Below are 55,309 nucleotides of genomic sequence, written 5' to 3' on the forward strand. Positions count from 1 at the left end.
GACGCGAGGCGCGACGACGCGGTCAGTGCGTCGGGGTCCACCTGGAAGCTCACGGGGCAGGTCCTTCGTCGATCTCGTCGAGACGGTCGTGGTCGACCCCAGTCCTACCCGACGAGGTCGCCGTCAAACCCCGGAACGCGCGATCAGACGGGCGATCCGGCCTTCTTCGCCCGCGACCTGACCCGGAACCAGCCGACGACCATCGCGAGCAGCACGACGAAGCCGACCGCCCACGCGAGCGTCGATCCCCACGCCCGCTCGACCGTCGTACGCCACTCGCCGCCCTGCTCGTAGACGGTGATCTCGTCGCCCTTCTCGACGTCGCCGAGGCGGCGCAGCTCGTAGAGGGCGGAGGCCTGCTCGCCGTCGGGCAGCTCGAAGACGACCGAGGAGTACTCCGTCGCTTGCTGGCCGGCCCGGCTCGGGCCGAGCTCCTCGAACCCGACCACCGTCGCCTGCTGCGTCTCGACGCCCGACGGCGGCTGCCGGCTGTCCCAGAAGTCGAAGAGCCGCCACCCGACCACGACGAGCATCACCAGCAGCAGGACCAGCGCGATCCACGTCATCCCGTGGTTGCTCGACCGGCCCCCGGAGAAGCCGCCCTCCGCGCCGGGCGCCCCCGGACGGTCGGGCACGGGGCGGTCGGGGACGGGACGCTCGTCGGCCATGGCGGAAGTCAACCACCCGATATCTGAGGACGTCGTGGACGGGTCGGGCCCTCCACCACGTGCGTGGCGTCCTCAGACATCTGCCTCAGAGGTGCTGGGGCTGGGCCCTGATCAGGTCGGCGTACCAGTGGAACGACTTCTTGGGAGTCCGCCGCTGCGTCTCGTAGTCGACGTGCACCAGGCCGAAGCGCTGGGTGTAGCCCTCGGCCCACTCGAAGTTGTCCATGAGCGACCAGCAGTAGTAGCCGCGGACGTCGACGCCGCGCTGGATGGCCTCGGAGACGGCGTTGACGTGGGCGCGGAGGTAGTCGATGCGCGCCTGGTCGTCGACGACGCCGTCCGCGTCGGGGCCGACGTTGTAGCTGCAGCCGGACTCGGTGATCACGATCGGCGGCAGCGCGGCGCGGAAGCGGGCGCGGAACATGACCAGCCACTCGCGCAAGGCGTCGGGGACGATCGGCCAGCCGAAGTCGGTGGTCGGGTAGCCGACGACCTCGCGCAGGTCGAAGGGGATCTCGGAGTCCGCGTCGGCGGCGGCGACCTTCATCGGGTTGTAGTAGTTGACGCCGTAGAAGTCGAGCGGCTGCCGGATCGTGGCCAGGTCGCCGTCGGCCATCACGCCCTCGAAGAGCGGCATCAGGTCGACGGGGTAACGCCCGAGGAGCATCGGCTCGAGGAACGTGCCGTTCCAGAGGGCGTCGAAGATCTTGCTCATCCCGACGTCGGCGTCGTCGTCGCTGGCGGGCCAGATCGGGGCGTGGTTGTTGGCGCACCCGATCGACGTCGCCCCGGCCTGGCGCAGCTCGATGGCGGCGCGGCCGTGGGCGAGGAGCAGGTGGTGGGCGGCCGGGAGGCAGTCGAACAGCATCGCCTTGCCGGGGGCGTGGGTGCCGAGGCCGTAGCCCAGGATCGAGGCGACGTTGGGCTCGTTGACCGGGATCCAGTGCGCCACGCGGTCGGCGAACCGCTCGCCGACGATGGCGGCGTACTCCGCGAAGCGCTCCACGGTGTCGCGGTTGAGCCAGCCGCCGTCGTCCTCGAGCGCCTGCGGGAGGTCCCAGTGGTAGAGGGTGACCATCGGCTCCTGGCCGTTGGCGAGCAGCGTGTCGATGAGCCGGTCGTAGAACGCCAGACCCTTCTCGTTGGCCGGGCCGCGGCCCGTCGGCTGGATCCGGGGCCAGGCGATCGAGAAGCGGTAGCCGCCCGTGCCGAGCTCCTTCATCAGCGCGACGTCCTCGTCGACGCGGTGGTAGTGGTCGCACGCGACCGCGCCGCTGCTGCCGTCGGCGACGCGTCCCGGCTCCGCGGTGAAGGTGTCCCAGATGCTCGGGCCTCGGCCGTCCTCGGCGACCGCGCCCTCGATCTGGTAGCTCGCCGTGCTGGTGCCGAAGCGGAAGCCGGGAGGGAGCAGGGGGAAGTCGTGCGGGGGGTCTGCATGCGGGGGTGGCACATCCGCGAAGATATCGGCATGAGCATGGCCCTGTACGCCGGTTCAGACAGGTCGTCGGACACTGTCAAGGGGCGCTTGACCAGGCACTCCTTCTCGTTCGGGCCCCACTACGACCCCGCGAACCTGGGCTTCGGACCGCTCGTCTGCCACAACGACGACCGCCTCGATCCGTCCGCCGCGGACGTCGCCGGCTACCCCGAGCACCCGCACACCGAGCTCGAGATCGTCACCTGGGTCCTCGAGGGGGCGCTCGTCCACACCGACGTCGCCGGCGGCCGCCACGTCGTGGAGGCCGGCCGCGCCCAGGTCCTGTCCGCCGGCACCGGCGTCCGCCACAGCGAGGTCGCCGACGCGCAGTCGGGACGCTGCCGGTTCGTCCAGGCCTGGCTCACCCCGTCCGCGCCGGGGGCCGTGCCGTCGTACGCCCTGGGCGAGGCGCCGCCGTCGTCGTCCGGACTGGTGGAGGTGGCGGGCGGCGACGGACTGCCGATCGGGACGACCGGCGCTCGGCTGCTGCTCGCGCGGCTGTCCCCCGGTGAGTCGGTGACGCTCCCCGACGACCCGCGCCAGCACGTCTTCGCGGCCACCGGGGGCGTCTCGCTCGACGGGCTCGACCTGCGCGCGGGCGACGCCGTGCGCCTCACCGACGAGCCGGGGCGCACGGTCCGCGCCAGCGAGCAGACCGAGCTCCTCGTCTGGTCCTTCGCCTGACCGCTGGTTGAGCAGGGCTCCGGGCGCCCTGCTCAACCAGCGGCTGTGCGAGCTACCGCTTCTTCTTGCCCTTCTTCCTGACGACTTTCAACTTCAGGGTCCGGCTGCTGGCTGCGGCGTACTCCTCAGTCGCGACAACGTGGACCCGGATGCGGTGCTTGCCGACCTTGAGCTTCGGCAGCGTGAGCGTCTTCCTCCCGGTCACCGAGCGGGTGCGGATCACCTTGCGGCCGTCGTACACCAGGACCGTCGAGGTGGCGGTGGAGCCGATCGCGACCCGGACCCTGGCCTTGACGCCCTCCTTGACCTTCGCCTTGACGAGCTTGGCGGTGACGCTCGGCGCGGCCCGCGTCACCTTGACCGTCGCGGTGGCGACGCTCGCGGCGACCGTCGGGGAGCCGCCGTAGGTCGCCGTCACCAGGTGGGTGCCGACGGGCGTGGTGGCCGGGAGAATGAGGGTGGCGACGCCACCCGCGAGAGCCCCGGAGACGCTCGCCCCTGCGACCTCCACCGAGACGGTGCCGGCGACCGCGGCGTCCGCCGCGACGGTCACGGTCGCGGTGGTCGGGGTGCCGTACGTCGTCGCGGTGGCGCCGAGGCTCACCGAGGTCGTCGACGCGGCAGGCCCGCTCCAGGCCAGGGCGGGGGCGAACTCGGTCTGCACAGCGGCCCTGGCCTGCTGCTCGACGGCGAAGGCGTAGCCCAGCACCGCGGCGTCGTCCCAGGCACGGCCGACGATCTGCACGTTGTTGGACTGGCCCTCGTCGTTGGAACCGATCGGCAGGATGGCTGTCGGCAGGCCGGGGCCCTGGGTGATGACGCCCGAGGCGCGATCGGAGCTCATGATCGCCGAGGCCGCGTCGTTGTTGCCGATGCTGGTGAGGAAGCCGGGGTAGATCACCGCGTCGACCGACGGACCGAACGCGGTGTCCATCCAGGACGCGGCGTTGACCTTGTAGGCGTCCCGACGGGCCAGCAGGTTGGCGACGCTCGCGTCGTCCATCGGGTTGTAGTTGTAGTTGCCGGAGACGTTGTAGGGCAGGTTGGCGGGGTTCTCCAGCAGCTGCTCGGCGGTCATCGGGAAGGTCGCCGGGCGCTCCTCCGCGATGTAGCGCTCCCAGCCCTCCGAGCCGGCGCTGCCCGAGGTCGGGAAGCTCGCGGCAGGCGGGTTGGTGGGAGCGGTCGCGGCCCCCGCGGGCAGGGCGACGAGCGTGCCGCCCGCCGCCTCGATGGCAGCCCGGGCGTCGGCCAGCGCGACCTGACCGGCGTTGTCGTCGACGATCGCGTTGGAGGCGAAGGCGGTCGGCACGTAGCCGATGACCCTGCCCTCGAGCGCATCGGCCTTGAGCGACGACTTCCACTCCGCCGGGCGCAGGCTGTTGTCGACGCGGCTGGTGAGCAGGTCGTCGGGGTTGTTGCCGGTCGTGCGGCTCGACGTGGCGTCCAGCAGTGACGCGACGTCGGTGACCGACTTGGCCATCGGGCCCGCGTAGTCCGTCGCCCAGGTCAGCGGCATGACGCCGTTGGTGCTGGCGAGGCCGTCGGTGCCGCGGAAGGTCGTCAGGCTGGCGCCGGTCGACGGGGCGTAGAGCGAGACGCCGGTCTGCGTGCCCATCGCCGCGGCCGCGAGGTCCGCGGCGACCGCGGTGGCCGAGCCGCCGCTGGAGCCGAACGACGTCTTGGACGGGTAGAGCGCGTTCCAGACCTGCTTGAAGCCGCTCTCGCTGAAGGAGCCGGAGTTGGCGAACTCCGACAGCACGGTCTTGCCGATGATGACCGCGCCGGCCTCGCGGAGCTTGGCGACCTGCCAGGCGTCCTTCTTCGGCTCCCAGTCCCTCAGCGCGAGGGTGCCGCCGGAGGTGGGCATGTCCCGGGTGTCGTAGATGTCCTTGAGTGCGATCGGGATGCCCAGCAGGTCTCCGGTGCGACCCGCCCTGCGGGCCTCGTCGGCGGCCATCGCCTGGGCGACGGCGTCCTTCGCGACGGTGATGAAGGAGTGGAAGCCGAGGGCACCGTCGTCGTAGGCCTCGATCCGGTCCAGGTAGGCCTTGGTGACCTGCACCGAGGTGACCTTGCCCGCGACCATGTCCGCCTGGAGCTCGGCGATGGTCTTGCCCGTGACGTCGTAGGCGACGTCCGTGGTGTGCTCGACCTCGGTGTCGGCGGCCGGCAGCTTCAGCGGCTCGGCGCCGGTGCAGGCAGCACCGTACGACGAGAGGTCGACGTTCTGCAGGGTGCAGATCTCGTCGATCGTGAGCGCCGAGAGATCGGGCGTCGTCGCCAGCGCCTGGGTGTCCGTCACGATCTGGGAGGTGTCGCCGAGGGCTCCCACGACGACGTGCTGCAGCAGCGACTCGGTGGCGCCGGGCTCGACGGTGAGGGTGCGGATGAAGCCCAGGTCGTTCGCGCGGCTGCCGGTCGGCACGTAGGCGGTCTGGAACGGGTTGGACTGCTGGTCGCCCAGCGAGTCGACCCCGGTGCCGACGACGACGCCGGTCGGGCGGGTGTTGCCCGGGGTGGTCGCGGCGATCCACGTGTCGGCCGGGTCGACGGCCGCGTCGCCGCTTCCCGAGGCGCTGATCGTGGCCTTGTTGGGGCTCGTCGTCGCCGTCAGGCCGGACCCCAGCGAACCGCCGAAGGACACCTCGAGGGTCACCGGCTCGGTCGAGGCGTTGGTGAAGGTGTCGAAGAAGCTCGTGGTGCTGCTCGCGGTGGCCACCTGGACCTTGCGCGTCATGAGCACGTCGCCGAGGCGCACGGACTTCGTCGACGCGTACGAGCCGGGGCCGACCGCCGTCAGGCCGAAGCCGCGCATCATCTGGTCGTTCATCCGCGGCTCCGCGCCGGCGGGTGCGTGGACGTGGACGAAGAGGTTGCCGAAGCCCTCCAGCCGGGACCCGCTGACGTTGCGGATCGAGCCGGTGTCGAGGCCGGGCCGACGGGCGTCGTTGATGTTGATCGTCGCGCCGTTGTCGGTGGCGACGCTGGTCAGCGCCTGGGTGGCGGGTGTGACGGCGAGGACGCCGAGGGCGACCGACGCGGCCGCCGGCAGGGCGACCAGACGGGCGGCGCGGCGCCCGGGGGTGACAGAGGGCATGGAGGATCGAGGGCCTTTCGAACGAGGGTGGGTGAACGCCCTGCATTCCTATGAGCCGCGCATGTCCGTCGAGGGCGGGCCTCATTTCGCGCATGTAACGTTTCAGACCCGGTCCGCGTCGCCTGCGTCGATATCTGAGGACACCGTGGTCGGTGAACGCCAGCTCTGACGACCACCACGTCCTCAGATATCGGTAGGGCCTTCGCGACCGCCCAGCGTCAGGGGATGAGGACCCCCGGGTTGAGGACCCCCACCGGGTCGAGCTCGGCCTTGACGGCGCGGAGCACCCGCACGCCGACGTCACCGATCTCCTGGGCGAACCACGGCTTGTGGTCGGTGCCGATCGCGTGGTGGTGGGTGATCGTGGCGCCCACGGCGCGGATGGCTTCGCTGGCTGCAGCCTTCGCCGCCTGCCACTGGGCGAGGGGGTCCTCGGCCTCCCGGGCGGCGACGGTGAAGTAGAGCGAGCACCCGGTCTCGTAGACGTGCGAGACGTGGCACAGCACCAGTGACCCGTCGCCGAGCGCGGCGGTGAGCGCAGCGCGTACGTCGGCGTGCAACCGCTCGCGGTTCGACCAGAAGGTCGCGGTCTCGAGGGTCTCGACGAGCACGCCGTGGTCGAGGAGCGCGTCGCGGAGGTAGGGCCCGTCGAAGCGACCGTGCGCCCACCTCTCCCCCGGCTCGGTGCCGAGCGGGGTGCCGCCGAGGTCGGTGAGGACCGCGGCGACGGCCGCTCGGCGCGCCTCGACGAAGGACTTGGTGCCCTCGTAGCCGGTGACCATCAGGCAGCCGGGGTCCTCGGCGCCGCCGATGGACGAGGGGTCGGCGAGGTTGATCGCCGTCTCGGACTCGTCCGAGAGCCGCAGCACGGTCGGCAGCAGCCCGGCCTGGGCGAGGGCGCGCATCGCGTCGGAGCCGGCGTCGAATGACGGCCACCGCCAGCCCTCGTACGACGTCACGGCGGGCGCGCGTCGCACGCGCAGCGTGACGGAGGTGATGACGCCGAAGGCGCCCTCCGAGCCCAGCAGCAGCTGACGCAGGTCGGGCCCGGCGGCGTTGGCCGGCGACGACCCGAGGGTCAGTGACCCGGTCGGCGTCGCCGCGGTGAGACCGACGACCATCGCGTCGAACCGGCCGTAGCCGGCACTCGACTGCCCGCTCGAGCGCGTGGCCGCGAAGCCGCCGATCGAGGCGTGCCGGAAGGACTGCGGGTAGTGCCCGAGCGTCAGGCCGTGCTCGGCGAGCAGCGCCTCGGCCTCGGGGCCGCGCAGGCCCGGCTCGAGGGTCGCGGTCATCGAGACCTCGTCGACGGCGAGCAGCCGCTTCATCCGCACCAGGTCGAGGCTGACCACGCCGGCGAAGCCGTCACGGCGCGCGGCCAGCCCGCCGGTCACGCAGGTGCCGCCGCCGAAGGGCACCACCGCCACCCGGTGGTCCGCGGCCCAGGCGAGGACGGCGTCGACCTGCTCGTGCCCGTCGGGCCGGACGACGGCGTCGGGTGCGTCGTCGAGGTCGCCGGCGCGGGCGCGCAGCAGGTCGGGGGTGGACTTGCCCCTCGTGCGCAGGGTCCGCGTGGCGTCGTCGGTGAGCACGTGCTCGGCGCCGACGACCGCCCGCAGGCCGTCGAGAAGCGCGTCGTCCAGGGCACATGCCGGCGGCGTCGCGCCCTCGACCGGCGGACGGTCCTGCAGCCCGAAGGCCAGCTCGACGAGCCCGAGCGCGGAGTCGGGCAGGACGGTGGCGGCCGCGGGGTCGCCCCAGCGCTGCGGGTGCATCTCGACGGTCGGCTCTGGAGGCATGCGTTACAGTGTGACATATGTCGTCACTTCGTCACATACGTCCCGCCGGCGACCCCCGCCTCGACGGCTACCTCGACGCCGCCCGCGACTGCATCCTCGACGTCGGCTGGCGGCGTACGACGCTCACCGAGGTCGCGAAGCGCGCCGGCGTCTCCCGGATGACGATCTACCGCGCGTGGCCCGACATGGGGTCACTGCTCGGCGACCTGATGACCCGCGAGTGGGTCGGCATCGCTGCCGCGACCCGCGTCGCCGCAGCCGACACGACGACCCCCGACGGCATCGCCGCCGCCGCGCTGTCGACGGTCAGGGCGCTGCGCGACAACGAGCTCTTCGTCCGGATCGTCGAGCTCGACCCCGACCTGATGCTGCCCTACCTGCTCCACCGCCGCGGCCGCTCGCAGGAGGCGCTGGTCGAGATCCTCGCCGCCGAGATCGAGTCCGGCCAGGCCGCCGGCGCGATCCGTCCCGGCGACCCGGTCCTCATCGCCCGGTCGCTGACGCTGGCCGGGCACGGCTTCGTCTTCTCGGCGCTCACGATGACCGACGCGCACGTCGAGCTGGCCGACCTCGACGCGGAGTACGCCCGCCTGATCACCCGGACGCTGGAGCCCTGATGGAGCGCCGCATCACCCCCGGCCTGGCGGACGTCCCCGCCGAGGTCGACGTGGTGGTCATCGGCCTCGGCATCACCGGCGCCGGGGTCGCCCTCGACGCCGCCACCCGCGGCCTGACGGTGCTCGCCGTCGACGCCCACGACCTGGCCTTCGGCACGTCGCGCTGGTCGTCCAAGCTCGTCCACGGCGGCCTGCGCTACCTCGCCCAGGGCCAGCTCGCCATCGCCCACGAGAGCGCCGTCGAGCGCGGCATCCTGATGGGCGCCACGGCCCCGCACCTCGTCCACCCCCTGCCCATGCTGACCCCGCTCAACGACGCGATGCCCCGCAGCCGGACCGCCTTCACCTGGGGCGGCCTGCAGGCCGGCGACGTCCTCCGTCGCAGCGCGCGCACCACCACCCGGACGCTCCCCCGCCCCCGGCGGCTCAACGCCACCGAGGCGCTCGGCCTCGCGCCCGCGCTGCGCGCCGACACGCTCCGCGGCGGTCTGCTCGCCTGGGACGGTCAGCTCGAGGACGACGCCCGTCTCGTCGTCACAGTGGCGCGCACCGCGGCGTCGTACGGCGCCCACGTGCGCACGCGGGCCCGCGTGACCGCCGCGACCGGCACCGCCGTCACGGTGCGCGACGAGCTCACCGGGGCGTCGTACGACGTCCGCGCGCGAGCGGTCGTCAACGCGACCGGCGTCTGGGCCGGCGACCTCGACGCGCAGGTGCGACTGCGGCCGAGCCGCGGCACCCACCTCGTCCTGCGCGGGTCGGCGCTGCCGCACACCCGGGTCGCGGTGATGGTGCCGATCCCCGGCACGAGCGCGCGCTTCGCGATGGTCCTGCCCCAGCCAGACGGCACGATCTACGTCGGCCTCACCGACGAGCCGGTCAGCGGACCCGTGCCCGACGTGCCGCAGCCGAGCGACGGCGAGATCGACTTCCTGCTCGGCGTGGTGGCCTCCGCGTTCACCGCCCCGCCGACGCGGGCTGACGTCGTCGGCGCCTTCGCCGGCCTGCGGCCGCTGCTCGAGGTCGCGGGCGCCGACGCGACCTCCGACCTGTCGCGCCGGCACGCCATCCTCACCTCGGCCACGGGCGTCACGACGGTCGTGGGCGGCAAGCTCACCACCTACCGCCGGATGGCGCAGGACACCCTCGACACGCTGGCAGGCAGGCTCCCCCACGCCGGCCCCTGCCGCACCGCGTCCCTCCCCCTGCTCGGCGCGGCACCCCCGGACGAGCTGCGTCGCTCGACCGCGCCCGCCCGGCTCGTACGACGCTTCGGCACCGACGCCGACCTCGTGCTCGCCACCGCCCGCGAGGCCACGGGGCTGGGCGACGACGAGCTGCTCGCCCCGGTGTCCGAGGACGTCCTGGTGACGCTGGCCGAGCTGGTCTTCGCGATCACCCACGAGGGCGCGCACGACGTCGCCGACCTGCTGGACCGGCGTACGCGAGTGGGGCTCGTAGCCGAGGACCGTGCGGCTGCCGAACCCCTGGCGCGACGGGCGCTGCAGCTCGCGATGGGCGCCGTCGGCGGCACGTGACGCAGCCGACAGCAAAATCCGTTTGGCACTTCCATCGATCCACGGACAAGTCGTGGAGCGGGTGGGAAGGTTCTCCACGGCGCGCCCCTTGCCGACCCCATGCGGCAAGGGGCGCCCAGTCCATTTCAGGCCTGGGTAGCGGGTTTCCGGCTCACTCGACGGTGACCGACTTGGCCAGGTTGCGCGGCTTGTCGATGTCGTGACCGAGGTGCTGGGCCGCGTGGTAGGCCAGCAGCTGGAGCGGGACGTTGAGCAGGATCGGGTCGAGCTCGGGCTCGTTGCGGGGTACGACGATCCGGCGGGCGCTGACCTCCCCGAGGTCGACGTCCTCGTGGGTGATGACCACGAGCGGCCCCTTGCGCGCCTCGATCTCGTGGAGCGCGCCGACGTTGCGCTCGGCCAGCTCGTCGTGGGGCACGATCGCGACGGTCGGCACCTCGGGGTCGATCAGCGCCAGCGGGCCGTGCTTGAGCTCGGAGGTCTGGTAGGCCTCGGCGTGGCGGTAGCTGATCTCCTTGAACTTCTGCGCGCCCTCACGGGCCACCGGGAAGCCGCGCACCCGGCCGATGAAGAAGAGGCTGCGTGCCTCCGCGAGGTCCTTGGCCACCTCGACCAGGTCGGGCTCGCCGGCGAGGACCTCCTCGATCTGCCCGGGCAGCTTCTCCAGCCCGGCGACCAGGCGCTTGCCGTCGGCGATGGACAGGTCGCGCACCCGGCCCAGCTGCAGCGCGAGCAGGGCGAAGGCGAGGAACATGTTGGTGAGCGCCTTGGTGCTGGCGACGGCGACCTCCGGTCCGGCGTGCAGGTAGATCCCGCCGTCGCACTCGCGGGCGATCGCCGACCCGACGACGTTGACCAGGCCGACGCAGCGCCCGCCCTTGCGGCGTACCTCCTGCACGGCCAGCAGGGTGTCGATGGTCTCGCCGGACTGGCTCACCGCGACGTAGAGGGTGTCGGGCTCGATGACCGGGTCGCGGTAGCGGAACTCGCTCGCCGCCTCGGCGTCGGCCGGGATCCGGGCCAGCTCCTCGATCAGCGCCGCGCCCATCTGGCCGACGTAGTAGGCGGAACCGCAGCCGAGGATCTTCACGCGGCGCACGGCCCGCAGCTCGCGGGCGTCCATGTCGAGACCGCCGAGGTGGGCGGTGCCGAAGCGCTCGTCGAGCCGGCCGCGCAGCACGGCCTGGGCGGTCGCGGGCTGCTCGAGGATCTCCTTGCGCATGAACGACTCGTGCTCGCCCGCCTCGTACGACGCCGCGTCGACGTCGAGCTGCGCGGCGGTCTTGCCGGTCGCGACGAGGTCGCGGTGGCGCATCGTGCTGAAGCCGGCCGCGGTCACGGTGGCCAGCTCGCCGTCGTCGAGGACCGCCACGGTCGTGGTGTGCCGCACGATCGCGGCGAGGTCGGAGGCGACGTACATCTCCTTGTCGCCGACGCCCACCAGCAGCGGGCTGCCGTTGCGGGCGGCGACGATGCGGTCGGGGAAGTCGGCGTGGAGCACGGCGAGCCCGTAGGTCCCGACCACCGCGCCGAGGGCGTCGCGGACCTTGCCCTCGAGCGTGTCGGCGTCGCTGCGGGCGACGAGGTGGGCGAGCACCTCGGTGTCGGTGTCGCTGGCCAGCTCGATGCCGGCGTCGGTCAGCTCGGCACGCAGCGCGGCGGAGTTGTCGATGATCCCGTTGTGGACGACCGCGACCCGGCCCGCCTCGTCGGTGTGGGGGTGCGCGTTGGCGTCGGTGGCCGGCCCGTGGGTGGCCCAGCGGGTGTGGCCGATGCCCGTGGCGCCGGCGAATCGCTTGGGCAGCGCGCCGCCGAGGTCACGCACCCGACCGGCCTGCTTGGCCACCCGGATGCCGCGGTTGCCGAGGACGGCGACGCCCGCGGAGTCGTAGCCGCGGTGCTCGAGCCGGGTCAGCCCCTCGAGGACGACCGGGGCCGCCTCCTGACGGCCGATGTAGCCGACGATTCCACACATGTTGGTCGTTTCCTGTCCGTAGATCTATCCGTAGACGATGCGTCGCAGCTGGCGCTCGGAGAGCTCCGGGGCGGCCACGACACGCTGGGCGAGCTCCTCGGCGATGCGCGCGAAGATCTCGGGGTTCTTGGCGCCGTACGTCTTGAGGCTCGCGTGGCGGGCCCGGACGTAGTCCTCCACCGGCTGGGCGTGGAAGGCGATCACGTCCTCGACCACCCGGGCGGCCTCGCCCGGCGTCAACGACGTGGTGGCGACGACGTGGGCGACGAGAGCGGGGTCCGGCACCCCAGGATGATGGATGGTCGACCGGCCGAACGGCAACTTCCTGCCCGAAATCGGGCAAGGATCGCCATTCCCAAGTCTGTCTGGCTCGGTCAGGCGCGTCCCACGCGTCCCAAGTGGGGCGTCAGGCGGCAGTCCGGGCGCCTTGGTGCCCTCCCGGTGGGGGAAACGCGCGCCTTCTCAGCGAAAAGGTGGTGCGCAGGTGGGGACGTGCTAGCCTAGGTGAACACGAGGTGAACAGGAGGTGTCACATGAGCAAGCAGTCGATGACCGGCGCGCCGGTGTGCACCTGGGTCGCCGTCACGGATGCGTCGGGTCGCACCCGCATGGAGGCGCGCTGGACGACCGCCACCACGGTCGTCACCCGAGCCGCCTGACCCAGGTCACCAGCACGAGCCACGCCCCACCGGGGCGTGGCTCGTCGGCATTTCCCCACGCGACATGTGCGCCCGGGAATGATCCCGGACGCTCCTCCGTTATGGTGGTTGAAAGTTCTACCAACACCCACCAGCACCAGGAGCTCCCATGACCACCGGTTTCGACGCCCCCACCACCGCCATCGACGACATCACCGGCGACTACACCATCGACGCCAGCCACAGCCGCCTCGGCTTCGTGGCCCGCCACGCCATGGTGACCAAGGTCCGCGGCCAGTTCGGCGCCTTCGAGGGCACCGCCCGCATCGACGAGGCGAACCCGTCGGCGTCCAAGGTCGACCTCACCATCCAGGTCGCGTCCGTCGACACCGGCAGCGCCGACCGTGACGGCCACCTCAAGTCCGGCGACTTCTTCGACGTCGAGACCTACCCCACGATGACCTTCACCTCCACCGACGTGAAGCGCGACGGCTCCGACTGGGCCGTGACCGGCGACCTGACCATCAAGGACGTGACGAAGCCCGTCACCATCGAGTTCGAGCAGACCGGCTCGGCGCGCGACCCCTTCGGCAACCTCCGCGTCGGCTTCGAGGGCGAGACCACCATCAACCGCAAGGACTGGGGCCTCACCTGGAACGCCGCCCTCGAGACCGGCGGCGTCCTCGTCTCCGAGAAGATCAAGCTCGAGTTCGACGTCTCGGCGATCCGCAACGCCTGATCCCACCGGGCACTTCGTGCCCGTCACGGACGCCCACCGGGCACTTCCTGCCCGTCACGGACGCCCACCGGGCACTTCCTGCCCGTCACGGACGCCCACCGGGCACTTCCTGCCTGTTGTACGCGCCAACGCCCCCTTCCTCGTACGAGGGAGGGGGCGCTGTCACGTATCGGGAACGGGCAGGAACCGCCCGGTCACCACGCAGGACGGGCAGGAACCGCCCGGTCAGCGGGGGTTCTTGCCCTGGTAGCCGCCGCTCTTGCGCCCACCCTGGCCGCCGTGCCCGCCGCCGGGACGGCCGCGGAAGGGGCCCTTGTCGGGCTTGATCTCGATGAGCTTGCCGGAGATCCGGGTGCCGGCCAGCCGGTCGAGCGTGCCGGGGGGCAGCTCGGCGGGGAGCTCGACGACGGAGAAGTCCGGCTTGATCGAGATGTAGCCGAAGTCGCCGCGCGACAGCCCGCCCTCGTTGGCCAGGGCGCCGACGATCTGGCGCGGCTCGACCTTGTGCCGCTTGCCGACCTCGATGCGGTACGCCGCCATCGGCGCGCCGCTGCGCGACTCGCGCGGTGCCCGGTCGGCCTTGCCGCCGTGGCTCGAGCGCTCCTCGAAGGAGCGGGAGCGCTGCTCGGGCTCGGGGTCGAGCAGCAGCGGCTGCTCGCCGTGCATCACCGCGGCGAGCGCAGCGGCGACGTCGACCTCGGACACGTCGTGCTCACTGACGTAGTGGGACACCACGTCGCGGAAGAAGTCGATGCGCTCGGGCTGGGTCAGCGCCTGGGTGATCTGGTCGTCGAAGCGGGTCAGGCGGGTGGCATTGACGTCGTCGACGGTGGGCAGCTGCATCTGGGTCAGCGGCTGGCGGGTGGCCTTCTCGATCGCGCGGAGCAGGTGACGCTCGCGCGGGGTGACGAAGGCGATCGAGTCGCCGCTGCGGCCCGCGCGACCCGTACGGCCGATGCGGTGGACGTAGGACTCGGTGTCGGTGGGGATGTCGTAGTTGACGACGTGGCTGATGCGCTCGACGTCGAGGCCGCGGGCCGCGACGTCGGTGGCGACGAGGATGTCGAGCTTGCCGGCCTTGAGCTGGTTGACCGTGCGCTCGCGCTGCACCTGGGCGACGTCGCCGTTGATCGCCATCGCGGAGTAGCCGCGCGCTCGCAGCTTCTCGGCGAGCGTCTCGGTCTCGTTCTTGGTGCGGACGAAGACGATCATCCCCTCGAAGTTCTCGACCTCGAGGATGCGCGTGAGGGCGTCGACCTTCTGCGGGTAGGACACGATCAGGTAGCGCTGGGTGATCGTGGAGGAGGTGGTCGTCTTGTTCTTGACGGTGATCTCGACCGGGTCCGCGAGGTACTTCTTCGAGATCCGGCGGATCTGTGCCGGCATCGTCGCGGAGAACAGGGCCACGTGCTTGTCGTCCGGGGTGTCGGCGAGGATCGTCTCGACGTCCTCGGCGAAGCCCATCTTGAGCATCTCGTCGGCCTCGTCGAGGACGAGGAAGCGCAGCTCGCTCAGGTCGAGCGTGCCCTTCTCGAGGTGGTCCATGATGCGGCCGGGCGTGCCGACGACGACGTGCACGCCGCGACGCAGCGCGGAGAGCTGCACGCCGTAGCCCTGGCCGCCGTAGATGGGCAGCACGCGCACGCCCTTCATGTGGGCGGCGTACTTCTCGAAGGCTTCAGACACCTGCAGCGCGAGCTCACGGGTCGGGGCCAGGACGAGGGCCTGCGGCGTCTTCTGCGAGAAGTCGAGCTGCGACAGGATCGGCAGCGCGAAGGCGGCCGTCTTGCCGGTGCCGGTCTGGGCGAGGCCGACGACGTGGCGCCCCTCGAGCAGCGGCGGGATGGTCAGGGCCTGGATCTGCGAGGGAGTCTCGTAGCCGACGTCCGACAACGCCTTGAGGACCTCCGGCGCGAGGCCGAGGTCGGAGAAGGTCTGCTGGGGTGCGTCGGGCTGCTCATCACTCACCCTCCAACGGTAGGGCCTCAGGCGGGAACGCGACATTCCCCGAGCCCGGATAACCGCGCGACAACCCCCCACGTGAGCAAGCACACTCCCCCCATGCGAGATGCGATGCCGGATCTGCCCGAGGGACTCACCACGCGGCCGTTGCAGAAGTCCGACGCCCACGCCGTCTTCGTGCTGATGGCGGCGCAGGAGCTCGAGGACATCGGGCAGGTCGCCATCGAGGAGGCCGACATCGTCAGCGACTGGGCCAAGCCCAGCCACGACCTGGCCGCCCGCTCGGTCGGCGTCCTCGACGGCGACACCCTCGTCGCGTACGCCGAGCTGATGGGCGTCGACCGCGCCGACACCTCCGTGCTGCCCTCCCACCGCGGTCGCGGCATCGGCACCTGGCTGGCCCACTGGCTCGTCGACCTCGGCCGCAGCCTGGGCTCCCCGGTCGTCGGGATGCCCGTGCCGCAGGGCTCGCCGGGCGACCGGCTGCTCGAGCAGCTCGGCTTCCGCGTGCGGTGGACGAGCTGGGTGCTCAAGCTGCCCGAGGGCGCGACCATCCCCGAGCGCGCGCTGCCGGAGGGCTACGTCGTACGCACCGCCGAGCCGGAGGAGCTGCCGACCGCCCACGACGTCCTCGAGGACGCCTTCCTGGAGTGGTCGGTGCGCGAGCGGGAGCCGTTCGAGGACTTCGCCGCCGCGACCTCCGGCCGGCCCGGCTTCGAGCCGTGGAACCTGCGCGTGGCCCTCGACCCCGAGGGGGCCGTGGTCGGCGTCTCGCTGGTCCTGGTCTCCGACGACGGCGCGACGGCGTACGTCGACCGGCTCGCCGTCCGGCGCGACCAGCGCAACCGCGGTATCGCCCAGGCGCTGCTCGTCGACTCCTTCGCCCGGGGCCGCGAGCACGGCACGCGCACCTCCGAGCTCAGCACCGACTCGCGCACGGGAGCGCTGCCGATGTACGAGCGTGTCGGGATGGTCGTCGACCATGTCTGGGTCAACCGCGCGATGGACCTCGGCTGAGTCGAGGAAACCGCATCTCGGCGTGTCGTCCCGCCTCGGATTCCGTCAGATCAGCCCGGTCTAGACAGGCTGTTCGTCCCTCAGACCTGTCCTAGTTCTGTGCCGTTGATGGGATTAACATCGAGCGACACCGTTCGGGCGGTGTCTCGGCGAGGGCGTGGGGCCCTTGCCTTTCGCAAATTGTGGGGGTTTGACGTGCAAGAGCTACATGCATTGGTCGTCGAGGACGATCCGGACATCTCGTCGGCGTTGGTGGAGACCCTCGAGGGGGCGGGTTTCCGCGTCACCTCGGCGCCGGACGGACGCCAGGCGGTGAGCGCCGCAGCAGCCGACCCGCCCGACCTGGTCACGCTCGACCTGACGCTGCCGCACATGGACGGCATCGAGGTGTGCCGGCGCATCCGCGAGACCAGCGACTGCTACATCGTCATCGTGTCCGCGCGGTCCGACGAGGTCGACAAGCTCATCGGCCTCGAAGTCGGGGCGGACGACTTCGTCCTCAAGCCGTTCTCGCCGCGCGAGCTGCGCGCACGCGTGGCGGCGCTGTTCCGCCGGCCGCGCACGGCGACGGCGGTCGAGGAGCCGGTCAACGGCCGCGCGCCGCAGGTCCCGAGCCCGTCCCAGCCGGTGGACGACCCGACCACGATCTCCGCGGGAGCGGGGCTGGTCATCAACTCCGCCCGCCGCGAGGTGCAGGTCGACGGCACGATCGTGGACCTGACCCGCATCGAGTACGACGTCCTGGAGTACCTCGCGACGCACCTCTCGCGGGTGTGCACCCGTGAGGAGATGGTGCTCGCGATCTGGAGCAGCGCGCTCACCCACGACCACCACCTCGTGGACGTGCACGTGGCCAACCTGCGCGGCAAGCTGCGCCGTCACTCCGACGCCACCTGGATCCACACGATCCGCGGCATCGGCTACCGGATGGACCGCGAGGGCGAGGACCAGCAGGACCGTCGCGCCGGCGGAGGTCCCTACCTCGTCGCCCGGATCGACTCGGAGGACTGGGCCCGGGGCCTGGACTTCTGACGCGGCTCCAGCGGGACGCGTGACCCCCTCGTAGGGGGGTGCTGCACCCCGTTCGACCACGCTTTCCACCTGCCGCCGCCTACCATCGGCTGCAGGTGGGGAGCGCGACCGTGCCCGCCCTGTTTCAACCTGCGTGCGGCAGGGTAGGTGAACGGTCAACCACTGGGGAGCAGACGGATGATGAACGCACGGACAGCCGTGGTCGTCGAGGACGACCACGATGTCGGCGACGCCATCTCCCAGCTGCTCGACCAGGCCGGCTTCGACGTGACCGTCGCGCGTACGGGCGGTGAGGCGCTGACCGTCATCGGTGACGCGCGTCCCGACCTGGTCACGCTCGACCTCACCCTGCCCGACATCGACGGGGTGGAGGTCTGTCGGCAGATCCGCACCGTGAGCGACTGCTACGTCATCGTCGTCAGCGGCCGCACCGCCGAGGTGGACCGCCTCATCGGGCTCGAGGTCGGCGCCGACGACTACCTGGTCAAGCCGTTCTCGATGCGCGAGCTGCAGGCCCGGGTGGCCGCACTCTTCCGGCGTCCGCGCAGCAGCGAGACCGGCCCCGCCGCAGCCGTGACGACGGCCGCGCCCGTGGCGGACCCGGTGCCCGACGCCGACCCGACGAGCATGGACGGCTGCAGCGACCTGACCCTCAACCGCGGTTCGCGCGAGGTGCTGGTGTCGGGCCGCGAGGTCGACCTCACCCGCACCGAGTTCGACCTGCTCGCCCACCTCGTCGGCCACCCCGGCGTCGTGGTGCCCCGCGAGGAGCTGATGCGCGCGGTGTGGGCGAGCGACTTCGTCCCCGACAGCACCCACGTCGTCGACGTCCACCTGGCCAACCTGCGCCGCAAGCTCCGCAGCGCGGCGGGGAGCAACCAGTGGATCCGCACGATCCGGGGCGTCGGCTTCCGCTTCGACCCCTGCTGTCCCTGACCCGGGCCGCACACCTTCCGCGGCACCCCCGCCGCAGGGGTGGGCTCGCCGCCGGCGAGACATCAGGATCCCCTCAAGTCGGTGGAACGACGGGTCCATGAGGCGCAAAGAGCAGTACCTTGACCCCATGGTCATTCGAGTCGCGCTGGTCAACGACGACGAGGTCGTCGTCCGCGGCCTCGACGCGATGATGCGCAGCTACGGCCACCGCGTCGAGGTGGTCGAGCTGGTGGCGGGCAAGCCCGTCGCCCAGCCGGTCGACGTCGCCCTCTACGACACCTTCGGGATGGGTCAGGGCAACGGTCCCGCCGTACGCCACCTCGTCGAGAGCCCGCAGGTGCGCTCCGTCGCGGTCTACACGTGGAACTTCCAGCCGTGGCTGACCCGCGACACGCTCAGCCAGGGCGTCCGCGGCTACCTGTCCAAGAGCCTCCCGGCCTCCCGCCTCGTCGACGCCGTCACGGCGATCTCGTCGGGGCAGCTCGTCGTCTCGCCCTCGCGGGGCCGCTCGCCGCTCGTCGGCGGCGACTGGCCCGGCCGCGAGGAGGGCCTCACCGCGCGCGAGGCCGAGGTGCTGTCACTGATCACGATGGGCCTGAGCAACCAGGAGATCGCCGAGCGCACGCTGCTGTCGCTCAACTCGATCAAGTCCTACATCCGCTCGGCCTACCGCAAGATCGACGTCGACTCGCGCTCGCGAGCGGTGCTGTGGGGCGTCGAGCACGGCATGCGCGCCGACCGGGTGCGCATCAACGGCTCTCCGGCCCGCGAGGCCTGAGCCGGGCACCGGCCCGTCCGCGTTTCCACCGACCCCGGTCGGTCGCCGTACCCTCCTCCGGTGGACCAGCAGCACCAGCCGACGCCCGACGGCATCGACCCCGACGACCTCGCGACGACGCTCCGGGTGCTCGCCTCGCTCCACCACCTGCCCGGGGACCACCCCGACCACGTGACGGTCAAGCGGGCCGCGTCGCACATGTACAAGTCGATCAAGGCCGAGCGCAAGCTCGCCAAGCGCGCCGCCGAGCTGGCGCACGACCGCGAGATCATCGAGCGGACCGCGACCGGCTCGCCGATGCGCATCGACGACGAGACCGCCGGCATCCCGCTGGTCTCCACGGCGTCGGGTGCGTTCGCCGGCGAGCTGATGACGGCGCGCGGGTGCTACATCTGCAAGCAGGACTTCACCCTCGTCGACGCGTTCTACCACTGGCTCTGCCCCTCCTGCGCGGCGATGAGCCACGCCAAGCGCGACCAGCGCACCGACCTCACCGGCAAGCGCGCGCTGCTCACCGGTGGGCGCGCGAAGATCGGGATGTACATCGCGCTGCGCCTGCTCCGCGACGGCGCCCACACCACGATCACGACCCGCTTCCCCAAGGATGCGGTTCGTCGCTTCAGCGCGCTGCCCGACAGCGCCGAGTGGATCCACCGGCTCAAGGTCGTCGGCATCGACCTGCGCGACCCCACGCAGGTGATCTCGCTCGCCGACGACGTCGCGGCGGCGGGCCCGCTCGACATCCTCATCAACAACGCGTGCCAGACCGTACGCCGCACGCCGGGCGCCTACGCGCCGCTCGTCGAGGCCGAGTCGTTGCCCCTCCCGGCCGACTCGGTGCCGGAGCTGGTGACCTTCGACCACGTCTCCGAGGCCCACCCGGCCGCCATCGCCGGCGCCCTGGCCCCGACGCCCGTCGCCCACCACGAGGGGGAGTCGACCGAGCACGCGGCGGCGGTGCACAACGCGGCGACCCTCACCGCGCTCGCCCTCAAGGCCGGGCACGCCTCGCTCGACGCGCACCTCGCCGGCACCGCCGTCGACGCCGGCGGCCTGCTGCCCGACGTCCAGCTGACCAACTCGTGGACCCAGACCGTCGGCGAGGTCGACCCGCTGGAGCTGCTCGAGGTGCAGCTGTGCAACTCGATCGCGCCGTTCCTGCTGGTCTCGCGCCTGCGCCCGGCCCTCGCGGCCGCCGCGTCGGCAGCGACCTCGGGGCGGGCGTACGTCGTCAACGTGTCGGCGATGGAGGGCCAGTTCTCGCGGCGCTACAAGGGTCCCGGCCACCCGCACACCAACATGGCCAAGGCGGCGCTCAACATGATGACGCGTACGTCGTCGGGTGAGATGTTCGAGACCGACAGCATCCTGATGACCGCCGTCGACACCGGTTGGATCACCGACGAGCGCCCGCACCACGAGAAGCTCCGGATCGCGGCCGAGGGCTGGCACGCCCCGCTCGACCTCGTCGACGGCGCTGCCCGCGTCTACGACCCGATCGTGCTCGGCGAGGCGGGCACCGACCTCTTCGGCTGCTTCGTGAAGGACTACCAGCCCTCCCCCTGGTGAGGTCCGCCCGGAGCCCCGCCGGCCCGCGCGACTGCGGCGCCGGCCTGATTGACTCGGGGTCATGAGCCTGGAGACCGCCGAAGAGTTCCACGCCCGCGTCTCAGCGGCGACCGACGCCGAGGGCCGGTTGCCGGTGGCGATCGAGGAGATGCCCGGGTGGGACATCTTCCCGTTCGAGCTCGACGGCCTGCGGATCAAGCCACTCGAGCCCCTGCAGGACGCCGAGCCGCCCCGTGAGGGTGAGGACCCCGCCGACTGCTTCTGCCAGCAGCCGATGCCGCCCGAGCGCGCCGCCCGGGTCGCGTGGCGCAACGAGCGGTGGCTGCTCGTCGCGCTCGACATGAAGCTGCCGGTCTCGCTGATCCTGCGGCCGGTCGAGCACTTCGACATCGCCGACCTGCCGGACGACATGGCTGCCGAGATGGGCGTGCTGATGGTGCGGGTCACGGCCGCGGTCGAGGAGCTGCCGAGCGTCGGTCGCTGCCACATCGGGCGCTACGGCGACGGCGGAGCCCACGCCCACCCGTTCTTCTTCGGCCGGCCGGCGCGCATGGGACAGCTGCGCGGCTCCTGCCTGCTCGACTGGGAGGAGAACCTCCCGCCGGTCCCCGACGACGTACGCCTCGCCAACGCCGGCCACGTCGGGCGCCGGCTCCTCGAGCGCTGCGGCGGTCAGGGTCCGGCCTGGGAGGCCTGAGCCGCCGGCACCCGGCCCACAACCCGCCGCACGTGCGGCGGAAACGGCCCCTGACAGGCCGTTTCGAGGGCCACACCCGCCGCACGTGCGGCCGAGAGGGCTTCAGGCGGTTGCCCGAGCCGCGTCCCAGAGCCGGCGGCAGTCGCGGACGTCCTGGCCGTAGACCGCGACCAGCGAGGGCGGCAGGCCGGCGGGGTGCGCGGCGAGGAAGTCCTCCAGGGCGGCGTACGCCTCGAGGAAGGCTGCGGTGTCCGGGTCGGAGACGTCGGTGGAGCCGGCCGAGGTGAGCGGGGCTAGCGGGTCGGTCACGGCGCGCGTCCACTCCTCGCGGATCGCCTCGTGCCGTTCGCGGGAGACGGCGAGCAGGCCCGTGAGGGAGGGGTCGCGGGTGGCTCCGTCACGGTCCCCGGAGCCGTACGACGCCTCGAGCCGGCCGACGTCCCGGCGGGCTCGCTCCCGGAGCACCCAGAGCCCGGCGAAGCCGAGGGCGTCGACCGCGAGCAGCACCGGCACGGCGAGCGCCGTCACGTCGAGCTGCCAGAAGACCGGGAGGAGGAAGACCGCCTGCAGCACCAGCAGGACGAGCGCGACGCCCGTGACCGGGTAGTCGGCCCGGACCCGGAGCCGGTCGGCACGCACCGTGCCGGCGTGCACGCGGACGGGAGGCGGGTCGGCCCGCCACGGGACGAGGTCGGGCACGCGTCAGGACGCCGCGTCGCCGGCGATGTTGACCAGCCAGCTGATGCCGTAGCGGTCCTTGAAGGACCCGAAGACGTCGCCCCACGGCTGCCGGTCGAGCGGCGTCGTGACGGCCTGGGCGTCCTCGCTGAGCGCGTCGAACCAGCGCCGCATCTTCTCGGCGTCGTCGCCGGCGATGCTGACCGAGACGTTGTCGCCGTAGGTGACCTGGACGAGCTCGGGCGGCGCGTCGGCGCCCATCAGGACCAGCCCGTCGGGCGTCTCCAGCTGGCCGTGCATGACCTGCTCGGCGAGGGGTCCCTCGGTGCCCATGTCGCCGAGCATCGCTGGTCTCCTCCCGGCGGGCATCCACGTGGTCCCCAACCTAGTGACGCGGCGCAGCACGGGAAAGGCCCGGGGAAGGGACGGGAAGGGACGGGACGCACAACGCCCCGGACGAACGTGTCGTCCGGGGCGTCAGCGCGGGAGTGCGGCGTCAGTGGCTGGAGTACGGCGTGTAGTAGTCCGTGTGACGGCTGCGGGAGTCGTCGCCCCAGTCGTCCTTGTCGTAGTCGGGCGCGGACTTGATCTCGTCCTTGCTCAGGTTGACGATCACGGTCTTCCCGTCGTGGTCGACGCCGCTGACGGCACCGGCCGGGATGAGGCGCTTCTTGCCGAAGATCCAGAAACCGGTGTCGACGACGAGCCACTGGCCGGTGGCCTCGGTGCTGGCCTCGTCGATCTTGCCGATGGACCCGTCGGTCGCCTCGACGTCGTAGCCGACGAGGTCCTTGTCCTGGCTCCACGTGGTGTCGCGGTAGCTCCACACGGTGTCACTCATGGTTCCTCCCAAGGGGTTGGTGGTTGGTACGCCGGCTGCGTCCGTCAGTCCTGCACCGGCCGCTCCCAGTGGCGCAGCGCCGCACACTGCTCGAGGAAGCCGGCGACCGACGCCGCCGTGAGCTCGGGGCACCCGTCGTCCGGGGTCACCCCGGCCGCGTCGAGCAGCGCCTGGGCGTCGGCCGACCAGCCGATGAACTTCTGGTGGGCGAACGCGTCGTCGACGAAGTCGCGGGCCGTCTTGCGCGCCGCGAGGTCCTGCGCACCGTCCGCGGACGGCACGACGGCCACCGCGTCGAAGAGCACCGACGGGGCACCCACGACCGCGTGGTCGGGGACCAGCTTGCGCCCGCCCTTGAGCTTGATCGGCCCGGCGGCAGGGGCGACGTACTCCACGAGGGCGCCGGCCCCGGTGAACGCGTCCTCGATCGCCTTGACCAGCGCGCCGTCGGACCCGGCGGTCACCAGCACGCCGAGCTTGCGGCCGGCGAAGGAGTCGGGTCCGTTGCGCAGGATGCTGAGCGCGTCGGACGTCGGCAGGTCGGTGCGCGTGGGCAGCGCCGCCTCGCTGGCCTCGGGCAGCGGCATGCCGAGCTCGTCGGCGACCCCCTGCGCGAGGTCCTCGTGGACGTTGCGGAGGTTGCCGAGCATCCGGCTGCGGATGGCCGGCTCCTCGCACTTGCCGAGCTCGAAGCCGTACGCCGCGACGATGTGCTGCTGCTCGACGTCGGTCTGGCTGATCCAGAACTGGCGCGCCTGGCTGTAGTGGTCGGCGAAGGTCTCCGAGCGGACCCGGCGCACCTCACCGCCCACCTCGCGCGGCACGCTCGTGTAGCCGTGGTCGACGTCGGCGCGCGGGCCGCGGTCGGTGCCGCCGAGCGAGTTGGGCTCGTAGTTGGCCCGCCCCTCCTGCCGCGACATCTGCATGTGGCCGTCGCGCTGGAAGTGCGCGACCGGGCAGCGCGGCGCGTTGACCGGGATCTGGGTGAAGTTGGTGCTGCCGAGCCGCTTGAGCTGGGTGTCGAGGTAGGAGAAGTTGCGCCCCTGCAGCAGCGGGTCGTCGCTGAAGTCGATGCCGGGCACGACGTTCTGCGTGCAGAAGGCGACCTGCTCGGTCTCGGCGAAGACGTTGCTCACGACCCGGTCGAGGGTGAGGCGCGCGATGACGCGCACCGGCACCTGCTCCTCGGGGATGAGCTTGGTCGCGTCGAGGACGTCGAACTCGAACTCCTCGGCGAACGCCTCGTCGAAGACCTGCACCCCGAGGTCCCACTGCGGGAAGTCGCCGGCCTCAATGGCGGCGTAGAGGTCGCGGCGGTGGAAGTCGGGGTCGGCGCCGTTGATCTTGACGGCCTCGTTCCACACGACCGACTGCATGCCCTGGCGAGGCTTCCAGTGGAACTTCACGAAGGTCGACTCGCCGTCGGCGTTGACGAAGCGGAAGGTGTGGACGCCGAAGCCCTCCATGAAGCGGAAGGACCGCGGGATCGCCCGGTCCGACATCTGCCACAGGGTCATGTGGGTCGACTCGGGCATCAGGGAGATGAAGTCCCAGAAGGTGTCGTGCGCGCTCTGCGCCTGCGGCCAGCCGCGGTCCTGCTCCTCCTTGACGGCGTGGACGAGGTCGGGGAACTTCATCGCGTCCTGGATGAAGAAGACCGGGATGTTGTTGCCGACGAGGTCCCAGTTGCCCTCCTCGGTGTAGAGCTTCACCGCGAAGCCGCGCACGTCGCGCGCGAGGTCGAAGGACCCGAGGTTGCCGGCGACGGTCGAGAAGCGGACGAAGGCCTCGGTGCGCTTGCCCTTGCGCGCGAACGGCGCTGCCCGGGTGAGGTCGGTGACCGGGTCGATGCACTCGAGGTAGCCGTGGGCGCCGTAGCCACGCGCGTGCACGACGCGCTCCGGGATCCGCTCGTGGTCGAAGTGGAAGATCTTCTCTCGCATCGCGAAGTCCTCGAGCAGGGTGGGGCCCCGCTCACCTGCTCGTAGCGAGTTCTGGTCGTCGCTCATGGGCACGCCCTGGGCGGTGGTCATCACCTGGCCCTTGGCCGGCGCCTGGTGGAGCTCGCCGCCCTCGCCGGTGGTGTCCTTCGAGCTGGTCGTCCTGCGCGCCATGGCCTGTCCTTCCGAGGGTCGTTGCGATCCCCTCGACGCTAGGCGCGACGCGCGGCCGATCGGCTCACCCCGTGGGACCCCCGACCTCCGTCCGCGCCCGGACGGGTGGTCCCCCAGTCGGCCCTAGTCGGTTCCGCTGTGCCCGCGGAGCAGGTCGCCGAAGGGCGTCACGTCGGCCTCGACCTGCGTGCCGGACGTACGCCGCGGGCGCGCGGCCAGGTCGGGAGCGAACCCGCCGACGCCGTAGCCGCCCTGGCTCAGCACCAGCGCCGCCAGCTCGGCCGCGGCCCGGGTGATCCGGTCCGAGAGCCCGTGGCTGCCGAAGTCCTCGGTCGCGGCGAAGATGCCCGTGGGTACGACGACCGCGCGGAGGTAGGCGAACATCGGCCGCATCGCGTGGTCGAGCACCAGCGAGTGCCGGGCGCTGCCGGCGGCCGCGGCGATCAGCACCGGCGTACCGACCAGGGCGTCCTTGTCGAGGGCGTCGAAGAACATCTTGAACAGCCCGCTGTAGCTGCCGTTGAAGACCGGCGTCACCACGATGAGCCCGTCGGCCGCGGCGACCTGCTCGCGCAGCTCGGTCAGCCGCGGGGTGGGGATGCCGCCGGTGACCATGAAGGTGGCCAGCTCGCCGGCGGCCTCGCGCAGCTCGATGAACTCGAGGTCCACGGCCTCGCCGCGGGCGGTGACCTGGGCGGTGGCCGCCTCGGCGAGCTGGTCGGCCAGCAGCCGGGTGGACGACGGGACGGTCAGTCCCGCCGTCACCACGACGATACGACGACTCATGCAGTCACCTGCGCGGCCGCCTGCTGGGCCTGGAGCTCCTCGACGCGTGCCCGGGCGGGCTCGACGAGGTGGTGCGGGGCGTCGGGACCGGCCGCCACGAGGGAGGCGTGGGTGGGCGGGTCGCTGGGCACGTGGGCGGGGCGACGGCGCTCGAACTCCGTGCGCAGGACGGGCACGACCTCGGTGCCGAGCATCTCGATCTGCTCGAGCGCCAGCGACGTCGGCAGGCCGGCGTGGTCCATGAGGAACAGCTGGCGCTGGTAGTCACCGACGTAGTCGGCGAAGCCGAGGGTGCGCTCAATGACCTGCTCGGGGGTCCCGACGGTCAGCGGCGTCATCTCCGAGAAGTCCTCCAGCGAGGGGCCGTGGCCGTAGACCGGGGCGTTGTCGAAGTAGGGCCGGAAGACGCGCTTGGCCTCCGCCTCCGTCGAGGCCATGAAGGCCTGCCCGCCGAGGCCGACGTAGGCCTGGTCGGCGGCGCCGTGGCCGTAGTGCTCGAAGCGGCGGCGGTAGAGCTGCACCATCTGCTCGGTGTGCTCCTTGTTCCAGAAGATGTGGTTGTGGAAGAAGCCGTCACCGTAGTACGCCGCCTGCTCGGCGATCTCGGTGCTGCGGATCGAGCCGTGCCAGACGAAGGGCGGCGTGCCGTCGAGCGGCGCGGGCGTCGAGGTGTAGCCCTGCAGCGGCGTGCGGAACTGGCCCTGCCAGTTGACGACCGGCTCGCGCCAGAGCTTGCGCAGCAGGTGGTAGTTCTCGACCGCGAGCTTGATGCCATCGCGGATGTCCTTGCCGAACCAGGGGTAGACCGGACCGGTGTTGCCGCGGCCCATCATCAGGTCGACGCGGCCGCCGGAGAGGTGCTGCAGGAAGGCGTAGTCCTCGGCGATCTTGACCGGGTCGTTGGTCGTGATCAGCGTGGTGCTCGTCGACAGCAGCAGCTTCTCGGTCTTCGCTGCGATGAAGCCGAGGTGGGTGGTCGGGGACGACACGACGAAGGGCGGGTTGTGGTGCTCGCCGGTGGCGAACACGTCGAGGCCCACCTCCTCGGCCTTGAGCGCGACCTTGGTCATCAGCTCGATCCGCTCGGCCTCGGTCGCCGTCCGACCGGTGGTGGGGTCCGTCGTGACGTCACCGACGCTGAAGATGCCGAACTGCATGAGGTCCTCCTGCGATTGGTCAACCACGTTGGTTGAAGTTTGTACCATCTCCAACCGGCGTTCCTCCCCCAGTATTCCGTGCGACCGGGCGTGGAATCGCCGGGGCGCCTGCCGCGTTGGACCAGCATCCGGGCGCACGCTCGGACCAACCCCTCCGGCGACCTGTCCACCGGACACCCGGGGGAACAGCTCTGCGAGAGGAGCGACGATGACCGACTTCACCCCCTTCGAGGACCTGCTGCGCTCCCCCCGCGGCCTGCTGCAGGACGCGCCCTTCGATCGCTGGCTCCACGCCCAGGAGCTCTTCGCCGAGCGCTCCTACCGCGAGGCGGCGGTCATGCTCACCGACCTGCTCGACGACCCGGGCGACGTCGGCCACGAGCTGACCGACGTACGACTGCTCCTGGCCCGCTCGCTCTTCCACTCGGCCCAGCTCGAGGGCACGATCCGGGTCGCGACCGAGCTGCTCGAGCACGACCCCAACGAGCCCTACGCCCACCTGCTGCTCGGCCGTGCCCTGCAGCGCAAGGGGCGCAAGGACGAGGCCCAGCCGCACCTGCGGCTCGCCGAGCTGCTGGGCGGCTACCGCAGCTGAGCAGCCGCCGCTGCGCCCGGGGGACGTCGTACGACCTCCTCCGGGCGCGCGCACGAAGCCTCGGTGAACACTCGCCCGGACGCCCCCGTCCGGCGCGACAGGGGCGCCCGGACGGTCACATGCTGGTCGCGTGAGCAGCTACGGCGACCACCCCGGACCCCTGGCCATCGCGCACCGCGGCGGCATGGCATTGGCCCCCGAGAACACCCTCGCGGCCTTCGGGCGCGCCACCTCCCTCGGCCTCACGCACCTCGAGACCGACGTCCGCACCACCCGCGACGGGCACGTCGTGTGCTTCCACGACCCGACGCTGCGCCGCGTCACCGGTCATCCCGGCCGGGTTGCCGACCTCGACCTCGCGGACCTGCGCCGGCTGCGCGTCGGGGGCACCGACCAGGTGCCGACGCTGGTCGAGGCGATGGCGTCGTTCCCCGACGCGAAGTTCGCGATCGACCTCAAGGACGAGGCCGCGATCGGTGCGATGGCGCGGCTGCTGCGGGCCCACCCCGGCTGGTCGGAGCGGGTCCTGGTCGCGGGGGCGTGGTCGCGCTGGTTGGACCGGATGCGCGCCGAGGCGCCGGGGGTGTCGACGGCGCTCGGCTGGCGTTCGCTGACCACGCTCATCGCGTGCTCGCGCGGCGGCGTACGCCCTCCCGGCATGCGGGGCGACGTCGTCGCGCGCGGCGGGTTCGCGCACGTGCCGATCCGGCTCGGTCGCCTGCCCGTGCACTCCGAGCGGGTGATCCGGCGGGCCCACGAGCTGGGGATCCGGGTCGTCGTGTGGACCGTCGACGACCCGGCGACGATGCGCGCGCTGCTCGACATGGGCGTCGACGGGATCATCACCGACCGGCCCGACGTGCTGCGCGAGGTGCTGATCAGCCGGGGGCAGTGGGCGCGCCCCGGTGGCGTACGTCCGGCCGTCCCGCCCGCGGCACCCGCGAGCGCCGGCTAGCCGGAACGCGGCGTCAGACGCGCTCGAGGGCCTCCGCGGCGAGGCCGTGCGAGACGGCCCAGAGGACCGCCTGGCTGCGGCTCTGCACGCCGGTCTTGCGGTAGGCGCTGCGGATGTAGGACTTCACCGAGTTGAGCGAGATCTGCATCTGGCGCGCGATGTCGTCGTTGCTCTTGCCGGTCGCGATGTGGGCCAGGGTCTCCCGCTCGCGGGCGGTCAGGAAGTCCACCTGGGTCGAGGAGCGCAGGTCCTTGGTCGGGAGCACCGGCAGCAGCGGCGCGACGACGGTCTCGCCGAGGTGGATGGAGCGCAGGGCGCGACCGAGCTGCTGGGCGTTGAGGCTCTTGGCGAGGTAGCCGGTGACCCCGTCGCCCAGGGGCTCGTGGGCGAGGCCCGGCTGGTGGTTCCAGGTGTAGACCGCGACCCGGCGGATGTAGGGGTCACCGACCGCGCGCTGCAGGGTGGTGTCGCTGCGCGCGGTGCCGAAGGTCTCGACCAGCGCGATGTCGATGGGCAGGCGGGAGCGATCCTTGATCGTCCCGAGCTCGAAGCCGCCGAGGGTCTTGAGCATGCTGTCGAGGCCTCGCCTCACGAGCTCGTCGCCGCCGAGCAGCGCGACACGGATGTCCATGGGTCGTCCTCAGGAGTCGTCCGGGAGCGGTGGACGAGCGTGTCCACCCCTCGACGACCCCCCGACCGTCATCGGGGACAGTAACCCCGGCCGGTGCCGTCCATTCGTATCGAGGGTGCCCACACCACCCTTTTCACCCCCACGGGTGGGCCTCACCTTGATCTTGATACCCCCTAGGGGTATTGTCCCATGTCATGAGCGAGCAGCACGGTCACCTCGAGGGCAACGACGCCGCGGTCCAGGCCCACCTCAAGCGCCTGCGCCGGATCGAGGGGCAGGTCCGCGGCATCCAGCGGATGGTCGAGGAGGAGAAGTACTGCATCGACGTCCTCACCCAGGTGTCCGCGGCCACCAAGGCGCTGCAGGCACTCGCCCTCTCGCTGCTCGACGACCACATGGCCCACTGCCTCGTCGACGCCGCCCGCAAGGGCGGCGAGGAGCAGGAGCTGAAGCTCAAGGAAGCGTCCGAGGCGATCGCCCGGCTCGTGAAGTCCTAGGAGGAGCCCACATGAGCGAGACCACCACCTACACCGTCACCGGGATGACCTGCGGCCACTGCGCCGCGTCGGTCACCGAGGAGATCTCCGAGATCGAAGGCGTCGAAGGGGTCGACGTCGTCGTCGAGACCGGAGCCGTCACCGTCACCAGCGCCACCCCGCTCGACGAGTCGGCCGTGCGCGCCGCCGTCGAGGAGGCCGGCTACGCGATGGCGTGACCTGAGAGCGGTGACCTCGTCAGCGAGCGTCAGCGAGCCGACAGGTCACCGAGTCGAGTTGTCCGAAGTCCAGCCCGAAGGAACCCCGCCATGAGTACGCCGTTGCGCGTCGTCGCGTTCGTCGCCGCCCTCGCCACCGCCTTCGCGCTGGCGTGGGGCGGGGGCCGGCTCGTCGGACCGGTCGAGACGGAGCCCGTCGCCGCCCACGACGACGCAGCAGCCCACGGCGGGGAGGCCGACTCCCCTTCGTCCGCCTCGGCCAACGGGTCCGACGCCCACGGCTCGGCCGTCGCCGAGGCGACCGGGCTGACCGCGCGGGCGGACGGCTTCACCTTGGCGCTCGCCGACCGCACACCGGCCGCCGGCCGCACGCGGCTCGACTTCCAGGTCCTCACGTCCAGCGGACGCCCCCTGCTCGACTACACGCGCGAGCACGAGAAGGACCTCCACCTCATCGTCGTACGCCGCGACCTGACCGGCTTCCAGCACGTGCATCCGCGGCTCGACCGCCGCACCGGCACCTGGTCGGTCGACGTACGCCTGACCCCGGGCGTGTGGCGCGTCATCGCGGACTTCACCCCCGAGGGCTGGGACGGCATCACGCTGGCCGACGACGTGTCGGTGGCGGGCGACTTCACTCCTGCCGCACTCCCGTCCGACGACCGCACCGCGCGGGTCGAGACCTCCGCCGGCACCTACACGGTGACCCTGGCGGGTGACACGGCTCCGGGCGCCTCGACCGTGCTCACCACGCGCGTCGAGCTCGACGGCGAGCCGGTCACCGACCTCGAGCCCTACCTCGGCGCCCACGGTCACCTCGTCGCCCTGCGCGCGGGCGACCTGGGCTACCTCCACGTCCACCCGGAGGAGGGCCCGGCCGGCCCGGGCATCGACTTCGCGACCGCCTTCCCCGAGCCGGCGACGTACCGCCTCTTCCTGGACTTCCAGCACCGCGGCGCCGTCCACACGGCTGCGTTCACCGTCGAGTCCGACGGGGCTCCGTCCGGCGGCGGCGACACCGACCACGACACCGACCAGGGAGAGGAGGACGACCATGGCCACTGAGGTCCAGTCCCTCCACGAGCCGACGAGCGACGTCGAGCTCGCCATCACCGGCATGACCTGCGCCTCGTGCGCCAACCGCATCGAGCGCAAGCTCAACAAGCTCGACGGCGTCACCGCGACGGTCAACTACGCCACCGAGAAGGCGAAGGTCTCCTACCCCGGCACGGTCTCGACCGACGACCTGCTGCGCACGGTCGAGGCCGCGGGCTACGCCGCCGCGCTGCCGACGCCGCCCGCCACTGACGATGCCGCAGGCGAGCCCGTCGAGCGCGACCCGCTGCTGCAGCGACTGGTGATCAGCGCCGTCCTCTCCGTGCCGGTCATCGCGATGGCGATGGTCCCGGCCTGGCAGTTCACCTACTGGCAGTGGGCCTCGCTCGCGCTGGCCGCCCCCGTCGTCGTGTGGGGCGCCCTGCCCTTCCACCGGGCGGCGTGGACCAACCTGCGCCACGGCGCGACGACCATGGACACCCTTGTGTCGGTCGGCGTGCTCGCGGCCTTCGGCTGGTCGCTGTGGGCGCTCTTCCTCGGCACCGCCGGCGAGCCCGGGATGACCCACCCGTTCCGGATCTCGATCGACCGGACCAACGGCGCTGCCAACATCTACCTCGAGGCCGCCGCCGGCGTGACGACGTTCCTGCTCGCCGGGCGTTGGCTCGAGCACCGCTCCAAGCGGCGCGCGGGCGCGGCGCTCCGGGCGCTCCTCGAGCTCGGCGCCCGCGACGTGGGCGTGCTCCGTGACGACGCTTCTGGTGGGCGCACCGAGACGCGGATCCCCGTCGACCAGCTGGCCGTGGGGGACGAGTTCGTCGTACGCCCCGGCGAGAAGGTCGCGACCGACGGGACCGTGGTGACCGGGACCAGCGCGGTCGACGCGTCGATGCTGACCGGCGAGTCGGTGCCGGTGGAGGTCGGCCCGGGCGACGCAGTCGTCGGCGCCACCGTCAACGCCGGCGGGCGGCTCGTCGTACGCGCCACCCGCGTCGGCGCCGACACCCAGCTCGCCCAGATGGCCCGGCTGGTCGAGGACGCGCAGAACGGCAAGGCCGAGGTGCAACGCCTCGCCGACCGCGTCTCCGGGGTCTTCGTGCCGATCGTCATCGGCCTGTCCGTCGCGACGCTGGGCTTCTGGCTCGGTGCCGGCGCGGGCGCCACGGCCGCCTTCACCGCCGCCGTCGCGGTGCTGATCATCGCCTGCCCGTGCGCCCTCGGCCTGGCCACGCCGACCGCCCTGATGGTCGGCACCGGCCGCGGCGCCCAGCTCGGCATCCTGATCAAGGGCCCCGAGGTCCTCGAGTCGACCCGGCGCGTGGACACGATCGTGCTCGACAAGACCGGAACCGTGACCACCGGCGAGATGACCGTCCACGAGGTGGTGGCCGCCGAGGGCGAGTCCGTCGACGACGTACGACGCCTCGCCGCCGCCCTCGAGTCGGCGTCCGAGCACCCGATCGGCCGGGCGATCGCCGCCGTCGAAGGTCCGCTGCCCGCCGTCGAGGAGTTCACCAGCCGCGAGGGGCTGGGGGTGCAGGGCGTCGTCGAGGGCCACGCGGTCGTCGTCGGCCGGCCCAGCCTGCTCGCCGACTGGGCGCAGCACCTGCCGCCGTCGCTCGTCGCCGCCGTCGAGCGGGCGCAGGGCGAGGGCCGCACCGCTGTCGCCGTCGGCTGGGACGGCCGGGCGCGCGGCGTCATCGTCGTCGGCGACACGGTGAAGCCCACGTCCGCCCAGGCGGTCGCCGCGCTGCGCGACCTCGGCCTCACCCCGGTCCTGCTCACCGGCGACAACGAGGCCGCGGCTCGCCACGTCGCTGCCCAGGTCGGCATCGAGACGGTCGTGGCCGACGTACTCCCTGCCGACAAGGTGGCCGAGGTGCAACGCCTGCAGGCCGCCGGCAAGGTCGTGGCGATGGTCGGCGACGGCGTCAACGACGCGGCCGCCCTCGCCCAGGCCGACCTCGGGCTCTCGATGGGCACCGGCACCGACGTGGCGATCGAGGCCGGCGACCTGACCCTCGTACGCGGCGACCTGCTCGTCGCCGTCGATGCGATCCGGCTCTCGCGCCGCACCCTCGGCACGATCAAGGGCAACCTGTTCTGGGCGTTCGCCTACAACGTCGCCGCCCTCCCCCTCGCCGCCGCCGGCCTCCTCAACCCGATGCTCGCCGGCGCCGCGATGGCGTTCTCCAGCGTCTTCGTGGTCACCAACTCGCTCCGGCTACGCAGCTTCCGCTCGTCGGTCTCCTGACCGCGGCCCTCCCCGGGCTGCCGCCGCCGGAGCGGTGGTCCACCCACACTCCCGCAGCCAGGAATGTCGCTCCACCACCGCTCCACGGGCAGGAGCGGTGAGTGGCGCAGGTTCTTCGGCTGCGGAACCTGCGTCACCCACCGCCGTACGCCGGCCGCCCACCGGCGCGGTGAGCAGCGCAGGTTTCCCGGCTGCAGAACCTGCCTCACCCACCGCCCGGCCGAGCGGCGGTGGTCCACCCACACTTCCGCGGGCAGGAATGTCGCTCCACCACCGCTCCACGAGCAGGAGCGGTGAGCAGCGCAGCTTCTGCGGCCCCAGAACCTGCCTCCCCACCGCCCAGTCCACAACGCTGAGAGGATGGGACGCCCGTCTGACCGTTGTGTTCGTAGTGTTTGCCGCATGGGACTCAAGGACCTCCGCATCCCCGGCCGCGCCGAGGCACGTACGACGTCGTCGGCGCTCGAGGCCGCCGACGACCCGCGGCACGACCCCGGGACCATCGACCGGCTGGTCACGATGCTCCTCGACGTCGGCCTCGACGGCCGCGGCCCGCTCGACCCGGTCCGCGAGGTGGCCGAGGAGGCGCTGCGCAAGGCCGGTGGCGACCGCGACAAGGCGATCGCCGCGCTGGCCCGGCGCAGCACGATCGGCGGCGCGGCCGGCGGCTTCGTCACCGGCATCGGCGGCTTCGTCACGATGCCGGTCGCGCTGCCGGTCAACGTCGCGGAGTTCTACCTCCAGGCGGTGCGGATGGTCGGCGCGATCGCGGTGCTGCGCGGCCACGACATCGACAGCCCGCGCGTGCGCAGCGCGATCCTGCTGACGCTCGTCGGCGCGGACTCCGACGAGGTGCTCAAGCGGGCCGGAATGGCCACCGCCGGCAGCCGGGCGACGTCGTTCGCCCTCGGCGGCCTGCCGCCCGCGGCGCTGATGATGATCAACAAGGCCGTCGGCTTCCGGCTCATGCGCGGGGTCAGCGAGAAGACGCTCGCCGGCCTCGGCCGCGGCGTCCCGTTCGCCGGCGGGTTCGTCGGCGGCGGGATCGACGGCTTCATGATGAAGAAGATCGCCGACCACGCGATCAAGGAGCTGCCCGTCGTCTGATCCCTTCGGCCTCCGCGAACAGGTCGAGCGCGACGGCCTCGTTGAGCGCGGTCTCCGAGCTGTCGGAGCGGACGATGGACTCGCTCCATCCCGAGATTGAACTGCCGTCAATGAACTCGTCGAGCCGGATCAGCCAGGGCAGGTCGGCCGGGTCAGCGACGGGGGTCGGCGTACGAGTCGGTGCGTCATGCGAGGGCTCCTTCGCGGAGGGTGAGGTGGTCGGCGAGGTGGCGCGAGGTGACCCGGTGCCAGCGGTTGCGCGGGAGGTCGGGGGTCAGCAGCGCCAGCCCGGTGCCGTACTTGGAGATCCGGACCGGCCGGTGGCCGAGCTCCCACAGGCGGCGGTCGAGCGGGCCGGGGCCGGGGGTGCCCGACTTGGTCTCGACGACCAGCACGTCGCCGACCTCCGCGGTCCCGTGGCCGGAGACCCAGCGCAGGTTGCGGTCGACGGTGGCCCGGCCGGCGTCGCCGGGGAGGAGCAGCGTCGTACGCCGGTAGCTGGTGTGCAGCGTCGCGACGAGGCCGGCGGTGTCGACGTCGTGGACGTGCGCGGCTCCGAGCCGGTCGCGCACCCAGGCGGCCGCGGGTCCGGACACGTCGGGCGCGTCGTGGGGCAGCCGCTCCTTGACGGTGGTGCCCCGCAGGCCGCGCGTCTTCACCTCGAGCCAGCGCTCGCCGGTGTCGGCGTACACGCGGGTACGGACCTTCCAGCGGCGGCGCCGGGGGTGGGCGGCGGCGCTCCAGCTGTCGAGCCCGACGGTGTCGAGATAGGTCGACTCGTAGCGCGAGCTGCGGCGCCCGTCGATCTCGAGCACCCGCAGCCCCGGGACGCAGGTGACGACGGCATCGAGGTCTTCGGTGGCGATGACGTACTTCCGGTCGGTCCGGGTCAGCAGCTCCGCGCGGTCGTTGAGCTCGGCGAGCGTGACCGCGGGGAGGTGGTCGCAGCCCTTCATCGGGTGACGGCCGGTACGTCGTGGCGCTCGGCGCGCGGCATGGCCGGGCGCGGCGCGAGGGCGTAGTGGACCTCGACCGTGGTGGTGTCGTTGACCAGGTCGACGCGGACCGGCGTGACCCGGGTGACCCTGGCGTCGAGGAGCAGCTCGAGGCGGGTGACCAGCTCGCGCTCGTGGGTGACGGCCCGGTCGAGCACGACGACCTGGCGCAGGCCGGTGGCGTGCAGCAGGCGGCTGTCGGCGAGGGCGAGCACGACGACGAGGCCGACCATCAGCGCGATGGACAGGCCCACGTCGCCGGTGCCGAGGCCGCCGAGCAGGCCGATGGCGAGAGCGGCGAAGTAGTAGGCGATCTCGTGCTGGCCGAGCTCGTCGGAGCGGAGCCGGATGATCGACAGGACACCGAAGAGCCCGAGGCCGAGCCCGACGGTCGCGGCGCTGCTCGCCAGCACGATGGTCACGGCGAGCACGCCGACGTTGACCGCGACGAAGGCGGTGACGAGGTCGGCGCGGCGGTGGCGCGGGTAGTAGACGGCCAGGGCGAGGACCAGCACGGCGACGAGGTCGACGGCGGCGAGGAGGTAGGTGGGGTTCATCGGGTTCCTTCGTGGGCGGGTCGGTGCCCCGAGGTTGTCCGGCCCGCCTGTCCCCCGGCTGCCGCGATCCTGTGGCGGATCTGTGAGGACGGCCCTGCGACAATCGACCCTCGTGGACGGACCCCTGCCCCTCGCGCTGCTCGTCGCCTCGCTGCTCTTCGCGGTGGTGGTGCTGGTCTACGTCGTGCTCGACCGCACGCCGGACTGGGGACTGCTCGGCTTCGCCGCGGTCATCGAGGCCGCGACGCTGGTGCTGCTCGTGATCGCGGCGGTGCAGGTCGGCGACGCCGACCTCTCCGGCCCGTCGGCGATCACGCTGTTCGGCTACCTGGCCGCCGGACTCGTGCTGCTGCCGCTGGGCTTCGTCTGGTCGCTGGCCGAGCGCAGCCGCGGCGCCACGGCCGTGCTGATGGTCGCCGGGCTGACGCAGGCCTTCGTCGTCGTACGCGCCCTGCAGGTGTGGCAGTCGTGACCCGCACCGCCACGTCCACCTCCTCGGGCCTCGGCCGCGCCCTCGTCGCGGTGTACGGCGTCTTCGCCCTCGCCGCGACCGCGCGCTCGCTCGTGCAGCTGGCCACCAAGGCAGACGAGGCGCCGCTGGCGTACGTCCTCTCCGCCGTCGCCGCGCTCGTGTACGTCGCCGCGACCCTCGGCCTCGCGGAGGTCGGGCCGAACCCCCGCCGGCTGGCGTGGGCGGCCGTCGGCTTCGAGATGGTCGGCGTGCTCACCGTCGGCACGCTGACCGTGCTCGACCCGGAGCTCTTCCCCGACGCGACCGTGTGGTCCGACTACGGCGCGGGGTACGGCTGGCTGCCGCTGGTGCTGCCGTTCGTCGGCATTGCCTGGCTCTGGCACACGCGGGCGCGGGACTGACCTACCGAGTCCTAGGTGGTCGAGCGACCCGCGTGGTGCTCGCGGTAGGGCTGGTAGAGCCGCCAGAGGAACGACTCGAGCTCGACGGCGAGGTCGTCGTCCAGGGACGGGAACGAGAAGGTCGCCTTGCCGGTCCGGCGCTTCGTGAACGCCTCGGAGGAGCCCTCGAGCGCCTCCGGCCACGTGTCCACGGCGATCGCGTAGAGCGACACCTTCTGGGCGCTGCGCTTGACGGCCGCGAAGTAGTCGTGGGCGCCGGAGCCGGGCCAGCGCAGCGACGGCATGCCATAGATGGTCGCGTCCTCGAGCTCGTCCCGGTAGGGCTCGAGGAGCGCCCAGATCCGGGCTTCGACCGCGTCGAGATCTGCCATCGGTCGAGTGTAGGAGCCGCTACGGCTCGAGGGCGGCGAGCACGTCCAGCTCGTCGCGCAGCCCGGCCAGGAGCTCGTCGAGGTCGGGCACGTGGTCGGGGTCGACGATGGCGGTGACGGTGACCGTGCCGGCGTAGGAGAGCACCTCGAAGTACGCCGTGATGTTGCCGCTCTCCGACAGGGCGACCGGGACGGCGGCCCGCACCCGGCGTCCGGCGACGTGGACGGACTCCTCGGGGCCGCGCACGTGGCTGACCAGGGTGTGCAGCCGCTGCTGGTGTCGCATGTACCAGCGGAAGCCACCCAGGGCAGCCAGCGGCCGGAACAGCCCACCGAGCAGGGCGATCGGGGGCGGGCCGCTCGCGTCGGCGCGGTGCCGCCGCACCTGGCCGGCGACGGCGAGCAGGCGGCTGCGGGCGTCGCCGGTGGTCGGGACGGTGACGAGCATCGGGCTGACCATGTTGCCGAGGGAGCCGTCGTCGTCGCTGCGGCGCCCGGAGACCGGGACCGCGATCACCACCGCGTCGACGGCCTCGCCCCGCCCCCGCAGCACACGCTGCAGGGCACCGGCGACAGCGGTCAGTACGGCGTCGTTGCCGGTGGCGCCGAAGCGGTGGGCGGCCTCTCGCAGGGCTCGGCCGTCGACGGCCACCACCCCGATCGCACGCCGGGGACCGGTCGGCTGCAGCAGCGAGCACGACTCCGCGCGCGGCGGTGCGAGCCCGCCGGCGGCGGCGAAGGAACGGCGTACCTGCCGCAGCCACCAGCGCCCGCGGCCCAGCGACCGCAGGTGCGTGCGCCAGGCGTCGAGGGCGAGCTCACGGGTCGTCGGACGCTCGCGCGGGAGCGGCTGCGCGGCGGCGGACGCGCCGGGATCGACGAGGGTGGCGAGCACGGCCAGGCCGCCGACCCCGTCGGCGAGGACGTGGTGAAGCACCACCACCAGGCTCGTCGCACCGTCCGTTCGACCGGTGACGACCGCGGCCGACCACAGCGGCGCCTCTGCTGGCACGGGCTCGGCGACCACCGACACCACGGTCTCCAGGAAGGCCCGCTCGTCCCCCGGCGGCGGGCACGCCACGTGGCGCACGTGTCGGCGTACGTCGAAGCGCGCGTCGTCGACCCAGATCGGTCCGCCGCAGCCCCAGGGCGTGGGTACGAGGCGCTGCCGCAGCCGCGGGACCGCCGCCAGCCGCTCACCGACCAGGCGGGTCAGGGTCGCGACGTCCGGACCGTCCGGGCCCGACTCGAGCACCAGCGCCACGCCGATCTGCTCGGCGCGGCCGCCGCCCTCCATGGCGAGGAAGGCGCGGTCCGCGGTGCTGGCGCGCTCGATCGGCACCTCGTCCTCCCCCGCCCAGCTAGGTAGCCGTCGCGGTGTCCCGGGGCTCGAGCACGACCACCGCGGTCTCGGCGGGACGGCGGGCGGCGTACGCGTCGAGGTCCTTGTCGATCTCCGCCCAGCGCACCCACAGCCGCTCGCGCTCGGGTCCGTGCGCTGCGCGGGCACGAACGGCTCGGGTGCCGTCCTTGGTCTGGACCGTGGCGTCGGGATGGGCCTGCAGGTTGAGCCACCAGGCGGGCTCGGGCGGGCCCCAGCCGTTCATCGCCATCGTGACGAGGTTGTCGCCGTCCTCGATGTAGCCGACCAGCACCTGCCGCGGTTGGCCGGAGCGTCTGCCCGTGGTGGTGAGCCAGAGCGCTCCCCAGCCGTTCGGCTTGGGCCGCCACAGCCCGACCCGGCCCCGGGTGGTGCGTACGAGCGCGCGGTGGGCGTGCCAGAACGCGACGACGAACCAGCGTGGCGGCAGGTTCGCCCTGCCGCGACGGGACGTACGAGCGGTTGTCATGGCCGGCCCTCCTCGCTCCCCACCTCCGGGTCTAGCACCCGCGCGAGCCAGGCCCCTAGGGCCGTTGGTCCTCCGGTGTCGCCGTCCAGCGCGGACGGCCGGTCGACGAAGTCGTCACCGACCTGGAGCCCTGCCATCATGGGTGGAAGCCCTCGTCCCAGGAGCAGCCGTGATCGACATCCGGTTCTACCAGGCGGCCGTGGTCGTGATCCCGACCCTCGTCGTTGCTGCTGCCCTCGCGAGCTCCGGCTCCGGTCCCGAGTCTCGGCGCTTGGGAGGAGAGCAACGCCGCATGGCGGCCTGGGGCGTCGGCGCGGCGATCATCGGGGTCTGCTTCGTGGTCGTCGCGGAGCTCCTCGCCCTCGTGTCGCTGGCTGCGGACACGACCGGCCCGTGGACGTTCGTCGTCGTCCTCGCCGCCATCACCATGCTGTGTGCCGGCCTCGCGATCAGGGCGGTGCAGCCGCTGGTCGAGCCGTTGCGCGGAACGTGGCTGGAGGGGATCGAGTGGCTGGTCATCGTGACGACCTCGGCCTTTGCCGCAGCCGCGATCAGCCTCGTCCTCCTGGAGTCGTGACGTCCGTGGGGCCTGCCCGTCGTATGGGCCGGGTCAGGAGGAGAGCAGCTCCCAGCGCCCCTCGGAGATGACCTCGACCGCGCCACCAGTCACCGTGATGGCGCTCTGGTCGTCGAGGGCGTACGCGGGCCCGCCGATGCCGGCCGACCAGCGCTGCGCCTCGGCCAGGGTGTTCTCCGGAAAGACGTCGAGGTGCGGGAAGATCGAGAAGTCCACGACGCCGAGCGTGCGGTCGTCCGGCGCGGACGGCCACTCCACGAAGTCGTCACCGACCCGCGGGGTCATCACCATGCTTCCTGCACTGACCCCAACCCAGACGGTGTCGACGAGCGACGGCAGGAGGTCGGCCAGGCCCGACTCTCGCATCCAGTGGCACAGGTACGTCGCCTCGCCACCGGCGACCAGCAGCACGTCCGCCTGCGTGACCCACGGAACCCACGTGTCCGCGCCGATCGTGGGCAGTGTGCTCAGCTCGAGGACGCCGAGGGACCCCCACTCCAGGGAGGTCATGCCGCCCCAGGCCCGCCCGTCCAGGAAGCCCTGTGCCGCGACCGGCACGTCCCGGGGATAGCCCCAGAGCGCCGTCGGGATGCACAGCGCGGTGGAGTCCGCGACCGGCTTGCCCAGCAGGTCGACCAGCGCACCACTGATGCTGGTGTTGGTGATGCCACCGGATGTGAGAAGCAGCTTCATGAGTCCTCCCGAGTCCAGCGCGACGCTAGCGCAGCGGACTGACAGTCCGGCTGGCCGAAACGGCCAGGTTCGCCAGCATCACCAGGTGCGCACCCACACGCAGTGCTCCGAGCTCCGCAGCTCCGCGATGGCCTCGGCGGAGAGGGGCTCCGACGCGTCGGTGACGACGTACCCGAGGTGGTCCCTGGTCGCCAGGTGCTGACCGATCACGTTGTCGCCGGCCTCGGCGAAGACGGCGTTGAGCCGGGCGAGCACGCCGGGGACGTTGTGGTGGAGGAAGCCCAGCCGGTGCTCACCGGTCAGCGCGGGCGTGAGGACCTGCGGGAGGTTGACCGACAGCGCCGTGCTCCCCTGCTGGGCGAACCCGGCGAGCTTCTCCGCCACGAACCGCCCGATCTCCTCCTGCGCCTCCTGGGTCGAGCCGCCGACGTGGGGCGTCAGGATGACGTTGTCGAGGCCGCGCAGCACAGACACGAACTCGTCGCCCTGGGCCTTCGGCTCGACCGGGAAGACGTCGACCGCCGCGCCCGCGATGTGCCCGGACAGGACGTGGCTGCGCAGCGAGTCGTAGTCGACCACCATGCCGCGCGAGGCGTTGATGAAGAGGGCGCGTGGCTTCATCGCGGCGAACTCCTCGGGACCGAAGAGGCCCGCGTTGCCGGGCCGGCCGTCGACATGGAGGCTGACCACGTCGGCGATCTCGAGCAGCTCAGCCAGCGACGCCATCCGGCGGGCGTTGCCGTGGGCCGGACGGTCCGCCTTGTCGTAGAAGACCACCCGCATCCCGAGCGCCTCGGCGACGTTCGACAGCTGGGTGCCGATGTTGCCGTAGCCCACGATCCCGATCGTCCGGCCGCGCACCTCGTGGCTGCCCCGCGCCGACTTGTCCCACACGCCGTCGTGCATCCGCTGGGTCTTCTCCGGCAGCCGCCGGGCCAGCGCGATGATCTCGCCGATGACCAGCTCGACCACGCTCCGGGTGTTGGAGTACGGCGCGTTGAACACGCCGATGCCCCGCTCGGCGGCCGCGTGCAAGTCGACCTGGTTGGTGCCGATGCAGAAGCAGCCGATCACCTCCAGGTCGGGAGCCGCCTCCAGGACCCGCTCGGTCACCGTCGTGTTGGACCGGATCCCCAGCAGCTGTACGCCGTCGAGCGACGCGAGCAGCTCGTCCTCGCGCAGCGCGCCCGAGCGCAGCTCGACCTCGTAGCCACGGGACCGCAGGACGTCCACGGCCGTCGGGTGGATGTTTTCCAGGACCAAAGCCTTCATGCCGCCACGTTAGGGCAGTCTGTGAGTGCCACCTGGCGCCGGCTTCGGTCATGGACTCCGCTCACAGGAAACGTTGAGCAGGCGACAACCGGATCTCGTACGTTGGTCACCTTCCATGACCCCGTACGCACACCTGACCGAGCAGCAGGCGGCGGCCGCCCTCGAGGAGTTCCTCGCGGAGCGGCCCGCCGCCTTGCGGCATCTCGAGCTCGCCGTGGGCGATGCGGTCGAGCTGGACCGATCGGTCGAGAGCCTCGGACCGTTGTGGGTCTGGATGAAGGAGCGGCTCCGGCTCGGGCCGTCCGGACAGCAGCCGTCCTGGTCGAGGCTGGGGCTCGGGGAGCACGAGCGACTGGACGAGGGTTCCCTCCGGCTCCTCGACGGCCTGATCTCCTACGTGATCGACATCGTCACGAGCGCCGCCCCGGACGCGAGGTGGGAGGTGGCGACCGACCCGCACCCGCAGTTCCTCCACCAGAACCAGCCGATGCTGAGGGCAGGAGCGTGGGAGCAGGTGCCAGCCACGACGATCGGCAACCTGGGGCGCCAGGTGTTCAGCGAGTGGCCGCCGGCCGATGACCGACTCGAGTCGGTCATCCGGTCCTGGCTCGCGGATCTCGCCGACACCCGATGACGGCCCCGGTCAGGTCTCCCCGCCGATGTCGAACTCGTACGCCTCGAAGACGAGGTCGGACCCTCGCTGGCGGTGCCGGACGAGCCTGCCCAGCAGCGCCGTACCCAGGTCGCGGACCCGATCGACGTCACCGCTGACACCTGACGGTTCGACGCGGGACAGGAGGCTGTCGACCTGGCCACGGATCAGCACGTGCTCGTGGGTGAGGGTGGCGACGGCTCCGGACAACCGTGGCGAGGCCTCGAGGACTTCGCGATGCAGACCGTCGGGTGCCTCGGTGATGTCGACGTGCTGGCGGAAGTCGCCGGCGAGCTCCACGACAGCGACGTGGACCCGTTGGGCCCACCGTTCCAGGTCGCTGACGGCTGGCGCGGCCAGCGCACCCTCCAGAGCGCTCATCGACTCACGCAGCTCCGCGCGGTGTCGCCGGAGCTCCTCGAGGAGAGCTTCGTCTGATGCTGGCGAGCTCGGTTCCATCGACCCTCCGTCCCCGGACCGCGATCTCCCCAGTGTGGCGCGCAAACCCGGCATTCCGCGACACCTCGGACAGACTGCTCTAGCCATCCGTTGCTGGCTCGCTTCCCGAGCCCTACATTGCGGGCATGGCGGACATCATCCTGGGCGTCCTCGCGATCGTCGCGGGAGGCGCCATGCTCGTCGCCGGCCAGGCCGTGCTGCGACTCATGATCCCCATCTGGGGCTTCTTCGCCGGCTTCGCCGCCGGCGCCGGCCTCGTCGCAAGCTTCGCCGACGAGCGCTTCCTCGGCACCGTGCTCGGCTGGGTGCTCGGCTTCGTCCTCGCCCTGGTCTTCGCGATCCTGGCCTACCTCTACTACTACGTCGCCGTCGTGCTCGCGATGGGCGCGGCCGGCTTCGCGATCGGGTCGGGCCTCATCGTCGCCCTGGGGATCGACTGGAACTGGGTGGCCGTCCTGATGGGCATGGCCGTCGGCCTCGTCCTCGGGGTGCTGGCGGTGTTCACGAACGTGCCGATGATGGTGCTGGTCATCATCGGTTCCATCGCCGGCGCTGTCGGCGTGACGGGCGGCCTGATGCTGATGGTGGGCTCGCTGAACTCCGCCGACTTCAGCCGGGGCGACTTCGTCGACCGCGTCTCGGACAGCTTCGGCTGGTCCCTGCTCTTCCTGGTGCTCGCCCTCGGCGGCATCGCCATCCAGGCCATGCAGCGGGCCCTGATGCGCCAGAGCATCCAGGACACCTGGTACGCCGACGTCCGCTGACCCGGGTCGGACGCGGCGGTTCGACACGACCTGGCGACCGCGCCCCTCAGCTCGAGCCGGCGCCACTGGTGCGCCTACGGACACGACCGGCGGCGTGGAGGCACAGGAGCCCGATGGACAGCCCGAGGGCCGAGAACCTCAGCACGTTGATCCCGGTGGCGACGAGCAGGTAGTGAAACGGCCTGTCAGTCGATCCCAGCAGCTTGCCCGGGACCTCGACCAAGACCGTGACCACCACGACTGCCAGGAGGCACACGAGGAGTGCCTTCGTCACCGGCCCGCGACCCGGAACGCGGTGAGGGAACCTGAGGAGGATCCAGCTCACGGAGAGGCCGGCGAGGGTGCCCCCCACCGCTGCCTCGATCAGCATCGGGGCGTACGGAATCGAGAGCGCATCCCTGTAGTCGGCAGCCAGTGGCGTCAGGGAGATCGCCAGGTTGGTCACCCAGAACGCCACGGCACCGGCGATCGACAGACCCCAGATGCTTCGCGACCACATCACACGGCCCCTTGCTCCGCTGCCTGAGGCGCTAGTGGATGCCCGGAGTCGACCGCGTGCTGACGCGCGCATAGGCGCCGTCATGCGGCGCGTTGAACCCCCTCGCCAGCAGCCACCCGGCGAGCACGATCTCCTGCAGGAAGATCGGCGCGGCGAGGAGCACGTAGTCCGAGACCGGTGTGCTCCTGAAGAGGGACAGAAGGCATGCGACGAGCAGCATGAGCACGGCAACGAGTCCCCAGAGCGACAGCCAGCGCGGCACGAGCTCGGCCCTGTAGAACACCCAGTAGTACATGAGCGCCCCCGCGATGAATGCGAAGACCGCGATCAGACCGGCGCTGTGTCGCACCGTCGTCAACGCGTCGAACGTCGCCCGGACCGTCACCGCCCGTCCTGCCGTTGCAGAAGCGGCCTGCTCACTCAGTGGCAACAGCGAGAGAAGGACGACGACACCGACCAGGTACATCACGGCTTCCATGGTCCGGAAGACGAGAGAACCGGCCGCCAGCAGCTGGTCGATGCTGCGCAGAAGTGGATACAAGGTGATCGCTACGCCGACGCTGGCACCGGCCGCGACGATGCGCAGGAGCACCGAGGCCGCCAACCAGTCGGGATGCTGGGCCATGGCGGCAAAATCGGGCTCAACGACGTCCGCGATGACGACAGCCGTGGTGGCGAGGATCAGCAGCAGCCCTGTCGTACGAGAGATGCCCCTGATCGGGCGCACAAGGCCCACGGCCACCGCGTCGGTTGGCGCCGAGCCACTCGGGATCGGGTTCATCGTGACCTCCTGGCGATCCGCTTGCGGCGGTGCCGAGCTAGCGGTGGACCTTCGGCGCCGATGGCACCCGTGTGCCAGCCCGCGAATCGTCCGGTGCAGCGGCGCCCGACGTGGTCGTCGTCGGCCAGGTCCACGCGTAGTAGATGACACCGGCCAGCAAGGCGGCCTCGGTGATGCTGCCGAGGATGTAGTAGTTCCACTCGCCGATGGCGCCACCCACGATCGTGACGATGTAGAGGGCCGCGAGGACGAGGTTGGCCAGCCGTGTGACACGCGCCGTAAGGACGAGGCTGAGGAACAGCATCAGGCTGGGAACGAGGATGTAGATCGTGACGCCCAGCAAGAACCCTTGTCCGATCGTGAAGGCGAACATCTTGCCGGCTTCGATGTCGGCGCGTATGTCGGCTCGGTACATGCTGAACAAGTCGACGTAGGCAAAGACGAACATCATGGATGTCCACAGGGCGGCGATCTTGATCCGCGGGTTGATCCAGTAGTCCTGGTAGTGATTCGTGGCAGACACGGTGGCCTCCCAACAATTGTTCGGGTCTGCGGCTCCCGACGCCGGGACACGGAGGATCCCGCCTCCACCTCAAGCCTGCGCTGCGGTTGCCCGACCAGACAGAGGCGCAGGTCCTGCCGGAGGCCGCCGTTCGTCGCCGAAGGTCCCTATGTCGTGGGCTGCTAGACCGGTCTGCGCACACCTTGACCGCGCCGTCGTTCAGGAGTTGATTGACAAGTGACGCCGCACACGCGTCATCCCGACGCGGCAGCGGTCCGCGGAGGGATGAGCCATGAAGTACGTAGTGATGTGGGAGACGCGTCAGTCGACGAGCGAGGAGACCCAGGCACGCGGGCTCCAGGTATTCAGCAAGTGGTCGCCCTCCGAGGGAACGGACTTCCAGCAGTTCCTCGGTCGCGTCGACGGTCGAGGGGGCTTTGCGGTCGTCGAGACCGGTGACCCTTCGCTCGTCGCCAAGGACATGGCGACGTTCGGGCCGTTCTTCGAGTTCAGCCTGTACCCGGTGCTCGAGATCGCTGAGGCCGCCGGCATCGGCATGGAAGCGGTGCAGATGCGAGCCGCGATCAGCTGACGGGGCTCGTCCTCCCAAGGGATGCCGCCGCGGCGCGGGGATGCCGAAGGAGCTTGGTCGGATGTTCGACCAGGGGCGGTCTCGGCACCCGACCAACGCGAGCGTTCAGACGCCGAACGGCAGGCGATGCGAGCTGTCATCCAGGACAGGTACGGCCATCCGGACGTCCTCCGGTTGGGCGAGCTCCCGGAGCCCGTCCCGGCCGACGACGAGGTTCTGCTGCGAGTGCGTGCGGTCTCCTTGAACGGCTCGGACCGTGAGAACCTGGTGGGGAGTCCGGCGTACGCGCGGTGGTCCAACGGGCTGCGCCGACCGCGGCACCCGGTGCCGGGATCCGACGTCGCGGGCATCGTCGCCGCGGTCGGCAGTGCGGTCACGGAGTACGTCGTGGGAGACGAGCTGTTCGGCGAGCTGGCCGGATACCGCGGCGGGCTTGCCGACTTCGTTTGCACGCGACCCACGCTGTTGGCCCGCAAGCCTGGCGGGCTGTCGTTCGTGGAGGCCTCGACGATCCCGCAGGCGGGCGGTATCGCGCGCAGGGCGACCGTCGATGTCCGCCCGGGAGATCGGGTTCTGGTCAACGGCGCGGGCGGCGCCGGCGGTGTGTTCGTCGTCGCGCTGGCCAAGCATGCCGGAGCCGAGGTGACGGCGGTCGACCGAGCCGACAAAGCCGACTTCCTGCGCGAGATCGGGGCCACCCGCACGATCGACTACGCCACCAAGGACTGGGCCGACGAGCGCGACACCTTCGACCTGATCGTGGATCTCGTAGCCCACCGCTCACCGTTCCGCGTGCACCGCGCTCTGCGGCGCGGCGGGAGGTACGCGGTGGTGGGCGGCCTGGCCAGGATCCTGCTGGGCACCGCGGTCGCTGGCCCGCTGGTGGGACGTGCCACGGGCAAGAGAGTCGGCGTGCTGGTCGTCCCGCAGTCGCGTTCCGACCTCGAGGCGGTGACCGCCCTCGTCGCCCAGGGTGCCGTCACGCCGCGGATCGACCAGGTGTACCCACTCCGCGATGCCCCGGCAGCATTCGCCCGACTCGTTGCCGGCGAGAGCCGAGGCAAGCTCGTGCTCGAAGTGGGCGAGGGCTGACAGCCAGTGACGCGACCTCCCGCCCCACATCGAGGCCGGGGTTCTGAACTCGGATGCGGGTGCCGGTCCGGGATCCGGCCGGAGTGCGTGTTCTAGGCGGGAAAGGTGCGCCAAGCGGCCCCATGGCAGTCGCCAGAGGCACTGCCCTCCTCGTGGCGGTGTATCGCGGCGCTATGACGCAGGGGGAGTTCCACCGTCACAGCGGTTCTCAAGGGCTACAGGGCCTTAACAGTCTCTGCCGCGTGCGCCAGCACTTCCGGAAGGGCGTCCTCGGTAACGATGAGGCACCTAGTGAGGCCGACATCGGTCGAACTCCGCACCAAGACCTCGCCTCGCTCAATCGGTTCCACAGCGAGCTCGCCCTCGGGCGTGAGGAATCCGCGAAACAACGCTCCGCTGGTAACCACAACTGGAAAAACCGCGATGCGTATGGAGGCCCACTCAGTGCCTGGCAGAGGATCCTCGGGGTTCATGTCTCGTGTGATCCCATGAGCTGCCGCCACCGCAGACTGGACTGCATCCCACGCCGCATTGCGCTGGTCTCGCGGTGTCGAGGAGCCCATGTCTACTTCCACAACGCCAGTGCCGACGAGGCTGGGCCGGAACAGAGTGCGATTGAGATGGAAGTAGTCTGAGAGATCGGCGGCGTTGGACCATGGGTCAGGGAACTCGTGCCGGACCGCCCACTCCCATCGACTCTTCGCATCGTCCGTCGGGCCCTCGCCAGCGTCGAAGATGACCCATGGGAGCGGCTTGGATTTGCACTCAATTGAGAGGTACACAAAGCGGAAATCGTCTCCGCTCTGAGCAGTCCAGCAGGCGACGACATCGGTTTCACGTAGCTTGTCGGTCAAGGGGTCCACATACTGCCTTGACTGGGTCACGTACACAGGATTCGTGTGCCGCCGTGCTTCGCGCGCTACTCGAAGTTCCAATGGGTAGCCAGTCTCAGACAGTCGACGCTTGACCTTGGTCGCGAGATCTGTAGGCGTGCTCGTGGACGACGTGGGATCCGACATGGAAGGACGTTATCCCGACTGATGGGCGGCCACCGCGGGCTTCGAATGAGCAGCCAGCGATGGCATCGCGACCCCGTCGCGGCGCAATGTCGCGGGTCGCCAGCGCTTCCGATGCGCACCGACTGTTCGGATGGTCTCAGCCTGGGCTGATGGCTGTGCGGTTGTCGAGGTGGGCGGCGTGAGGCACACGACGTTCAGCGGCTGAGCGTTGAGCTGCTGAGATCGGGCGAAAGCTCGCGTCTCAGGTGGAGGTAGGACGTGGATCGTGGCCACACCGCGAGCAGCGGTCCTGTGTGGGCATGGAACCGCGGTAGCCGGCGAACCACGCGATCCAGTTCACGAGCCACCCGGCGACCGTAATGCCGCCGACGACGGCGAAGAACCAGACCATGAGCACCAACGCAACGTACGCGTGGCTGGGCATGCCGTCCTGGGAATCGCGGTTTTGCGGCCTTCGGGACTGCTCGACCCGCTCGGTCGTTGCGGCTTGGGGTGGCGAGCTGGCGTCGCGGCGCACTCTGACGCCGTCAGGCGGCGGAAGGACGCGCTGTCTGTTGTGGTCGCGCCACCCGCAGCACGCGGCCAACGAGCAGGGCACACATCGCGCGGTGTCGAAGAGACACTCGCCACCGAGGCACGCGATGTGAGTTCCATCAACGGTGATCGGCTGAGCCAGGTTGTCCGCGTGCCACCAGCCGTAGTGGGCTTGTTGGCTAGCCCTGGTGGTTGCATAGCACCTATGCCGACCGACTACACCGCGTACTTCGAAGAGGAACTGCGCAACGCCCCGAAACGGCAGACGGACGACCTGTATCACTACACATCCTCGGACGCGGCCATTCTTGGCATCTTGGCGACCCGGACGATCCGTCTGTCGCCGTTCCACGGCACGAACGACCTGTGGGAATCGAAACCCCTGTACCCAAGCTTGCAGGGCTCAGCCGAATTTAGGCCGGAGGCGACGATGGAGTTGTGGGACGAAATCGATCGGTACATCCGCATGCATTCCAAGGTCGCTTGCTTTGTAAATGATTGGGACCTTCCGGAGGCCGTGCTTGATAGGGACGCGCTCCGCGGGTGGTCCCACCTCTCGCTATGGGCCCACTACGGCCGGCGTCATGCCGGGGTGTGTCTTCGTTTCGATCGTCAGAAGCTGTTGTCGGCTTTCGAAGCGGCGAAGCGTTCCGCCGTTCACCAGTTCAGCGGCGACGTGCGGTACCGCACCGTGAGCCTTGGCGCTGGGCCAGAGGGCATCGACTTGCTTCAAGTCCAGGAGTTCGGGGCAGACGCGGCTGCTCTTCGTTACTCCGAGACTCACCACCAAGAGTTGTTTTTCAGCAAACATATGGACTGGTCAAACGAGTCAGAATTTCGTCTTGTTCGCACCGACTTATCGCCTTCACCGTTCTATCTCGACATAGCGGACGCGCTCAACGGCGTGTTCTTGGGAGATGAGTTCCCGACAGAGCGCATCCCTGCGCTGCAGGCAGTCTTGGGGCCATTGGCATCAGTTCCCACCTTCCAGCTTCGTTTCCACAACAGACGCCTCTGGTGCTACCCATTCGAGCTTGGGAGCACGTCCAATGCTGACGTGGTAGCGGAAACAGTCTCGAGTTTCAGTGCGCGTCGCGAGGGCACCCTAGCTGCGCGACTCGATGAATTGAGAGCGGCGGAGCTTGAAGCCGACGCATCTCTCACGGTCGCGCGCGAGGCCGCACAACCCGTAGCAGCGGTGCTAACCGAGGGTGTGGACTTGGTCGCGGCCGAGGTGGTGGAGTGGCCAGCAACCGTGGTCCAGGTCCACTCAAGCATCACCGCAGTTCCGGAGGGGCAACGCCGCCGCGCGCCCGGTACTGGCGAAACAGCGGCGTACGAGACGGGCCTCATGGTTGTCGCTGAGCACCAGCCCCAGTACAGCTTCACGTTCGTCGCAGCCGTTGCTATTCAAGTCTTCGACAAACGCGTCCGGATGCAGGCGACGATCTCGGTCGAGACCTGGTTGGACACAGGGAATTTGCAGGAGGAGCTATGGCGCGAAGTTGAAGAGACAGATGTGGCAGCCGCGCCCACTCTCGCGAAACTCTTGCTCGATCGACTGCGCGAGGCGTTACCGAGTTCTCGTGAGGCGTTTGACCGCAGGAGGGGGGTTTGACCTGTCGGCACGGCTGCAGTTGAACCCAATCTCAGGGCGGTACCTTGAACCGCGCTTTCACAACTCGGAGCCATCGAACCTGCTCGTAGGCGAACGTCTCCGGGCGCTTCTGATCCGTCGCTAGCCGAAGCAGCTGTGCCGGCAGGCGGCGAAATGGGCTAGGTATGGCATTGGCCGCAGCTCCACGTGCGTTGACAAACCTGACAGGCTGGCGTCATGTCGTCTGGAGATTGGTCCACGCACGCGCGGAGCGGCGAGGTGCACCTGTTGATCGGCGGTATCGAGACCGACGCCGAGGGTCGATCGATTGGGCGGACTGTCTGCGGGGCTGAGAGCGGCAGCTTCGGATGGTATGACCAAGACGACCTGAACCGACGATGCGCGGCGTGCTCGCGCCGAAGCACCTGATCACTGGCGTCTGCCGAGTTGGCAAGTACGGGCACGAGAGATCGCGGCGCAATGACGCGCTCAGTCGGGCGCGGGCGGGGCCTCCGGGTAGTCGACTCCGAAGTGGTGAGCGATCACAGACGTGGTCTCGCAACCCCAGCCGACTCGGCGTGCGATTGGCTCGTCCTCGAGGCCGCTGTCGCACGCGCCGCTGCCGGATCCACAGTCCCGGTGGAGCGCCAAGATGCGTCGGGCGAGAGGGTCGTTGATCGAATTCAATCGACGCATCGCGTCCAACCAGCGCGCCACCGGGGTGGGCCGGTCGTCGATCTCGTAAACGACGTCCATGTGAAACCGCTGACTGGCTTCCTCGTCGTACTCGTACCGCGTCATGTCGGGACGCTATTCGACCGGCGAGGTGCTCGCTGGCGAATCGCAATACGCCATCGCGTCGCTGGCACCACCTAGCTTCGCGCGACCAGGGTCAGACACCGACGGGCGGCGAAACGGGCTAGGCGCAGGCGCCATCTGCGAGTTGCCTAGCAGTCGTACTGCCAGGACTAGCTATCGCTGGAGAACTGGAGGTCCTTACGTAGCAGTTCGTACAGCTCCGCCCTCGAAGCGGAGAAGTTGGCACGTGCCTCAGCCTCTACCTCATCGCTTGAGTCGACGATGTCGATGATCAAGCCATCCAACTCATTGACCAACACCAATTGTTCCTGGGACGCGTAGAGCCGAGCCGCCTGGAGGGCGCTTTCATACGCTCGCCGCTCCTCCCGCCAAAGATCTGTCTGAGAACCGTCTGTCTCCTCAACTGGGACAAGGCTTGGGTCGATCCGACGATCGAGTCGCGAGAGAAACTCTGCGAAGGTGGTCACTCGCTCTTGGCGGAGTACCGCAATCTGGTCGTTTGAGATCTGCCTGTCAGTGGCCGAGGAGGCGAGTTTGGCGCCTCCGAGGGCACCAAGTACTCCGGCAAGGGCGGCGATCACAATGCCCGCCACAGCTATTGATGCGTCCACTTGCCATCGCTCTAGTTCGTTCATCTTCTTAGTTGCACGCGTCATGAGTGGCGATGCTAACCGGCGCAATGTCGCTACCCGGACACGCGCGGCGCAATGTCGCGCCCCGGACGGTACGCGGCGCAATGTCGCGCTTCGTCACCGCGACAAGTCGGGCTAACCAACGGCACTGCAGGCCCGCGCAAGAACACTCGTTCTGCCAGCGCGGCGGGCGGACAGCCTCTACGGTTCGCGGCGTGATTTCGCGCCTTTCACGTACTCGTTACTGCCGGCCGGCAACCCGTGTTCGCTCGCCAGGCGCTGTCGGTGGGCTGGTAACCAGCGTCGTCTACGCCGGGTTGAGTGGTCTAGTCGGATGTGCGGTTTCGACTCCAGAGCTGATGCAGTGGTCCAACTCGGGAGAGTTGTGCCTGCCGTTGCGTCCTGGAGTCACCGAGTACACACACGGTTGGGACAGGGTGCGGAACTCTGGAGACAGGCCTGTAGTAATCGATGAGGTGCACCTTGAAGACGCTGAGGGGTTCAAAGTGGTAGAGGTATTTCAAGCTCCCCTGCACGACGACGACGGAATGCTGTGGTCGACCTTGTCGCGTTGGCCGGGCCAGACGGGCGAGTTGCGTCCGCTCGGTGAAGTCATCAAGCCGGGCGATGAGGTGACGCTAGTGGTGCACCTGCGTCGCTCAGGTGACCGGGACGACGCGTCGATGAGCGGTCTGACTATCAACTACGCCGACGTCGATGGCGATCAACAGCGCACGCTGGTGACCGACGTCGCGCTCCAGGTGGCCGCCCGTTGCTGACAGCAGGAGGCCTACGTCTTTGCAGTAGGCGTGTCCAGCCTGCCGGGCCGCAGGCCGGTACGAGCGGATGTAGCGAACGTCCCCGACAGGCGGCGGTATGACGCGGCGGCGCGGAGCGCAACCGTTGCCAGTCAACGTTGGACCTTCCTCAGAGGCCGATGCGGATGGGGTCGATTCCGTGAGCCATGAACAGCTTGTTTCCCGCCGTCAGGACGGCCACGCGCTTGGCGTCGAGTCGTACCACAGCTTCCGGGTGCTTGAGTGAGCTCCAGTCCTGCAGGTCTCGCATGCTTCTGCGCAAGTGAGTGTCCATCCCATCGAGCGCGCCGAGAATGGGTGTGGCTAGCGCAACGTACTCGTCGCTGTAGCTGCGGTATGGAAGCACTCCGGTCACCAGATTTCCGTCACGGGTATACAGGTAGCCAGTGCGGAGGAATGCGGATGTATCGCGTATAGCTTTGAACTGTTCATCGAAGTTGTGTTCGGTGTCTGCCGGGCGCAGCAGCGCTGGCCGCTCGAGCGCCACCCGTAAAGCCTGCGCATGCCGTTGTTCGGCGTCGCCCGGGGCGCCCAGCAGTACGTGTTGCGCGTACGAAATCCCAGCGGCCGCGTGCCTGTTCAACCAGTCGTTGATCTGATCCCAGCTCCAAAGATCGACTGAGAATCGCTGCTTTGGGAGGGCCCGGACGGCCTCCTGGAGTCTGGCGTCGCTGCGAGCGGTAGTGGCGACTATGAATCGTGATAGGGCCGGTGTGTAGTTCTGCGCCTTAACTACCTCCTCCTCGACCGTCTTGCGGGAGAGACTGCCGGTCGTCAACTTGCATTAAATGCCGACGTAGCGGCCGTCATGAAGCGCCACGCTGACGTCAACGCCCTGCTGACTCTGTCCTTGGCGCCCGTTGAGTTCCGCCGCGGCGGCATTCAGAACAGGAAATGCCAGCTCGGCTAACAGACGTTCGAAAGCCGGTGCATCCACTGGCGGTGGGAACTGAAGGTGAGTCATCACTGGAGTCCATCCCTCGACACTGTTGTGAGCCTGTCTATCAATCCCTTGAGAAAAGGACCAGCCCGCTGTCTGCTTCACCCTCCGTCGCCACACCAATGCACCGTGGCGCGAGACGCGGGTGGAGGCTGGCGACCTTGTCGGCTCGGCTGCTAAATGTCGGAGGCGTACCCAGCCATCCTCGAGGGATCAGCCGCAGAACCTTCCGGGGTTCGCGACGTTAGGACGTCAAGCGCCCACCACGCGGCGGATAGACGCGGGGAAGCTGAGCCCGCCCCGCTGTGAAGGTGCCGCCGATGACGTGCCATTTCCGACATCGGGGATCAGCCGCACCCGCTGGTCGTAGTGCCTGCCCCGTCGGTGTCGTAACCCCACTCGCACAACCATCCGTCATGACCGCCGGTTGCCTCGACGAGGAGTAGCAAGAAGATTAGGAAGAACGCCGCGGCCAGGATCACGATGGCTCGTAGCACCCGCGCTGTCAGCCGGCTCATTGTAGGAACGTACGACTGCGAGCGCCGTCAGTCATCGTCCAAATCGGTGACAAGGCGCGCGAGACAACAATTAGGCAGCGCGACACGGCACCTTCTCCCGGGCATTCGACCGTGACCGGCAGGCGGCGATGTGACGCAAGTAGGAGCCAGACCGGTGTTCCAAGCGAACTCAGCTGGCACGCTCCGCAGTCCACGTTCCCCTCGCTACGCGCGCCTCAGAACGCATCCCGCCTCAACCGGGCGTTGCGAGACATCACCGCCGTATGGGCCAGTGCGCGTCCTTGCTATTCGGATCAACCGGGTTCCCATGCGGGTCAATGGATTTACCTTGTCCCTTCTTGCCGGGCCCGGTTCCAGGCAAGTGCCCATGGCCGTGCGGGGTTGGATTGTTTTGATGTCCCTGTGGATTGTGGCGATGATAGTTCGATCCATTTGGGTAGCGAGTATGAGTATCAGGACTGTTTGGATTTGACGGCGGGTATGGAGTCGTACTGCCCCCCTTGGGTTCAATCATCGTGTTCCCTTTCGGATCCACGATGAAGCGGCCCACTTCACTTCCAGTACGAGGGTCCACCGTCGCTGGTAGTGAGCCTGGATCCCCGGCACCTTCAGCAGGAGACTGGGGTGCACTCGGATTGTCAGGAGTCGGCGGAGCAGACTTCGGGGCGTCCTGCGGAGAGGACGTCGGGCTCGCCGGCGGCGCTGGATTGGGCGTAGGACTTGGTGCCGGAGCGGGATTGGGTGATGGCTGGGAAGCCGGAGCTGGTGTCGGTGCGGGTGATGGCTGGGGAGCCGGAGCTGGTGTACTCGGCGGGTTTTGTGCGGGCGCCGGAGGCGGAGCGGGAGTGGGTTCGGGGGCACCGGAAGCACTCGGACTAGGGGGGCTCATGGCCTCCACGGCTCGATACACTCCGTATCCGATCAAGCCCGCGACGGCGACAGCTGCCAGGACTTGCCCCACTCCAGGCACAAACAGCGCTCCCACTTCCAGACCGGAAAGCCCGCCTGTTTTGTCCTGAAGCCTAAGGGGGTTCTGTCGACAGTAGGTGTAGCAGTTCAGTCCATCAAGGCTGCCTGCTGGATCCGGGCTCGCCCATCGGGCCAAAGACGGTGCGTAGTACCTCAATCCGAAGTAGTAGAGACCGCTCTCCTCGTCGAGTTCCTTTCCTGCAAACAGATATCGCCCCAAGGCCGCCGAACCAAGAGTTTCATCGCCAAACGGAGAAAATTCGCTACGAGACAGGAGTTCTCCCGCCGAGTCCACACTTGCGGTTACGCTGCCGCATCGGTCCGCTATCAAGTATCGAACAGCCGGCAATTTGTCCCGCCGACTGGTGGTCTGTCCGTGCCGTAGAGAAGCTACCCGCGCAGTTCCATCCCAAAGATAAATCTCTTGGAAACGAAGCGGTTCAGGTGCACCAAACCCACGCGACTTCGACACCTCGACGAACGAGTCGTTTGGGTAGACGGTGGAGAGCACCTCCCCCATCTTTCGCAGGACCTTCTTGACCCGCCGCCCCGAAGCGTCGTAGACATACCGCGCCTGGAGAGATTCAGAGTGTGCGCCGCTAGCTACATGGAACGCCACCAACTGACCATGGGCATTCCAACTGTACCGGGCATTCGCGTTCGATTCGATGACATTACCAGAATCGTCGTAACGCAACGTTTCAACAATTCGCGAGACGCCATTCCTAATCGAAGTCACTCTGTTCGGCGGCGCGCCCTCCCATCTCTCGTCTACCTCAGCCCAATGTTGCGAGGCGTATGTCCACTCTTCCGGGGTCATTG

At 70.2% G+C, this 55,309-nt stretch carries 58 protein-coding genes (2 of these 58 only partly in view); 27 read left to right on the top strand and 31 right to left on the bottom strand.

Annotated elements, in window-relative coordinates; genetic code table 11:
- The 3 genes from Q1B24_RS09285 to Q1B24_RS09295 all read right to left on the bottom strand — a co-directional run.
- Positions 1-53, bottom strand: the 5' portion of a protein-coding gene (locus tag Q1B24_RS09285) for a hypothetical protein (protein ID WP_299926743.1). It extends 940 nt beyond the left edge of the window; the window shows 53 of its 993 coding nt (coding positions 1-53); it begins with the start codon at positions 51-53; its stop codon lies beyond the left edge, outside the window.
- 90 nt (positions 54-143) lie between these two features.
- Positions 144-668, bottom strand: coding sequence for a hypothetical protein (locus tag Q1B24_RS09290; RefSeq protein ID WP_299926745.1), 525 nt, complete (start codon positions 666-668; stop codon positions 144-146).
- A gap of 85 nt (positions 669-753) precedes the next feature.
- Entirely contained in the window at positions 754-2,118 is a 1,365-nt protein-coding gene (locus tag Q1B24_RS09295) for a GH1 family beta-glucosidase (protein WP_299926747.1), read from the bottom strand.
- 75 nt (positions 2,119-2,193) lie between these two features.
- Here Q1B24_RS09295 and Q1B24_RS09300 point away from each other — a divergent pair, with 75 nt between their 5' ends.
- The gene (locus Q1B24_RS09300) at positions 2,194-2,829 is read left to right on the top strand and encodes a pirin family protein (protein ID WP_299926749.1); all 636 of its coding nucleotides are present in this window, start codon (positions 2,194-2,196) and stop codon (positions 2,827-2,829) included.
- 52 nt (positions 2,830-2,881) lie between these two features.
- On the opposite strand, the gene Q1B24_RS09305 is transcribed toward Q1B24_RS09300, so the two are convergent.
- Both Q1B24_RS09305 and Q1B24_RS09310 read right to left on the bottom strand, forming a co-directional pair.
- Positions 2,882-5,926 (bottom strand): amidase, encoded by a 3,045-nt coding sequence (locus tag Q1B24_RS09305; RefSeq protein ID WP_299926751.1) that lies wholly within the window; start codon positions 5,924-5,926, stop codon positions 2,882-2,884.
- Positions 5,927-6,144: 218 nt separating this feature from the next.
- Positions 6,145-7,725 (bottom strand): FAD-binding oxidoreductase, encoded by a 1,581-nt coding sequence (locus Q1B24_RS09310; protein ID WP_299926753.1) that lies wholly within the window; start codon positions 7,723-7,725, stop codon positions 6,145-6,147.
- A 17-nt stretch (positions 7,726-7,742) separates the two neighbouring features.
- Here Q1B24_RS09310 and Q1B24_RS09315 point away from each other — a divergent pair, with 17 nt between their 5' ends.
- Together Q1B24_RS09315 and Q1B24_RS09320 are read left to right on the top strand one after the other, a co-directional pair.
- Complete coding sequence (locus Q1B24_RS09315; protein WP_299926755.1) at positions 7,743-8,342, top strand: TetR/AcrR family transcriptional regulator; 600 nt, start codon at positions 7,743-7,745, stop codon at positions 8,340-8,342.
- Positions 8,342-9,880 (top strand): glycerol-3-phosphate dehydrogenase/oxidase, encoded by a 1,539-nt coding sequence (locus Q1B24_RS09320; RefSeq protein ID WP_299926758.1) that lies wholly within the window; start codon positions 8,342-8,344, stop codon positions 9,878-9,880. The genes Q1B24_RS09315 and Q1B24_RS09320 overlap by 1 nt, the downstream gene beginning before the upstream one ends.
- 151 nt (positions 9,881-10,031) lie before the next feature.
- Here the strand turns inward: Q1B24_RS09320 and glmS are convergent, their stop codons facing one another.
- Entirely contained in the window at positions 10,032-11,855 is a 1,824-nt protein-coding gene (glmS, locus tag Q1B24_RS09325; RefSeq protein ID WP_299926761.1) for a glutamine--fructose-6-phosphate transaminase (isomerizing), read from the bottom strand.
- Positions 11,856-11,879: 24 nt separating this feature from the next.
- Positions 11,880-12,140 (bottom strand): hypothetical protein, encoded by a 261-nt coding sequence (locus tag Q1B24_RS09330; RefSeq protein ID WP_299926764.1) that lies wholly within the window; start codon positions 12,138-12,140, stop codon positions 11,880-11,882.
- Between the two features lie 248 nt (positions 12,141-12,388).
- Here Q1B24_RS09330 and Q1B24_RS09335 point away from each other — a divergent pair, with 248 nt between their 5' ends.
- Positions 12,389-12,514, top strand: coding sequence for a hypothetical protein (locus tag Q1B24_RS09335; RefSeq protein WP_299926766.1), 126 nt, complete (start codon positions 12,389-12,391; stop codon positions 12,512-12,514).
- A 148-nt stretch (positions 12,515-12,662) separates the two neighbouring features.
- Positions 12,663-13,232 (top strand): YceI family protein, encoded by a 570-nt coding sequence (locus Q1B24_RS09340; protein ID WP_299926770.1) that lies wholly within the window; start codon positions 12,663-12,665, stop codon positions 13,230-13,232.
- Between the two features lie 225 nt (positions 13,233-13,457).
- Here the strand turns inward: Q1B24_RS09340 and Q1B24_RS09345 are convergent, their stop codons facing one another.
- The gene (locus Q1B24_RS09345; protein ID WP_299926773.1) at positions 13,458-15,200 is read right to left on the bottom strand and encodes a DEAD/DEAH box helicase; all 1,743 of its coding nucleotides are present in this window, start codon (positions 15,198-15,200) and stop codon (positions 13,458-13,460) included.
- A gap of 93 nt (positions 15,201-15,293) precedes the next feature.
- Here Q1B24_RS09345 and Q1B24_RS09350 point away from each other — a divergent pair, with 93 nt between their 5' ends.
- The 6 genes from Q1B24_RS09350 to Q1B24_RS09375 all read left to right on the top strand — a co-directional run bounded on the left by Q1B24_RS09350 (position 15,294) and on the right by Q1B24_RS09375 (position 21,223).
- The gene (locus tag Q1B24_RS09350) at positions 15,294-16,211 is read left to right on the top strand and encodes a GNAT family N-acetyltransferase (protein WP_299926776.1); all 918 of its coding nucleotides are present in this window, start codon (positions 15,294-15,296) and stop codon (positions 16,209-16,211) included.
- A 195-nt stretch (positions 16,212-16,406) separates the two neighbouring features.
- On the top strand, positions 16,407-17,243 hold the full coding sequence (locus Q1B24_RS09355) for a response regulator transcription factor (RefSeq protein ID WP_299926779.1): 837 nt from the start codon (positions 16,407-16,409) through the stop codon (positions 17,241-17,243).
- Positions 17,244-17,423: 180 nt separating this feature from the next.
- A complete protein-coding gene (locus Q1B24_RS09360; RefSeq protein WP_299926782.1) occupies positions 17,424-18,179 on the top strand; it encodes a response regulator transcription factor in 756 nt (251 codons plus the stop codon).
- Positions 18,180-18,306: 127 nt separating this feature from the next.
- Positions 18,307-18,957, top strand: a complete 651-nt coding sequence (locus tag Q1B24_RS09365) for a response regulator transcription factor (RefSeq protein WP_299926785.1) — start codon at positions 18,307-18,309, stop codon at positions 18,955-18,957.
- A gap of 60 nt (positions 18,958-19,017) precedes the next feature.
- Positions 19,018-20,526 carry an SDR family NAD(P)-dependent oxidoreductase gene (locus Q1B24_RS09370; RefSeq protein WP_299926788.1) on the top strand — a complete coding sequence of 503 codons (1,509 nt, stop codon included), beginning with the start codon at positions 19,018-19,020 and terminating at the stop codon, positions 20,524-20,526.
- A 61-nt stretch (positions 20,527-20,587) separates the two neighbouring features.
- Positions 20,588-21,223, top strand: coding sequence for a hypothetical protein (locus Q1B24_RS09375; RefSeq protein ID WP_299926792.1), 636 nt, complete (start codon positions 20,588-20,590; stop codon positions 21,221-21,223).
- Positions 21,224-21,325: 102 nt separating this feature from the next.
- Here Q1B24_RS09375 and Q1B24_RS09380 read toward each other — a convergent pair whose 3' ends face one another.
- The 6 genes from Q1B24_RS09380 to Q1B24_RS09405 form a co-directional block, all read right to left on the bottom strand.
- A complete protein-coding gene (locus Q1B24_RS09380; protein WP_299926795.1) occupies positions 21,326-21,922 on the bottom strand; it encodes a hypothetical protein in 597 nt (198 codons plus the stop codon).
- Positions 21,923-21,925: 3 nt separating this feature from the next.
- The gene (locus Q1B24_RS09385; protein WP_299926798.1) at positions 21,926-22,246 is read right to left on the bottom strand and encodes a VOC family protein; all 321 of its coding nucleotides are present in this window, start codon (positions 22,244-22,246) and stop codon (positions 21,926-21,928) included.
- 151 nt (positions 22,247-22,397) lie between these two features.
- Complete coding sequence (locus tag Q1B24_RS09390) at positions 22,398-22,742, bottom strand: PRC-barrel domain-containing protein (protein WP_299926801.1); 345 nt, start codon at positions 22,740-22,742, stop codon at positions 22,398-22,400.
- Positions 22,743-22,786: 44 nt separating this feature from the next.
- Entirely contained in the window at positions 22,787-24,856 is a 2,070-nt protein-coding gene (locus Q1B24_RS09395) for a catalase (protein ID WP_299926804.1), read from the bottom strand.
- A gap of 123 nt (positions 24,857-24,979) precedes the next feature.
- A complete protein-coding gene (locus tag Q1B24_RS09400; RefSeq protein ID WP_299926807.1) occupies positions 24,980-25,642 on the bottom strand; it encodes an FMN reductase in 663 nt (220 codons plus the stop codon).
- Positions 25,639-26,799, bottom strand: coding sequence for an LLM class flavin-dependent oxidoreductase (locus Q1B24_RS09405; protein ID WP_299926810.1), 1,161 nt, complete (start codon positions 26,797-26,799; stop codon positions 25,639-25,641). The genes Q1B24_RS09400 and Q1B24_RS09405 overlap by 4 nt, the downstream gene beginning before the upstream one ends.
- 208 nt (positions 26,800-27,007) lie before the next feature.
- Between Q1B24_RS09405 and Q1B24_RS09410 the strand changes: the two genes are divergently transcribed.
- Positions 27,008-27,394 carry a hypothetical protein gene (locus Q1B24_RS09410; protein WP_299926813.1) on the top strand — a complete coding sequence of 129 codons (387 nt, stop codon included), beginning with the start codon at positions 27,008-27,010 and terminating at the stop codon, positions 27,392-27,394.
- Between the two features lie 130 nt (positions 27,395-27,524).
- Positions 27,525-28,349 (top strand): glycerophosphodiester phosphodiesterase, encoded by an 825-nt coding sequence (locus tag Q1B24_RS09415; RefSeq protein WP_299926818.1) that lies wholly within the window; start codon positions 27,525-27,527, stop codon positions 28,347-28,349.
- A 13-nt stretch (positions 28,350-28,362) separates the two neighbouring features.
- On the opposite strand, the gene Q1B24_RS09420 is transcribed toward Q1B24_RS09415, so the two are convergent.
- The gene (locus Q1B24_RS09420; RefSeq protein WP_299926822.1) at positions 28,363-28,980 is read right to left on the bottom strand and encodes a response regulator transcription factor; all 618 of its coding nucleotides are present in this window, start codon (positions 28,978-28,980) and stop codon (positions 28,363-28,365) included.
- Positions 28,981-29,174: 194 nt separating this feature from the next.
- On the opposite strand from Q1B24_RS09420, the gene Q1B24_RS09425 reads away from it, so the two are divergent.
- From Q1B24_RS09425 to Q1B24_RS09445, 5 genes are all read left to right on the top strand, one after another.
- On the top strand, positions 29,175-29,477 hold the full coding sequence (locus tag Q1B24_RS09425) for a metal-sensitive transcriptional regulator (protein ID WP_299926825.1): 303 nt from the start codon (positions 29,175-29,177) through the stop codon (positions 29,475-29,477).
- 11 nt (positions 29,478-29,488) lie between these two features.
- Positions 29,489-29,695, top strand: a complete 207-nt coding sequence (locus Q1B24_RS09430) for a cation transporter (RefSeq protein WP_299926828.1) — start codon at positions 29,489-29,491, stop codon at positions 29,693-29,695.
- A 90-nt stretch (positions 29,696-29,785) separates the two neighbouring features.
- Entirely contained in the window at positions 29,786-30,760 is a 975-nt protein-coding gene (locus Q1B24_RS09435) for a hypothetical protein (protein WP_299926831.1), read from the top strand.
- Positions 30,750-33,005, top strand: a complete 2,256-nt coding sequence (locus Q1B24_RS09440) for a heavy metal translocating P-type ATPase (RefSeq protein ID WP_299926834.1) — start codon at positions 30,750-30,752, stop codon at positions 33,003-33,005. Before Q1B24_RS09435 ends, Q1B24_RS09440 begins: the two co-directional genes overlap by 11 nt.
- 402 nt (positions 33,006-33,407) lie before the next feature.
- Positions 33,408-34,112 (top strand): EcsC family protein, encoded by a 705-nt coding sequence (locus Q1B24_RS09445; RefSeq protein WP_299926837.1) that lies wholly within the window; start codon positions 33,408-33,410, stop codon positions 34,110-34,112.
- A gap of 185 nt (positions 34,113-34,297) precedes the next feature.
- Here the strand turns inward: Q1B24_RS09445 and Q1B24_RS09450 are convergent, their stop codons facing one another.
- Both Q1B24_RS09450 and Q1B24_RS09455 read right to left on the bottom strand, forming a co-directional pair.
- Positions 34,298-35,068, bottom strand: a complete 771-nt coding sequence (locus tag Q1B24_RS09450; RefSeq protein ID WP_299926840.1) for a VTC domain-containing protein — start codon at positions 35,066-35,068, stop codon at positions 34,298-34,300.
- Positions 35,065-35,664: a DUF4956 domain-containing protein gene (locus Q1B24_RS09455; protein WP_299926842.1), complete on the bottom strand. Its 600-nt coding sequence runs from the start codon at positions 35,662-35,664 to the stop codon at positions 35,065-35,067. Before Q1B24_RS09455 ends, Q1B24_RS09450 begins: the two co-directional genes overlap by 4 nt.
- A 112-nt stretch (positions 35,665-35,776) precedes the next feature.
- On the opposite strand from Q1B24_RS09455, the gene Q1B24_RS09460 reads away from it, so the two are divergent.
- Positions 35,777-36,136: a hypothetical protein gene (locus Q1B24_RS09460; protein WP_299926845.1), complete on the top strand. Its 360-nt coding sequence runs from the start codon at positions 35,777-35,779 to the stop codon at positions 36,134-36,136.
- The gene (locus Q1B24_RS09465) at positions 36,133-36,537 is read left to right on the top strand and encodes a hypothetical protein (RefSeq protein ID WP_299926848.1); all 405 of its coding nucleotides are present in this window, start codon (positions 36,133-36,135) and stop codon (positions 36,535-36,537) included. Before Q1B24_RS09460 ends, Q1B24_RS09465 begins: the two co-directional genes overlap by 4 nt.
- Positions 36,538-36,548: 11 nt before the next feature.
- Here Q1B24_RS09465 and Q1B24_RS09470 read toward each other — a convergent pair whose 3' ends face one another.
- The 3 genes from Q1B24_RS09470 to Q1B24_RS09480 are packed head-to-tail and all read right to left on the bottom strand — an operon-like array spanning position 36,549 to position 38,758.
- Positions 36,549-36,908 carry a hypothetical protein gene (locus tag Q1B24_RS09470; protein ID WP_299926851.1) on the bottom strand — a complete coding sequence of 120 codons (360 nt, stop codon included), beginning with the start codon at positions 36,906-36,908 and terminating at the stop codon, positions 36,549-36,551.
- Positions 36,909-36,927: 19 nt separating this feature from the next.
- Complete coding sequence (locus Q1B24_RS09475) at positions 36,928-38,250, bottom strand: wax ester/triacylglycerol synthase domain-containing protein (RefSeq protein ID WP_299926854.1); 1,323 nt, start codon at positions 38,248-38,250, stop codon at positions 36,928-36,930.
- Positions 38,251-38,269: 19 nt separating this feature from the next.
- Positions 38,270-38,758, bottom strand: coding sequence for a nitroreductase/quinone reductase family protein (locus Q1B24_RS09480; RefSeq protein ID WP_299926857.1), 489 nt, complete (start codon positions 38,756-38,758; stop codon positions 38,270-38,272).
- A gap of 169 nt (positions 38,759-38,927) precedes the next feature.
- Between Q1B24_RS09480 and Q1B24_RS09485 the strand changes: the two genes are divergently transcribed.
- A complete protein-coding gene (locus tag Q1B24_RS09485; RefSeq protein WP_299926860.1) occupies positions 38,928-39,335 on the top strand; it encodes a hypothetical protein in 408 nt (135 codons plus the stop codon).
- Positions 39,336-39,368: 33 nt separating this feature from the next.
- Here Q1B24_RS09485 and Q1B24_RS09490 read toward each other — a convergent pair whose 3' ends face one another.
- Together Q1B24_RS09490 and serA are read right to left on the bottom strand one after the other, a co-directional pair.
- Entirely contained in the window at positions 39,369-40,028 is a 660-nt protein-coding gene (locus Q1B24_RS09490; protein ID WP_299926862.1) for a Type 1 glutamine amidotransferase-like domain-containing protein, read from the bottom strand.
- 78 nt (positions 40,029-40,106) lie between these two features.
- Positions 40,107-41,300: a phosphoglycerate dehydrogenase gene (serA, locus tag Q1B24_RS09495; RefSeq protein ID WP_299926865.1), complete on the bottom strand. Its 1,194-nt coding sequence runs from the start codon at positions 41,298-41,300 to the stop codon at positions 40,107-40,109.
- 115 nt (positions 41,301-41,415) lie between these two features.
- On the opposite strand from serA, the gene Q1B24_RS09500 reads away from it, so the two are divergent.
- Positions 41,416-41,934, top strand: coding sequence for a hypothetical protein (locus Q1B24_RS09500; RefSeq protein ID WP_299926868.1), 519 nt, complete (start codon positions 41,416-41,418; stop codon positions 41,932-41,934).
- A 9-nt stretch (positions 41,935-41,943) separates the two neighbouring features.
- On the opposite strand, the gene Q1B24_RS09505 is transcribed toward Q1B24_RS09500, so the two are convergent.
- Entirely contained in the window at positions 41,944-42,333 is a 390-nt protein-coding gene (locus Q1B24_RS09505; RefSeq protein WP_299926871.1) for a hypothetical protein, read from the bottom strand.
- Between the two features lie 203 nt (positions 42,334-42,536).
- Between Q1B24_RS09505 and Q1B24_RS09510 the strand changes: the two genes are divergently transcribed.
- Positions 42,537-43,175 carry a hypothetical protein gene (locus Q1B24_RS09510; RefSeq protein WP_299926873.1) on the top strand — a complete coding sequence of 213 codons (639 nt, stop codon included), beginning with the start codon at positions 42,537-42,539 and terminating at the stop codon, positions 43,173-43,175.
- Positions 43,176-43,221: 46 nt separating this feature from the next.
- Here Q1B24_RS09510 and Q1B24_RS09515 read toward each other — a convergent pair whose 3' ends face one another.
- Genes Q1B24_RS09515 through Q1B24_RS09525 form a run of 3 tightly spaced genes read right to left on the bottom strand, consistent with a single transcriptional unit; the run spans position 43,222 to position 44,978 of the window.
- The gene (locus tag Q1B24_RS09515) at positions 43,222-43,674 is read right to left on the bottom strand and encodes a hypothetical protein (RefSeq protein WP_299926876.1); all 453 of its coding nucleotides are present in this window, start codon (positions 43,672-43,674) and stop codon (positions 43,222-43,224) included.
- A gap of 31 nt (positions 43,675-43,705) precedes the next feature.
- Positions 43,706-44,455: a DUF4386 domain-containing protein gene (locus Q1B24_RS09520; protein WP_299926879.1), complete on the bottom strand. Its 750-nt coding sequence runs from the start codon at positions 44,453-44,455 to the stop codon at positions 43,706-43,708.
- 37 nt (positions 44,456-44,492) lie between these two features.
- Positions 44,493-44,978 (bottom strand): DUF6326 family protein, encoded by a 486-nt coding sequence (locus tag Q1B24_RS09525; RefSeq protein ID WP_299926882.1) that lies wholly within the window; start codon positions 44,976-44,978, stop codon positions 44,493-44,495.
- Positions 44,979-45,249: 271 nt separating this feature from the next.
- Between Q1B24_RS09525 and Q1B24_RS09530 the strand changes: the two genes are divergently transcribed.
- Both Q1B24_RS09530 and Q1B24_RS09535 read left to right on the top strand, forming a co-directional pair.
- A complete protein-coding gene (locus Q1B24_RS09530) occupies positions 45,250-45,549 on the top strand; it encodes a DUF3303 family protein (RefSeq protein ID WP_299926885.1) in 300 nt (99 codons plus the stop codon).
- 126 nt (positions 45,550-45,675) lie between these two features.
- On the top strand, positions 45,676-46,641 hold the full coding sequence (locus Q1B24_RS09535; RefSeq protein ID WP_299927212.1) for an NAD(P)-dependent alcohol dehydrogenase: 966 nt from the start codon (positions 45,676-45,678) through the stop codon (positions 46,639-46,641).
- Between the two features lie 215 nt (positions 46,642-46,856).
- On the opposite strand, the gene Q1B24_RS09540 is transcribed toward Q1B24_RS09535, so the two are convergent.
- On the bottom strand, positions 46,857-47,660 hold the full coding sequence (locus Q1B24_RS09540) for a hypothetical protein (protein ID WP_299926888.1): 804 nt from the start codon (positions 47,658-47,660) through the stop codon (positions 46,857-46,859).
- 739 nt (positions 47,661-48,399) lie between these two features.
- Here Q1B24_RS09540 and Q1B24_RS09545 point away from each other — a divergent pair.
- Complete coding sequence (locus Q1B24_RS09545; protein ID WP_299926891.1) at positions 48,400-49,812, top strand: DUF2971 domain-containing protein; 1,413 nt, start codon at positions 48,400-48,402, stop codon at positions 49,810-49,812.
- A 468-nt stretch (positions 49,813-50,280) separates the two neighbouring features.
- Here the strand turns inward: Q1B24_RS09545 and Q1B24_RS09550 are convergent, their stop codons facing one another.
- The gene (locus tag Q1B24_RS09550; RefSeq protein ID WP_299926894.1) at positions 50,281-50,592 is read right to left on the bottom strand and encodes a hypothetical protein; all 312 of its coding nucleotides are present in this window, start codon (positions 50,590-50,592) and stop codon (positions 50,281-50,283) included.
- A gap of 167 nt (positions 50,593-50,759) precedes the next feature.
- Entirely contained in the window at positions 50,760-51,266 is a 507-nt protein-coding gene (locus Q1B24_RS09555) for a hypothetical protein (RefSeq protein ID WP_299926899.1), read from the bottom strand.
- Between the two features lie 452 nt (positions 51,267-51,718).
- Between Q1B24_RS09555 and Q1B24_RS09560 the strand changes: the two genes are divergently transcribed.
- Complete coding sequence (locus Q1B24_RS09560) at positions 51,719-52,021, top strand: hypothetical protein (RefSeq protein ID WP_299926902.1); 303 nt, start codon at positions 51,719-51,721, stop codon at positions 52,019-52,021.
- Between the two features lie 148 nt (positions 52,022-52,169).
- Here the strand turns inward: Q1B24_RS09560 and Q1B24_RS09565 are convergent, their stop codons facing one another.
- Positions 52,170-52,838, bottom strand: a complete 669-nt coding sequence (locus tag Q1B24_RS09565) for a hypothetical protein (protein ID WP_299926905.1) — start codon at positions 52,836-52,838, stop codon at positions 52,170-52,172.
- A gap of 933 nt (positions 52,839-53,771) precedes the next feature.
- On the bottom strand, positions 53,772-55,309 hold the 3' portion of the coding sequence (locus Q1B24_RS09570; protein ID WP_299926908.1) for a SpvB/TcaC N-terminal domain-containing protein. Its footprint extends 5,755 nt past the window's final position; the window shows 1,538 of its 7,293 coding nt (coding positions 5,756-7,293); its start codon lies beyond the right edge, outside the window; the stop codon is at positions 53,772-53,774.

Source organism: uncultured Nocardioides sp. (assembly GCF_947488025.1).
Taxonomy (GTDB): domain Bacteria; phylum Actinomycetota; class Actinomycetes; order Propionibacteriales; family Nocardioidaceae; genus Nocardioides.

Coding starts and splice junctions, on each gene's coding strand:
- Q1B24_RS09420 (WP_299926822.1), bottom strand. CDS start 28,980: ATGGACATCCGTGTCGCGCTGCTCGGCGGCGACGAGCTCGTGAGGCGA.
- Q1B24_RS09335 (WP_299926766.1), top strand. CDS start 12,389: ATGAGCAAGCAGTCGATGACCGGCGCGCCGGTGTGCACCTGGGTCGCC.
- Q1B24_RS09490 (WP_299926862.1), bottom strand. CDS start 40,028: ATGAAGCTGCTTCTCACATCCGGTGGCATCACCAACACCAGCATCAGT.
- Q1B24_RS09315 (WP_299926755.1), top strand. CDS start 7,743: ATGTCGTCACTTCGTCACATACGTCCCGCCGGCGACCCCCGCCTCGAC.
- Q1B24_RS09375 (WP_299926792.1), top strand. CDS start 20,588: ATGAGCCTGGAGACCGCCGAAGAGTTCCACGCCCGCGTCTCAGCGGCG.
- Q1B24_RS09515 (WP_299926876.1), bottom strand. CDS start 43,674: ATGTGGTCGCGAAGCATCTGGGGTCTGTCGATCGCCGGTGCCGTGGCG.
- Q1B24_RS09540 (WP_299926888.1), bottom strand. CDS start 47,660: ATGTCGGATCCCACGTCGTCCACGAGCACGCCTACAGATCTCGCGACC.
- Q1B24_RS09400 (WP_299926807.1), bottom strand. CDS start 25,642: ATGAGTCGTCGTATCGTCGTGGTGACGGCGGGACTGACCGTCCCGTCG.
- Q1B24_RS09505 (WP_299926871.1), bottom strand. CDS start 42,333: ATGAGCGCTCTGGAGGGTGCGCTGGCCGCGCCAGCCGTCAGCGACCTG.
- Q1B24_RS09395 (WP_299926804.1), bottom strand. CDS start 24,856: ATGGCGCGCAGGACGACCAGCTCGAAGGACACCACCGGCGAGGGCGGC.
- Q1B24_RS09535 (WP_299927212.1), top strand. CDS start 45,676: ATGCGAGCTGTCATCCAGGACAGGTACGGCCATCCGGACGTCCTCCGG.
- Q1B24_RS09360 (WP_299926782.1), top strand. CDS start 17,424: ATGAACGCACGGACAGCCGTGGTCGTCGAGGACGACCACGATGTCGGC.
- Q1B24_RS09405 (WP_299926810.1), bottom strand. CDS start 26,799: ATGCAGTTCGGCATCTTCAGCGTCGGTGACGTCACGACGGACCCCACC.
- Q1B24_RS09480 (WP_299926857.1), bottom strand. CDS start 38,758: ATGACAACCGCTCGTACGTCCCGTCGCGGCAGGGCGAACCTGCCGCCA.
- Q1B24_RS09385 (WP_299926798.1), bottom strand. CDS start 22,246: ATGCTCGGCGACATGGGCACCGAGGGACCCCTCGCCGAGCAGGTCATG.
- Q1B24_RS09455 (WP_299926842.1), bottom strand. CDS start 35,664: ATGAACCCCACCTACCTCCTCGCCGCCGTCGACCTCGTCGCCGTGCTG.
- Q1B24_RS09310 (WP_299926753.1), bottom strand. CDS start 7,725: ATGCCTCCAGAGCCGACCGTCGAGATGCACCCGCAGCGCTGGGGCGAC.
- serA (WP_299926865.1), bottom strand. CDS start 41,300: ATGAAGGCTTTGGTCCTGGAAAACATCCACCCGACGGCCGTGGACGTC.
- Q1B24_RS09340 (WP_299926770.1), top strand. CDS start 12,663: ATGACCACCGGTTTCGACGCCCCCACCACCGCCATCGACGACATCACC.
- Q1B24_RS09320 (WP_299926758.1), top strand. CDS start 8,342: ATGGAGCGCCGCATCACCCCCGGCCTGGCGGACGTCCCCGCCGAGGTC.
- Q1B24_RS09290 (WP_299926745.1), bottom strand. CDS start 668: ATGGCCGACGAGCGTCCCGTCCCCGACCGCCCCGTGCCCGACCGTCCG.
- Q1B24_RS09390 (WP_299926801.1), bottom strand. CDS start 22,742: ATGAGTGACACCGTGTGGAGCTACCGCGACACCACGTGGAGCCAGGAC.
- Q1B24_RS09555 (WP_299926899.1), bottom strand. CDS start 51,266: ATGACGCGTGCAACTAAGAAGATGAACGAACTAGAGCGATGGCAAGTG.
- Q1B24_RS09305 (WP_299926751.1), bottom strand. CDS start 5,926: ATGCCCTCTGTCACCCCCGGGCGCCGCGCCGCCCGTCTGGTCGCCCTG.
- Q1B24_RS09470 (WP_299926851.1), bottom strand. CDS start 36,908: ATGGCAGATCTCGACGCGGTCGAAGCCCGGATCTGGGCGCTCCTCGAG.
- Q1B24_RS09530 (WP_299926885.1), top strand. CDS start 45,250: ATGAAGTACGTAGTGATGTGGGAGACGCGTCAGTCGACGAGCGAGGAG.
- Q1B24_RS09500 (WP_299926868.1), top strand. CDS start 41,416: ATGACCCCGTACGCACACCTGACCGAGCAGCAGGCGGCGGCCGCCCTC.
- Q1B24_RS09365 (WP_299926785.1), top strand. CDS start 18,307: ATGGTCATTCGAGTCGCGCTGGTCAACGACGACGAGGTCGTCGTCCGC.
- Q1B24_RS09430 (WP_299926828.1), top strand. CDS start 29,489: ATGAGCGAGACCACCACCTACACCGTCACCGGGATGACCTGCGGCCAC.
- Q1B24_RS09440 (WP_299926834.1), top strand. CDS start 30,750: ATGGCCACTGAGGTCCAGTCCCTCCACGAGCCGACGAGCGACGTCGAG.
- Q1B24_RS09425 (WP_299926825.1), top strand. CDS start 29,175: ATGAGCGAGCAGCACGGTCACCTCGAGGGCAACGACGCCGCGGTCCAG.
- Q1B24_RS09520 (WP_299926879.1), bottom strand. CDS start 44,455: ATGAACCCGATCCCGAGTGGCTCGGCGCCAACCGACGCGGTGGCCGTG.
- glmS (WP_299926761.1), bottom strand. CDS start 11,855: ATGTGTGGAATCGTCGGCTACATCGGCCGTCAGGAGGCGGCCCCGGTC.
- Q1B24_RS09445 (WP_299926837.1), top strand. CDS start 33,408: ATGGGACTCAAGGACCTCCGCATCCCCGGCCGCGCCGAGGCACGTACG.
- Q1B24_RS09410 (WP_299926813.1), top strand. CDS start 27,008: ATGACCGACTTCACCCCCTTCGAGGACCTGCTGCGCTCCCCCCGCGGC.
- Q1B24_RS09435 (WP_299926831.1), top strand. CDS start 29,786: ATGAGTACGCCGTTGCGCGTCGTCGCGTTCGTCGCCGCCCTCGCCACC.
- Q1B24_RS09450 (WP_299926840.1), bottom strand. CDS start 35,068: ATGAAGGGCTGCGACCACCTCCCCGCGGTCACGCTCGCCGAGCTCAAC.
- Q1B24_RS09510 (WP_299926873.1), top strand. CDS start 42,537: ATGGCGGACATCATCCTGGGCGTCCTCGCGATCGTCGCGGGAGGCGCC.
- Q1B24_RS09550 (WP_299926894.1), bottom strand. CDS start 50,592: ATGACGCGGTACGAGTACGACGAGGAAGCCAGTCAGCGGTTTCACATG.
- Q1B24_RS09545 (WP_299926891.1), top strand. CDS start 48,400: ATGCCGACCGACTACACCGCGTACTTCGAAGAGGAACTGCGCAACGCC.
- Q1B24_RS09350 (WP_299926776.1), top strand. CDS start 15,294: ATGCGAGATGCGATGCCGGATCTGCCCGAGGGACTCACCACGCGGCCG.